This is a genomic window from Mesotoga sp. Brook.08.105.5.1 (genome assembly GCF_002752635.1).
In the GTDB taxonomy this organism is placed as follows: Bacteria; Thermotogota; Thermotogae; order Petrotogales; family Kosmotogaceae; genus Mesotoga.
On the sequence record NZ_AYTW01000014.1, the window covers coordinates 1 to 57671 of the forward strand.

Genomic DNA, 57671 nt, shown 5'->3' on the forward strand with positions numbered 1-57671 from the left:
ACATCCAGGTTCCCAAGTTCCTAATCGAAGCCTGTACCAGGGTCACGCCACCTATATTCCGGTCACCATCTGGACAGTAAGCAGGTTTCCTCCAGACTTATCCCGGGATAACCAGGTTTCCCGGTTTAGATGACACTACAGGTCCTTACGACACGTTCACGGTGGTTCACTTGTATTCGTCTCCTCTGGTACTCACCTGACGGGATCGCTGTCCCGCCTTTTCCCGTAACGTTCACTACCATGGCTCTTTACCACAGCAGCTTACGGTGGTTTGAAGCCTCCACCTGCATGGCGGCTTCGAGGGGCCCTCCCTCATCTTCGATTAAGCATGGCTTGAAGTTTCCTTCTTCGCCTTCTTGGCACACACCAACCCCGAACCTCGTCATTTATTCTTGCAACTTGGAACAGTCAACTTCCAACTCTTCTCGTTCGCGAAGCGGAACTGGCATCCGAAGGTGACCGCCTTTTCTCTCGTTTTCTCTTGAGCATAGCGAAGCCCTCGACAAAGCTCTTTCTCGGTTATTCTCTTCAAAGAATCGAGGTCAGCATGACGAATAGGGACGCTTCCAGAATTTCTTAATACTGTCATCCGATGATGCCTCTGCACGGGATCTCGCTCCAAAATCCCTCTCTTGTTTTGAGCATCTTGGAGTGCAAATGTCTCTTCCCGAGATTCACTCTTCACGTTATTTGGTCAGTAATCCATATGTATGTTCCTTCCAGCAACCAAGAACGGGCATCGAACAACCTTTCTTGTGGAACTATTTCAGATCGTTGCCTTTTCTCGTAAACAAAGACTAACACCCTCCTCGCTGCATGGCCCTCCTCACGTAATGGAGTACTCAAAATCATCAAAAACAAGCTCGCGTAAGAACCAGTATATTGGCGGTATTTAACTCCCTGACTTATGTGTAATGAGGAGCTCGCTGAACGGGATAAGTTGGAAGAGAATGAGAAACGGACTGGAGAGAATGTACTGGATTATTTCTCTTTGGATATGAGTGAATTCTCCAAGAGAAGTGAACTGTCTGGTAAACAGTGTGAAATCCTTTCCAAGCTAAAGGGTGAGGCACTTCCAGCTTGCTTCGAAATCCGGCCAAAAATCTGCAAACATGCTCACAATTTTCACAAGCTCTATAACCTCTCAAGATATTGAGCTCATTCGTAGTGTTCAGCACATGATATTGCATAATGTAACACTAATGTAGTTTATAGTCATAATATAAGTCAAGTATGCTACAATATAAAGTGGATTCTGCAAACATGTTAAACATGTTAAACCGCAATTGGTTGGACAGGGCAAATTCGTGCTTTGTGTACATTGTGGAAGGAGTTTGTTATTGACAAAGAAATGGAGGTGTTAGGATGCTCAGTGGGTACTATGAGATCAGTACTGACTTAGTGAACCTGTCTTTGTGCTCTTTTTGTGAGAGCGCGATTGTCATTTGTGGAATAATTTGGTAGCTGCATCTAGCAGACCATAAGTGTTCTGATTGTTCTGATAAAGGAGTGGTTTTATGCTTTTGGGATATTACATGTTGTCAAGTGATTTTCCTGAAATTGTCTCTTGCAGCTTCTGTCGAGATGCTATTGTCATCTGCGGAATAACGTGGTAATTTGTTGATATTGCTATCTGCCCTGTCCATTTTGGCAATTGTCCAGTTTAGTTAGGTCAAACCAAGGAGGTAGGAGCATGAGTTTACAAGAAGGCTTTCCATTTCGTTCTCCAGGAATTGACTTGATAAAAACTAACAAAGGCGGAATACTGAAGTTCATTGGAAAAACTGTTGCACTTTATGTTACACAAACCGACGCTATCTTCCTTTCATTATGTGATGGCACTAGAAGTATGAGCAAAATCGCCATCCTCTTGTCTGAGCTTTACAAAGTAGATTCTAGAACAATTCTAAATGATATAACAAGGCTTGCTGAAAAACTGCATGAATTGCATGTCCTTGTTATGCTGCCTATGGCTTTAGAGAAGAGGCTATCAACTATGGAGGATTGGCATGAATTTGTTTTCATTCCTGCAGATGAAAGTTGTCCAGTTGTTCCTGCAAGGATAAGCAGCATAGGCTTTGCATTAACCAATTACTGTCCTTACAATTGCGAATATTGTTATGGAGCTTTTGGAAGCGAAAACGAAGCTTTCTACCTTCCTACGGCGAAGGTAATATCGATCATTGAAGATGCTAGAAAACTCGGAAAGGTAGAGTATGTAAGTTTGGGAGGCGGTGATCCGATTGCCCATTCAGGGTTATCAGAAATAGTAAGTTATCTTGAAAGTTGCCGAATAACCTATGAGCTCTCTACCAAGGGATTGTTACTGAGCAAGAAGAAAGTTGATGAGCTTGTTGTTGCTGGTATTAGGAACATTCAGATAAGTATTGACGCGTGGCATCCTGAGGTGTGGTCGGAAATTGTTGGATTACCTAAACACGCCTTCAATAGCGCAATTGAATCGTTCATATACTGCAAGAGTGCAAATGTCTCTACACGAGCAAGAATAACTCTATCAAGGCGGAATCTGGAAGAGTTGCCCTATTTATTAGAAAACCTCCCATTTTTGGGAGTAAGCGAGATTAGAATAGTGACTCTGATGCCTTCTGGAAGAGCCAGAATCAATGAGATCCCTAACAGAGATCAGATTGAAAGTGCATTGGAGGTTGTGGAAGCGTTCAGATCAAAGTATGGCAATAAGCCAGAGATTGTCTTTGGGGTGCACAGATATACTAGTTCACTCAGTTGTGGTGGTGCTAAACTCGCAATGCAGATTGGTGCAGACGGGGAGGTTCTACTGTGTGATGTTGTAGAAGGTCTTGACAGGGCACGTTTCAGTTATGGAAATGTATTCCGTAACTCAATAGAAGAGATTTGGTTCTCTAAACAAGCTGATGCATTTAGAACGAATCGCGAAATCTCAGAGTGTCTTGATTGTGTAAAGTTTGCTCAATGTAATGGAGGTTGCAGAGCTCTAGCCTTTTCTTACTATAATTCGTACGATTCACCAGATCCCCGGTGTTCAAGAATAAGCGGAAAAGAAGGAGATATCCTCGAATGGCCTGTGAAAAGACAGCCCGGTGGGGGGGAGAAATATGGAGAATGAAAAGAAGATAGTTCGCAGGTTTGTCTTCAAGCTGTTCAAAGTCTATTGGAAACGGGAATTGCTGGCTGCAGTTCTGGTCGGAGTGATGATTGCTCTTGCAGTTGTCTTCCCGCTCTTGATAAGACTGCTAATAGATGTTGTTATCCCTTCTGACAACATGGATCTTCTCTTAAAGTACGTTTTGCTTGTCGTCGGGCTCTGGTTTGGAAGCTTGATCTTTACCTATTTTGGCGAGGTGGTTTTTGAAACCACGGCCCTCATGGCAAAATCGGACCTGCGAAAGCAATTGTTAGAGAAGATGTTTGTTCTTCCTTTCGACTATTTCCACAAGAATAAAACCGGTGAGCTCGTATCGAGACTAATATCTGATCTGGAACTTGTAGGAACCGTTATAGCGCAGGTATTTCCGATACTGTTATTGGGAGTCGTTCAGATATCGGCGATTCTAGCTATCATGTTTTCTTTCAACTGGAAACTGACTCTTTTGCCCCTCGGCTTCATCGTGTTTTCCTTTCTTGTGATAATGTTCTTCAATATTATGGTGGAGAAAAGGAGCAAAGTAGAGAGGGAGAAATTCGGCGAACTGGCAGGAGTCACAAGTAACATAATCGATAATATGAAACTGATCAGAATCGCCATGCCATTTGCCTGGGTCATGAATTTCTTCGATCGTTTTCAGGGAGACCATGTTTATGCGGGCAAGAGGTTCATAAAGGCAATAAAGATCGCCGGCACACTCAAGACGTCGATAAACGGACTTATCTCCTTTTCACTGCTTGCCTATGGTGGTTACCTGGTAATGAAGGGTGAGATTACCGTAGGAATTCTGATTACTTTCTGGGCTTATGTTCAATCATTGTTCAACCCTATTCAGCTCCTCATGCAGGTGAACATTCTTCTAAGACAAAGCTGGGGAGGGCTCCTGAGAACAATCGAGGTACTGGAAGGTCCTGAAGAAGAAATGAGTGATAGTAGTCCTAAGTTAGAAGATGTTCGGAGCATTTCTTTAGAGAACATTGAGTTTGGCTACGGCAAGAAGCAAATTCTGAAAGGCCTGTCTCTTGAACTGAGGAAAGGGGAAATTACGACGCTGGTAGGTGAGAGCGGCGCCGGCAAAACCACTACTCTGAATATCCTTATGGGACTACAAAAACCCCAGTCGGGAACCATATACATAAATGGCGATCCGGTATCGAATTCGGCATTACTCAGACCATATATCGGCTTTGTGGAGCAGACACCAACTTTGTTTGAAAGATGTACTCTCCTGGAAAACATTACCCTGGGTAGATCGATTTCTGAAGCCGGTTTGGAAAACATCTTCGAAAGAACAAACCTTGACGTATTGTTGAGAAGATTCGAGAATGGACTCGACACATTGGTTGCAGATGTTCAGCTTTCTGGTGGTGAGAGACAGTTGGTCGCGCTGGCCAGAGCGTTGGTCTCGAAACCACAACTACTGATTCTTGATGAGATCACGTCAAATATCGATTCAAAGACTGAAGAAATAATTCAGAATACTCTTGTAAGTCTAAAATCTGAAGGCATAATCGTGCTGATGGTTGCTCATAGATTATCAACTGTTCTATTGAGCGACAGAGTGGCGTTAATCAGTAATGGGGTTATAGTTGCAAGCGGAACTCACAGCGAGCTTTTAAAGACCAGTTCCGAATACAAGAAGCTTTACTCGCTTCAGTTGATAAAGGATGAACAGCAGGATAATTGATCAAGCGCATAGCGGTGAACTGTAAAAGCCCCGGACAGGAACGTATCAGGCAGGCTTCCTGGTGTAACTTCTAAAGCAGACAAGATCGGGATGCGGGTGTAGAGCTTGGCGCATGATACCAGATGTGAGAGTTTTAAGCTGACTTTCAAACTCCCAACGCTTTGTCCGGGAGCCGTTTAGGGTTCTAAAAACCATGGATGAAATCTCGGAACAGAGTCAAGGGAGAAAGACAGGTTCAGTTGTGTTCCCGATCTCGTACCTCGGACGACACTTTCGCTCCTCAAGATTTCCATCTATCAAGAACTTACCCTTACTACTGCTTCAAAAACTCTTTTCCTGCTAATTCTAACCTCGGATCCGCGACCTTTCAGCTCGTAGCGAACGAAGACGGGCCGTAGGGCCCGTCTCACTAGAAATCGAAATTGTATCTTCCTGCCAGATGAAAGTGGGGGAAGAAGGTCGAGTGTCTTGCGAGCTGCCCTCCGAGATTGAATCCCACATTTATGATTGAAGTTGCCAACTCAAGACTGAAGTCGCTGATGTCGTAGCCTACTCCGACATGAGAGACTAGCGGAAGATACTTTATGTCTCGAGCGGCAAGGACGCTGGACAGTTCAGTCATCACCGTTGCCTTGAAGAAGACAGGCGGAAGAGAAGGCGCGAGATCTTCGAGTCCCAGTTCGGCGTAAAGTCCTATGAGGGCTTGCATGGGGTCAAGAGAATAGAGTTCCATTTCCTCAAAGCCGAATCCAAAGACTGGAACATCTGCAATAATGCCTAAGACGGGTTTGTTAAACAACATCCAGCCTACCTGAGCCCTCCCGAAGAACTGAAGATCAAATTCCTTTGTCTGTCTGTCCTGATTGAGAACAAAGCCCATTCCCACTGAGAAGTGGGTTGCCATAAGACCTGCGGCCAGACCAATAATCAGAACGAATACTGCGAGCTGTTTCACTTACACACCTCCTAAGAGTCTTATGTCAGAATCGCAGTCTTGCAGCGATCTCACTTTGAAGGAGTTCCTTATCAACCACCACGACTTTTCCGTCGTTGTTTATTACGCTTCGCACGATCCAGGGGCCCAAATTTCTAACTTCTCTGCTTTCCTTTACGGCATGCGTATATACTAGCTCTCTGTCAAGAACATAACCTCTTTTTCTCTCAAGAGGATTAATGAAAAGCGTGTCGATCCTTCTGTCATTTGCTGCTTTAGAGACTTCCGTCCAACCTTCGACATACTTGTCGAAATTCTCCCGGGCCATCTCCAGAAATTCCTTTCGAAGTCTCCTGCTTTCGCTATCTATCAGTTTGTCGACTTCTTCCTGAAGTTGCCTCTCCAGATTGAGTGTCTTTTGAACGAAGATTGGATATGCTTCTGGAATAAGGTGTTTCGCTTCCTTCTGGAACTTTTCAATGCTTTCACTGAACGAAGAAGAGTGAAAGAAGACGAGGTATTCGACGTCTTTTGGAATCTCTTCGTCGTTCTTTATCAATGAGGCGTTCTTCTGAAGGAACCTCCTGTTCTCTTCTTCCTTTGCCTTGCTAACTTTTTCCGAAGCGTTCCCGTGATACATCGCTCCCGATGAAGGCGAGGGAGAGTACCCCTCCAGATACTCCTGTTCTTTTTCTCGAATGAACTCATTTTCGACGCTCTTAATAAGAGAGAGTTTTCTTCCTTCCATTAGATAGTATGTTGATTTTTCCCTCTCCAGCGAGACAACAAGGGCCTCCGCAGATGAGCTTGAAAGCCATATCAGTTGATCAAGATCGAATGTCTTACCTACGTAAATCTCCTTCTCGGGCTTTCTATGAAGCGGGATGATTTTGACACCTTCGATTGCTTTATCGTTTTTTACATCTTCGCCTGTGTGGAACTCGATAAAAATAGCCAATCCCCTCCCCAAATCATCGATGTTTCCGAGTTTGGTAAGGACTGCTTCAACAACCTTCTGATGAATTTTCCCCATACCGGTTATCTTCTCGTCCTTCCTCAGACAATCTAGGATATTTGACTTCAAATGTTTTTCCGCATCGCTCCTTTTGAGATTCTCCATTGGAAAGTAGAAAGTGAGAAGATATGAATCTGATTTGATCCCGGCCTCTGCACTGAGTAGCTGTTGAAGTTCTTTTTCCATCTCAGCTTTTCGAAGAACGCGTGTAGCGACATTATCCATTTGATTTGCCTCCTTCCTTCGCTTCTTGGTGGTTAAGAACCTACGGGCTTTCACTCTTGGCACAGTCTTCCATTCTCAGTACTCTCTCTTCAATTATAGTATCTGAAGTCTATTGACTACACTTCAATTATAACTACCATATCGCAAAGAAAAAGAAAAAGAAAAGAAGTCTATTGACTACACTTCAATTATAACCCCGGGAAATATAGTACAATAGCCACGGAGATGATTCGTTTGGCTAACAGTTTACATGATTTGTTCTTCTCTAGAATGGAAAAGACTTTTCCGGCACTCAAAGTAAGGAACTTCAGATATTTCTGGGTAGGTCAACTGATATCCGTCATGGGAACATGGATGCAGACAGCCGCTCAGTCATGGCTCGTCTTGACGATAACGGATTCCCCTTTCCTGTTGGGTCTTCTCGGTGTTGCGCAATTCACGCCGGTACTCATTCTGTCACTACCTGCGGGGGTCTTCGTAGATCGTTTCCCCAAGAGGAGCATCGTAATCTTAACTCAGATAGCCTCGATGGTCCTGGCATTTATACTTGCGATTCTTGTCTTCACGAATACAGTTCAATACTGGCACATCTTCCTTCTGGCGTTTGGTCTCGGAATGGTCAAGACACTCGACATTCCAGCAAGACAATCTTTCATGATCGAATTGGTGGGTCGTGATGTGGTTCTTAATGCAGTTGCGCTGAACTCAACGGTCATAAATCTTGGAAGAATCGTAGGACCGGCCTTGGCGGGGGTAGTAATGGCTCTTGTCGGTGCGGGTTGGTGCTTCCTCATAAATGGAGTCACTTTCATAGCTGTGATAGTCGGTCTGTTCAAAATTGACGTAGCGCCGGTCGTAAAGAAGAGACCAAAGGGGACTGTGATACCTGACATCAAAGAAGGCCTAATCTATCTTTTCAAGAGTCCGATACTGACTACCACCACTTTGATTCTCGCAATCGTCAGTACGTTCGGCATGAATTACAGCGTTTTGATTCCTGTCTTTGCAAGAAATCAACTCGGTCTCGATGCTCAGGGATATGGACTTTTGATGTCTTCTTTGGGAGTCGGGTCGTTGCTTGGAGCTTTGATTGTAGCTGGGGGGAGTTCCAGAGGGCCGAAGAGAGTAAGGCTTTTTGTTGTCCCATTCATAACTTCTTCTCTTTTCATCATTATGGGATTCAATAGTTCGTACTTGCTTTCGGCTTTGCTGATCGGGAGTATGGGGTTCGCGAACATCTTCTTTACTACAACTGCAAACAGCCTCATGCAAATTCACTCCGATAACGAGTATAGAGGAAGAGTTATGAGCGTTTACTCTCTCGTATTCGCAGGCTCAACGCCGCTCGGAAACATGTTTGTCGGATCGATCGCGGACCGAGCCGGCGCAGGGAGCGCCTTCTTCTGGGCAGGTGTAGTCACGGTTCTGCTGGTTTTGGGAACAACGATGGCCCACAAAGTTAGGAAGAGAATTTCAGCGGCGAAGAGTGATTCGGAGGCATGACGTAATGCATCATAATTAAATCTACTCAAGAGAGAGTTATCGGATCGAAATGTTGTATAATGATTTTGTTTGAATATCCGGGGTGGTTATATATGTCTAGAATTCCCTTCTCCCGGATTACCAGGTTCTGGGGGTTTAAGGAAAAGATCAGGTTTGAGAGAGCATTGAATGGCAGAGCTTCGGTAGTCAGCTCAGGTAGTCGTTTGTATGTGTTGAAGAGAAGGGCCGCGAGTGTTCCTGCCGGATCTTGTCGTTGTGATCTTCTGGCGAATCTTGTCGGTACCGGAGTTCCTGTTTCGGCTCCCGTTTATGCCCGCAACGGCGAGTTTGAAATAACAATCGGCAAGTACGTTTACTCATTGTTTTCTTACATAGAAGGAGAAAAGGCCGACTCCGACATCTCTCATGCCACTCCGGAGTTGGCGGTTGAGCTTGGCATTTTCACTGGAAGGCTCCACAAAGCTCTAGAAGAAATCGACGACGATCAGCTTGAAAGAACGAATCTGCTGAAGTCGCTGACAGCTGCCCTGCGGTACTTCAGTGCAGGGGACTTAGAAATGGAACTCGAAAGTGTTGAGGAATTCTTCACCGATTTCTACAAGATATATTATAGACTGCCGGTCCAGATCATCCATGGCGACTACCATCCAGGGAACATAATCATCCACGAGGGGAAGGTCTCGGGGATAGTAGATTTTGATTGTGCGACTCGAGAAGTGAAAGTGCTAGATCTTGCCTATCTAGTTCATAGCGTCTTCGCCGAGTTTCTGAAGATGGGTTCTCCATCGCTTTTCCTCTATTTGCTTCCGTACTTGCTTGAAGGATACTCCTCAGAAAACACTCTTTCCTCGAGCGAGAGGGAGAGTTTTGTCTATCTTCTTTCTGCTATTTCGATCATCCAGATTCATTACTTCACTGCGAAAGAATTGACTGAAGAAGCGCGCTTCGCAAAGAATGTCTTCAAATGGCTGTACAAAAACAGTAGTCGTATCAAGGAAAAGGCGGGTCTCGTCCTGGCCGGTTCCGAAAAGATGATCTAGTGTAGTTCAAGAGATAGTTAATTTCCCGCCACGCTTTCTTTTCTCCTTAGCATCGTTTCTTTTCATTTGTTCCTCCCTAATTGAATATTTCTTATAGAATACCGAGAATCCCTCGCCTCGATTTCTGCCAATCTATCGCTTTCGCATATTCAAGCTATATGTCTGCCATCAGAACAATGGCAGTCGGATCCTGGCAATTGGAGCGATCCGCTTTGCATTGAAGTCTTTGACCATGTTATTCAGCTGAGTCATTTTAGAAGAGAAACAGATCGATGGAAGATAAACGGCATGTTTTATTGACGGCTTAATGGTATGGTCAATTGCTAGTGTCGAAGTATAATCTGTTTGAGGAGGTGAATCCATGCTTGGGCTGAAAATCGTCGTCGAAAGAGGCTCTGGAGTCCCTTTGTTCAAGCAGCTGATAGATCAGTTGAGAACAGCGATAATGAGGGGGGGAGATTTCTTGGGCACAAGACTTCCTTCCGAGCGAGAGCTTTCGAAGTTGCTCAGGCTGAACAGGAGCGTTGTTGTGAAAGCATATAACGAACTGAAGATGGACGGCCTTCTGGATTCCAGATCGCGAAGCGGTACTTACGTCATTTCAGTCCGGCCGGAACAGCAGTGTCATTTCGTCGGTCGCTTTTCGACGATATTATGCAAGAGCGCTTATCAAAAGCACGATACATATGCCTGCGGCCTGACAGTTGTCGTTTAGCCGCTTCGGCAGGGACCGCAGGTGCTTCCGTCCTTTAGTTTTCTCAATACTTCGAAATCATATTTCTTCTTTCTTCCGCGACTCCTTGTGAATTTGCTTCTCTTGTTCTTCTTAGAATAACCTCTCCTAAGTTTTAGTGATGCATAGCTCCGGTTGTACTTAGTTAATTCAATAAATTCGTCAAGGATTCTACTCTTCTCCTTCTTTCCAGCCTTCCTGTACTTCTCTGAGTGTTTCTCAATCAATCCAGTCATGTCTATTCTCTTCATCTTCGCCCCTACCTCTTTCAACTTGGCATTCGCGAAGATTATCCCCTTCATCCTTACCTTTCGAGTAGTTTCATTTTTGATGCAACGTTCCCCTTTTCAAGTAGATTATTTGTGATGCATATCGCCCTCTTCATTTGTTAAGCATTTTGGGATAGAATGAGACTTGTGGACAGAATATTCATTGTAATCTATTTCATATTGACTTTCACTCTGATTGTCCTTTCGAAAAGACGGAGAGTGCTGATTGCCTTTACGGCAGGTATGTTGCTGGTGGTGCTCAAAGTCTCTGAGACAATGAGAATAGAGACAATATCTGAGTTTGTCGACTTCAACGCCATATTTCTTCTCATAGGAATGATGGTGATAGTCGGCGTGCTCAAATCTACCGGGTTCTTTCAATATGTGGCGGTCCGTACTCTCAGAGCAACGAAGGGGAACATTCTTCTGCTGTCGGGGCTCTTTTCGGCGCTAATCGCTCTCTTCTCTATGGTTCTGGACAATGTCACTACAATGATAATGTTCATGCCGATAATCTTCTTCGTTGCAGATACTGCGGGATTCAACCCCTTCGGGTTCACGGCGGTGATGATTCTGGCTTCAAACATCGGCGGCTGTATGACTCTGGTAGGCGATCCTCCAAACATCATTATTGGTAACGCCTCCAAGATTCCTTTCATGACTTTCAGCGGTCTTGTGCTTGCTCCGCTCTTATTGACCTATGTCACCCTGATGATGATCTCCAGATTCAAGATTCTGAAGGGTCTCTCGTCAATATCTGGAAAAAAGGAAGAGATTCAGGGGTTAAGACTCGATGGAGTCATAACCAATAAGAGATTGATGTATGTCAGCCTCGGAACAGTGGTAGTTGTGGTCATCGGATTTATCATGCACAGTATCGTTGACATAGAAATGTCGCTATTCGCAGTGCTTGGAGCTTCATTCTTGCTTCTCTATACGGGAAAGAATTTCGAATCGGTTGCTACCGAAGTGGACTGGAACGCGATTCTCTTCTTCATTGGACTTTTCTCGCTTGCACACTCTCTTGAAAGCACGGGAATAACGGGAGAGCTTTCCGCACTGGCTTTGAATCTTTCGAGCAACCCGGCCGTTCTCTCTATGCTTATTCTCTGGGTAAGCGGAATGATAGCGATGGTTACTGGAGCCATTCCGGTTGTTACGATCTTCATTCCTATCGTGGCGCAGCTTTCCGTTCACTACCCTCTTCAGTACGATCTATGGATTGCTCTTGCTCTTGGGGCAAACCTCGGGGGAAACGGAACTGTGACCGGTCATCTTGCGAATGTGATGTGTTTTGAGATGGTAAACAAGGAGTATGGAAACAGGCACAGTTTCCTCGACTTCATGAAGATCGGGTTCCCTTCGGCAATTATATCTCTCGGCATTTCCAACCTTTATCTTGTGTTAAGACTCGTGCTCTTCGGCTAGCGGGAACTCTTAGACAAGCATGATCGATTTTATCAGTATGTTTGTCAACCAGACAACCACTGTGACGAAGATAAGCGAAAGAGAGGTCTTCACTACTCCTTGCCTGTAAAAGTCATTCGCGATCAGCCCTGGAACGACGGTTCCAATTACGGTTGAGAACAGTTCTACCGGGAGATTGGGCATAAGAAAGGTGTCGAGGGAAAGCTTGACGACGACTCCGAGAAGAATTCCTATTGCGAGTCTCTTTCTTCCGTAGAGAATCAGATATCTCTGGAGAAGGTTCAGAATCAGGAATGTGACCAGACCGACACCCCATGTATACAGCAGCCTCAAAGGCTGTTCAATGAAGATGAACAGGTAGACCGGTGTTACAAGCCCTCCAGCCGACAACCCTGTCACCCACCAGAATACAGTACTTATGACGATTCCAATCGAGAACAATGCAGGACTCATCGAATCTCCTCCAACCCGCTCAGCCACTGGACAAGGCCGCGTATATTTCCGAATCCGAAAACGAGCTCGTGCCCTTCAAGAAGCAAATCGAGCCGGCTCGGGTCTTTCAGCTTTTCTACGTTCTTGTTCTTCAGTATTCGTTGAGGAACGGGTCCTCTGACTATTATCCTGTCGAACTCTCTAATCATTTCTTCGAAGACGAGAGCTCTGTCCGGCCTATCGTCTCTGGAGTTGAAGAATCCGACGAGTGGTCTATCGGGAAAATCCTGTCTTGCCTTTTTCAGAAGCAGAGAAGTGGACCGAATGTCATTGGCCGCGAACGCATTTGCCAGGACGGTATCATTTATCCCGTCGCCGAGATGCAGATACCTGAATGTCCCCACATCAGGCAGCGCCTCTCTCATTCCCTCAAGCGCCTTTTCTCTGTCCAGACCAATTAGTTCTACAACCTTCAGTGCGATAGAAAGGTTTTCCTCATTTGGCTCGAATTTGAATCCGGCCGTGTCCTCTCCTTTCGGGATGACAGTAACCAATCTAGTATTCATTCTAGAACAGTGTTTTTCTACAGATTCCAATGCGTCAGACGAAACGTTTCCCAGAACGCAAATTCCGCCTGGAGTAATAGATAGAGAAAGCACTTTGGCCGTCTCGATTTCGTCGGCTCCAATCTCTTCGATATGATCCGGATAAGCGTTCGTGATGACGGTAATGTCTGCTTCGACTATTCTCATGCTTGAAAGCTGCATCTCGGGCTTAATAGCCATGCATTCCACGACCAAAGCATTGCAGCCGTCCCTCTCCGACTTCTTCAATGCGAGGAATTGCTCTTGTATGTTTGCAGGGCCGCGACGAACCACTTCGACGTGTCTCCCGTCGGGGGTTATCCATAGAGGAACGGTTCCCGTCGTCTTTCCCAGTACGCTGAAGCCGTTTGCTTTTAGGGCCGCGTGAATTAGTCTTACTGTCTCGCTCTTACCTCTGGTTCCGTTCACTTGGACTGCGATTTTCAACCGTTTTCTTCTCTTTCTCGAGAGAATATTCTCAATGACGAGAAAGAGCAGAAGGATAGACAATGCGACCAGAGCCAGCAGCCAGTTTGTCATTTCTTAATCACCTTTCCCGCAACAACGCAGAGGATCATAAGGAATAGAAAGGTCAAAGTCAGAGGCAACGAGTAGCTATCGACAAAATATACTCCGCTGGTTCCAGGCTCCGGAAGAGGAACGGGGTCGATCGGAATCCCATTCTCCATCGCGAGATCTCTGATGTTCAGCAGATGAATCACGGGCACACCGAGCTCCGCAAACTCGAAAATCAGTCCCCTTTCATCTCCTTTAGGGATCGAAGAGAACGAAGTCAAAACACCGTTATCCAGGCTGAGAGCTAGATGGCTGTTGCCGAAGTTTGTGCTTGCTCCCCCGATATTGACGAAGACAGAAGGCAGTCCGGCCGACTCTTCAAGATAGAGCTCAAGTCTCTTTTCAATGCTTGCTTGAAGAGACTCTTCATATATAAAGGTCTTTCCGCTGGATAAAGCAATCTCCGTCATCAGTTCACGAGCTTTCGGGAAAAACATTCCACTTGCCGTATCGTAATTACCGCCCAGAGAGACTGCGATCAGGCTGTCTTTAAGCAGCCCTACCTCTACAAGTCTTTCCAGCATCGTAACAAAGGTGAATTCCGGATGTGTGGCGCCGTGCTCTGAAGCGCCAATCGAATAGATCACAAGGGGTTCAAGTTCCAAAACTTCGCAGGCGCAGAGAGTGGCTAGAAGAAGCGAGGGGAAAGAACCGCTCGCTCCTATAGCTACGGGATCGCCTCTCTTGAGATTGAGTTCTTTGAAGTACTTCACCAGGAGAGCCGCGAAGTCCGGATTGGTCGAGGTTCTCTTCGCCTGCAGATTTCCTAGAGTAGTTGTCAACTCCGTGAATTCCGGTCCAATAAGCCCTGTCAAATTAGGGTCGACGGATGGGTCGATTTCTATGCCCAGCGACTCCCGGAAAGCTGAAAGTTCAGCTATGGAAGAGGCCATTAGTCGAGCCGCGGACAGCTGAGCAGAGAAGTGAGGTGACTCGATCCTCTCCATTGAAAGACTGACGATGAAGAAGGCCGCTACCCCGACAACGGCGCCGAGCAATAACCATTTTAGAGAAATGTGAACGCGATTGAAAGGGACTCTGCCCACTGCGTGAATGTGTTTCAAAACAACTCCTCTATTCTATTAGCTAACTGTTAGAACCCTGATTATTGCCAAAACTACTCCCGTTATACCTTCGCCTCCGAGAAGTCCCGACGACACTATCATTCCGGTCTCCTTCGATTTTGGCTTGATCTTGCCGACAATTAAGCTAATAACGCCTCCAACGAATGCGGCGGTAGATATCTCCATAGGGAGGTACATGCCAATTCCAAGCGTCATCCCCGGTAGTTTCATAAGATAGATTATGATCCCAATCATCAAGCCGAAGAAAAAGGCCGGAGTATTTGGGAGACCACCGACCATGGTGGAAACGGCGTACGCTTGTGGCGCGGGGAGTTCCGTTCCCGGGCCCATTGTACCATAGGCTCTGAACATAATAAAGAGAACGATTACCGAGACTACTGCGCCAATTACTCCGCCGACCGTCTCGGCGACGATCTGAGCCCTGGGGTTGGTCTTCAAAAGGTAGCCGGATTTGAAATCGTTCAGTACATCGCCAGCAAGACCGCAAGCAACTGCCACTACTCCCGCCACCAAGAACGCTTCGATTGTGCCGAGACTGGCGACTGACTTCACGGCAATAAGAATGATGATGCCAAATATCTCCATAGGATTGATGCCCGACTGTCCGGTTATCGAGGCGGCCATGGCCGTCGTAAGCCATACGCCAACTATTGTAAGTAGAGAAGAGACAAGAGTCATTTCCGTCAAAGTTGTGAGGAAGAGAGCGATGGCCGCAAAAACCAGAGGTATCCAGCGAAGCGTCTTCATTCGCGATCCCTTCCCGCTGCTCTTTACGGGAAGGTAGATCTCTCTTGCCCGCGGCAAGATTCCCTTGAGCAGTATCCCAACACCGGTGCCGACCATCAGTCCGATCCCGAGACTATCTTTGAAAGCCGTCGCAGAGCCGACATCAGCGAACCATCCGACCGCAACTCCAACGGGGATCAAGAAGAAGTAGCTTATAACAGCTCCAAGGAACCACACTCCTGTGAAGAGCGGTCCGATTATGTAACCTATGCCAACGGCCATAGGGGATATCCACATTCCAAAGAAGATGTTTCTTGAATACAGCCGGACCGAAGACCACGCAGAGGGTATCCATCCCAGCCCGTCCCTTACTGCGACAAATACGGCAGCGGCCCCCATGGTGGAAAAGAGGTACTTTGCCTTCTTCCCCCCTTTGTCACCGGCAACAACTGTCTCGTAGGAAGCTAAACCCATGGGAAAAGGCAGCTTCTCCTTCTCGATGAAATAACGTCTAATCATTCCAGTGAATACAACTCCCAGAATAGTGCCTGACAATGTAACGACTAGCAGTGACAGGAAACTTACCTCTGAGGAAGCCTCAAGAATCCAGATGCCCGGAACCGTAAAGGCCAGACCGCCAGCCACCATTGCTCCGGAAGACATTGCAGTGTGCGTAACGTTTATCTCGTTCAGGTTAGTCCTGCCCAAGGCCTTGAGTATTGCCAGCGACATTACTGCAACAAAAATGGTCGGCCAGGGAAGAGCCCCCATTCTCAAGGCGACGTACATTGAACTGGTAGTGATAATTATCGACCCGAGCGCCCCTATTACCAGGCTCCTAAACGTCAACTGCTTTGAACTACCTTCTTCCAGCGACACTCCAGTGTTCTTCACGCTCTGATCCTCCTGTGAACCCTCATAATTACTGACATCATCTTCAATGGATCTCAGTCATCTCGTTCCTCAGTTCCAGAATCGGTAACCATCATCAATAATCACGGTTTCAAGCATCTCTACCCTCTTGATCTTAAATCCCCGCTCTAGCGCTCAAACTGGATCTCATCTCATCCGTCTCACGCTCTTTCATCATCTCGAGTTTCCTAGCTAAGAACCTCGACACGAAGTGCCGAATGAACCGCTCTTCCGATCATGATCCTAAATCCCCTCTCGATTGCTCAAACTGGATCTCATCTCATCCGTCTCACGCTCTTTCATCATCTCGCGTTTCCTAGCTAAGTACCTCGACACGAAGTGCAGAATGAACCGCTCTTCCGATCATGATCCTAAATCCCCGCTTGAGCGGGGGGGACCGCTTGCGGTGGGGTGTGTGATCTTTGAAGCGCGTCTCGCATCGTTTTTCGCCTCTTTAGATCTGTCAACCTGCAGTGACAACATTCAGATCTGCTTTTCTCACCACTCTTGGCAGTCTCGAATACCACCCTTCTCGAAGCGAAGCTTCATCTCAAGTTCAAAGCGTCTTCTCGTTCTCTCGATCTTGCACTCGTTCCTTCAGAGATACCCTCCGCCACTCCGTGGCTTTCTTCCCTCAAGGGAGGACTTAAAATCAGGACCATCAGGAGCGAACCATAGCATTCACGCAAGAACCAGCGTATTAATGGCACATGACTCCCAGACTCATGGATAATTATGTGAACCGACAAAAGAAAAGGCCCGGGCAGTCTTTCTTATACAGACGAATCTCCGCGAGATTTACTTCAAAGAGAAGACCGAGATCACTGTTCAGAAGTATCGATCGGATCGATTCCTATCGAGTTGAGCCACTCAACAGCAATCCTTGTCAAGTTCTCACTTTCGAATTTGAACCATGCGTCCTTGTATTCTCCGTGATGTTCGAGAAATGTGCGGAACTTAGAGAATGCACCTCTTCCCGAAATATCGTAATAGACTTCATCCCTGACGCTTTCTTCCACTCTTGTGTAAATGAACTCTTCGATCAGTGCGAATTTTTCTCCTGGAGTAATCCACGGTATATCCTCGAATCTTTCCGATTCATCGCCGCAAAACAAGTCATAATAAGTGTACAAATCTTCGATTCTCATCCAGGAGTACTTCAGAAGGTCTTCAGTTATCTCTTCTCTTTCAACCTCGCAGTTTACTAGTTCGTCCGGAAAACAATCTTCTTGATAGAAGATGATCTTTCCTGTCTCCGTATCTAGATACGAAATCGCATCGTACTCTCTCTGGTCAGTATCCATCAAATTGACCAACATATCGATGTCGACCGGCAGTCTTTTCATAGTGCTTCACCCTTATGGGCAAACCTGTATTCCAATCAACTTGTTTTGCCCGGTACCAGTTTACAACATTCTGGCTTCGACGACGAAAGTCAAAATGATTCACTTCCGAGACGCTTCCGAAAAACCTTGTTTCCAAAGTTATTTTCGCAATCCCTTCGCCAGTTTTCCTCCAGTGAACTGAAGAAGCTGACTGATCGCCACGAGAACGATCACAGCGTAGAGAACTACGTCCCACTGAAACCGGTAGTAACCATAGTTGATCGCCAGCTGACCGAGACCTCCGGCCCCGACTGCCCCCGCTATGGCGGTGTAGGTTACGAGATTGATCAAGAGTACGGTTATGTTGCCTATCTGATCGGGCAGTGTTTCCGGTATCAGAACCTTTGTGACCATCTGCCACTTGTTCAATCCCATTGAGTTTGACGAATCGATTATTCCCGAAGGCACGGCATTGAAAGAATTCTCCGAAAGCCTCGCCATGAAAGGTATAGCTGCAATAGTCAGATTGAAGATTGCGGCATTCGGCCCGATTATCGTCCCCATTACGTTTTTCGTAACGGGAATCAGAAGCAACACGAGAATAATGAAAGGTATTGATCTGAAGATATTTACCAGCAGATCGAGCAGCGCATAGAGAGTCTTCAACCTTCGCGATCTTGAACAGAGGTAAAGACCTACGCCTAGCGGAATACCGAAAACAGTTGCCAGGAAACCGGAGAGAAGAAGCATGTATAGAGTTTCGAGCGTCGCCTTAAGTATTTGTGAGAACATCACCGGACCTCCTCGAGAAAGAAGACGGAGTCCCTAAGTTTCTCTATGAACAGATCCTGTTTATGCCCATCAATCGCGATGATCAATGTTCCGAAGGGCCCGTTCTTCAGTTCTTCGATCTTCCCGTACAGAATGTTGATCATTATATCGAACTCCCTCGCTATCTCCCATAAAACGGGTTCGTGGGTACGCTCTCCCCAGAAGAGTACTCTCAAGAGCCGCTTCTGCCCAGAAAGGACGCTTCTTTCCAGCTCGAGAGGGCTTCCAAAGTCACTCACTTCATTGTTCTCAATCTTGACGAAGAATTCGTGCGTAGGTCCGAAGAAGTGCAGCTTCCCATTCTGCAAATACGCGACTCTGTCGCAGGTTCTCTTAATGACATCCATATCGTGGGTTACGACCGCGAAGGTGACACTGCGTCTTTCGTTGAGATTCACTACGAGATCGAGAAGTCTGCCTGTAGTCCTCGGGTCGAGCGCGGAAGTGGGTTCGTCGAGAAGAATCAGCTTTGGATCCATTACGAGAGCGCGGGCGATCGCCGCTCTCTGCTGTTCGCCGCCGGAGAGCTGCGAAGGGTAGGCGCTCAGCCTGTGATCCAGGCCGAGCTCCGAAACGATACTCATAACTCTTTCCCTGATCTCGCCCCTGCCGATTCCCTGAATTTTCAGAGGGAAAGCGATGTTCTGGTAGACGGTTCTGTAGCGAAACAGGTTGTAGCTCTGGAAAACCACTCCTATCTTCTTTCTAATGCTCCTCACTTTGCTTTCGTTAAGCCCGACTATGTTTTGGCCGTCGAACATGATCGATCCGCTGTCCACCGGCTGGAGTAGGTTAAGGGTGCGGAGCAGAGAGGTTTTCCCTGCTCCCGACAACCCTACGATTCCGACAATCTCGCCCTCTTCGATAGAGAAGCTGACATCATCGAGGATCTTTCTCCTTCCCGATTTGTCTTCGAAAGAGAGGTTAAGTCTGTCAACGCTCAGTATCAAAGCATCAAACCTCAGAAGACGGGTACTACCGCACCATCATACTTTTCGTTTATGAAGTCTCTTACCTTCTCCGACGTCAACACACTGATGAGAGCTTCGAGCCATGCTTCGCCTTTGTCAGTTTCTCGAATTGTGATTATGTTTGCATACGGAGATTCACCACCTTCAATGAACTCCGAGTCTTTGACTGCATTTAGGTTGATGGTAAGAGCGTAATTGGTGTTAATGACGGCACCGGCGACGGTCTTGTCTTCTGTGTAGACCCTTGGAATGAACCCGGCCTCGATTTCAACAAAGGTCAACTGCCTTGGGTTCTCTTTGATGTCCAGAACTGTGGATTCCAGCTTCGAAGGATCCTTGAGCTCAATAAGCCCGTTGTTGTGAAGCAGAATCAGTGCCCGTCCTTCATTCGTCGGATCGTTCGGAACCGCGATCTTATCACCTGGTGCGAGCTCTGAAAGAGGTTTCTTGAGAAAGAACCCCATTGGTTCGACGTGAATGGCCTTTGCTGAGACCAGCCCTTTAATTCCTCTTTGTGAAGTGAAGGACTCCAGATAGGGTACGTGCTGGAAGTAATTCGCGTCGAGTTCCCCTGTGGAAAGGGCGATGTTTGGAAGCACATAGTCATTGAACACAACGATTTCCAGCTCATAGCCCAGCTCGGATAGGTCGGCCTTGATTACCTCGAGAATCTCGGCGTGGGGAACTGGAGTGGCGCCAATCCTGATCTTCGTGGTACCGAACGCAAATACGACTCCCAGTAGAACCAGTAACACTAGAAACTTCTTCATACAAATCCCTCCTGATATAAAAAAAGGGCGTCTCCTTTGAGACGCCCCGCTTCTATTTTCTCAGGTACAGCTAAGCACCCGAAGAAACAAGGGCGTTGCCGTACATCATCATAGCTTTTCTGTTTTTTCCTCTGTAAGTCTTATTGTTCATATGCAAACCTCGCGTTCGTTTAGCTCATTATAGCTCAACGACTCTTTCCAGAACAAGTCGATATTGTAAATAAAAGCTCGTGCCTGTTCCAGAGTCAGTTAGATTCGTTGTAACAAGAAATCCTTATGAACCGATTACCGTCATCTCTTTCCTTGTAGCATGCTTTCAGAAGCCTGCAACTGGTTGTTTTCGGGTCTTTGCAGATCAGGAAAGTGAACGAGAGATCCTTCGCTCTTCCCTTAAGCAGTTCCATGCTCAATGTGGAAAGCAGGCTGTCGAGCCGCTTCTCTTCTTTTTGTCCGTACATCCTGGAATTCTCGTCGGTCTTAACCATTTCATTCCAGAGATTCTCCGTGATAACTACCGGCAGTTTGATTCCAACCCTCTTCGCAAAAGGTGTAACATCAACCAAACCCCCGTCGAGAAAAACGACCGATTGGGAGTTTAGTGATGCTTCTCCAATGCTCATTGATAGCACCTCCATACATAATAAGTGTTATTATTACCATAACATCTTAGAAAGACCTTCGCAAAGGCAAACAAGAGACTCCCTGGTTGTCTGGAGCTGTTTAGGCCGGTATATCTGACAAAGCCTCTGAAAACCGTTACAATTCGAATCTTAATTGCCGATTATTTTTATCAGAACTCGCTTTCTTCTCATACCGTCCAGTTCATAGTAGAAGATCTGCTCCCATGGTCCAAAGTCCAGTCTTCCTTCAGTAACGGCTACTACTACTTCCCTACCCATAACGGTTCTCTTCAGGTGGGCGTCCGCATTGTCCTCGAATCCGTTGTGTTCGTACTGCGAGTATGGTTTCTCGGGCGCAAGCCTTTCCAGCCATTTTTCGAAGTCATTATGAAGCCCGGATTCATTGTCGTTGATGAACACACTTGCAGTTATGTGCATTGCGTTCACGAGCAGAAGTCCTTCCTGGATTCCGCTTTCTTTGAGCGCTCTTTCGACATCTGGAGTAATGTTGATTATCTCTCGCCTGGTAGCGGTGTTGAAAAAAAGTTCCTTCCTGTATGATTTCAAATTCTTCACCTCCTAATTGATTAAAACACGTAAGGAATTAGCCGCCACGTCTTTTTGCAGTAATCCCTATAAACATCTCCGAAGATGTATTCGAGATTTCTTTCCTCCACGACGATTCTGTAAAGTATGCCTGTCGTCGGGAGTATGAAAGCAAGGATCGAACTGAGCGGGTAATCGAAGACGAGTGCAAGACCCAGAAAGCCTGCTATCTCGGCGGCATAGGCAGGATGACGGATTACTCTGAACAGTCGATCCGTTCTCAGCTCTTGACCGGGAAGGGCCCCCACATCGATTGCAAAGGAAGAGCCCAGCTGCTTGACTACGAGGAAACGGACCACGACCGCGAAGATCATCAATGCAACCCCAACCCATCTATGAGGACGGAACGGCATCATGAACGCTTCCTTTGAGCTGCCGTCGACAGCCACCGCTCCAAACATGCCAGATAGAACGAAAGCAAGCATAATATATTTCGATCGTTTCTCCTGGAGTTTTCCACTGATCTCTCTGTTGTGAAAGAAGAAAAGATAGACGTCGAATCCGACCCAGAAAATGAGAACGATGAAGAAGAACAGTTGACCAGACATAACGAAACCTCCAGGAGAAAGTGAATGCAATTCGATTCGATTCTATCATCAGACCAGGGTGAAGAAAATCTCACATCAAAGCCCTTGCTGGATGTCTTTCGACTGTAACTGTTAGCAAATGTGGGGGTGCGGCAGATGTAGTAAAATCGTAATACAGGTGGTGATGAGATGATTTTTGGAAAAGGTGAGAGAGTACTATTCTTTCGCTTCGAGGATGGCGAGGATTTCATCCACACTCTAGTTCAAACACTTACGGAGAACAACCTGGATTCACTTGTTGTTATCAGCGGAATAGGGATGCTGAGAGATTTCGAGATCGGCTGGTACAACGTGTCCAAAAAGCAGTACGAAAAGGAGATGATCTCTGTTCCACATGAGCTCATTCACATATCGGGAAATGTATCGTCGAAGGGCGATTTTCCATTCCCGCATCTTCACGTCGCGTTAGCCGGGCCTTCGAGAAGCGCAGTTGGCGGCCACCTGTTCGCAGGAACAGTGTGCAACACGACGGAGCTCTTTGCCGTCAGGACCGGTGACCTGAAACTCACCAGAGATGCTTCCGGCGCCGCAACGCCTCTGGAATTCAGAAAGTGAGTCCATCGAATTGAGATTCCTTCACTGCTCGGATATTCACCTTGGGAGAAGACCGATCGGCTCCCCGAACAGCCCCTATTCGTCTGCAAGATACGAAGATTATTTTTCAGCCTTTGACTATGTAGTTGATTGGGCCGTTCAGAACAAACCGGAGGCCTTCTTCATAACGGGTGATCTCTTTGACAAGAGAGACATCAATCCCGACACTCTTGCCAGAACGCAGAGTATTCTCTCCAGACTGAAAGAAAACGGTATCAGGGTGCTGGCTATAGAGGGAAACCACGACAAGAGCTTTAGCGCGAATGAGTCCTGGCTGAGATTTCTCCATGAGACAGAGTATCTGGAGCTGCTCTGCCCGGTTCAGGGCGAAAAGGACATCGTCTTTCCGAACGTCAGCATCGAAGGTATCAAAGTGTTCGGACTTGGCTATCCCGGCTTCATGGCAGAGGAGATGATCCTCAAAGCTTCTTCTTTTCTTGAGGGCAAAGACAATATAATACTTATCCACACCGCGCCCGGGAACGACAACTTCATTCCCGGCCTTGTGTCACCCGAAGTCTTGAAGATTCTCAGGTCGAAGGTGATCTATGCCGGAGGCGGACATCTGCATTCTCAACTCGCTTTTCCTCTGGAAGAGCCGTTCTTCTTCGTGCCCGGATCGCTCGAATACTGGGACGTCTGGGAGAGAGATAGAAAGGGATTTTACGTATTCGATACGGAGAGCGGAACAGCCGATTTTCACGACTCTCGCAAGAGGGAAAGACAGGAATTCTCCGTTTTTCCCGGTGAGGGCGACGACCTTGACGGATTTGTCAACGAACATGAGATTCATAGAGGAGCCATAGTACTCGTTACGGTAACGGGAAGCGGAGAGTTCTACGTAGATCCCGGGCGTTTGGAGAGGGAGATAGAGTCTTCCGGAGCCCTTAAGGCCTTTGTTAGAGTTAGGAGAACGGATAGAGAGATCACTCTCGACGACTACAGACTGATGAGTGCGAGAGACATCGAACGAGAGGTCATACTCGGCTCCAGGGAGTGGAAGGAGCTCGGAGCAAGAGGCGAGGACCTTGTGGTCGCAATAGAAAAGATGAAGCAGTCTCAGGAAGATGGAAGGTATGACCTGTTCAAAGAATCCGTCGATGCCCTTCTTGAAGCTATAGTGGGTGGTGGCTCTTGAGGATTACTTCGATAGATCTCGAGAACTTCCGCAGCCACTCCAGATATTCCGAAACCTTCGAGAAGGGAATAAACCTCATCCTTGGAAGAAACGGCTCGGGGAAATCATCGATAATCGAAGCTATCGGACTGGCCCTCTTCGGAGGTGGACTGCGCGACAAACAGGAAGACGCAATCAAGTGGAACGAGAGAAGATCGAAAATTACCGTGGCTTTTCTGGCCGACGACGGTCTGGAGTACAGGGTCGAGAAAGTCTTCGGCACCGGTTCAAGTCACGAGCTGCATCAGGGGGAACTTCTCATTGCCCGCGGGAAGGAAAACGTGATAGAGAAAATCAGAATTATCTGTGGTCTTCAGGGAGACATCTCGAAGACATTCGAGAACGTGATAGTAGCTTTTCAGAATAGAATCGCCGATCAGTTTCTCGGCAGTCCTGCTGCGAGAAGGGACTATTTCAACAGGGTCTTTCAGGTCGACCTTTACAGGAAGATCTCAACGGATTTCATGCGCAGTTATCTCACCGACCTGAGGAGTGAGAACGAAGCTCTTGAGAGAGAGATCGCCTTCATGGAGCAGCAACTGGAGAGAAAGACAGAAGTTGAAGAGAGGGTGAAGACTCTCTCGGAGGACCTCTCCAGGGCAAGAGAGGAACTGAAGTCTCTGGAAGATGCCCTCAAGAAAGTCAAAGCAGAGAGACTGCGTCTCGAGGAAATCAAAGGAGAGCTCTCTTCGAAGAGAGGACAGTTTGAGCAGCAGCTGAAGTCGTTGAGGGACGAAGCTGCTTCGCTGAAAGGCAATCTGAGGCAAAGAGAGAGGGCGGTCGAGGCCAGAGAAATCGTTGACAAAAGCAGGGACGGCCACGATCTCTATGAGAGATTACTGGAGAAAGAAAATGCTCTAAGCGCCGAAAAAAGAAGACTGGAAGGCCTTGGCGAGCGTTCGGCGGCCATTGAGAAGAGAATCGCTGAACTGCAGACGGAAGTTGCCCGGTCAAGCGGAGCGCTCTCGAATTCAGAGGAAAGACTGGAAGAGAGCGAGAAGCAATTCGAGGAACTGAAAAAGGAACGAGAAGAGCTAAGAAGAGAGATGGAAGCGGCGGAACTCGAGGCGGGCAAGAGGCGGGAAGCCTACAACCTGTGTCTTTCGAGAAAAGAGGCGTTTAAGGTAATCCTCGAAGAATACAGGAAGCCTGAGCGACGGCTGGCCGCGCTTGAGGATCTCTTAAGGAGCCTTGGAAAACTGGAAGGTTCTGAGGAACTCAATGAAAGGCTGGCGAAAATCGATAGCAGTATAGAAAGAGCGAAACAGGAAGTCCTTCTCCTTGAAAAACTGAACGAGGCCTGTGTCAGCAAGGCTTCCCGGAGAAAGGCGCTTGAAGAATACAGAGGCTCTCTCGCCGTTGGCATCTGTCCGCTCCTGGATGAGAAATGCAAGAACATCGAAAATAGAAGTGATTATGAAGGATACATCGAAGGTCTTATAAACGAGCTTGCCTCCGGTGAAAGAGAGCTCTCGAAAAAGATTGCAGAAGTGAAGGAGAGCCCGTCGAGGCTAGGCAAACTGGCGGAAGAGAGGGCTCTTGCCCTCAAAGCGATAGAAGAGACAGATAAGAAACTTAAGGAAAAGGCTGATCTAGAAAAAGAGAAGCTTGACCTTGAAGAGAGAGCGAAGAGCTTCCTCCTTCAGCTCTCGACGATTTCAGGAAAGTCCGGAGAGATCGACGAGATGAGCGAGAGTGTAGAAAAAGAGGTTGGAAATGCCTCCACAGAGCTCGAACTTCAAAAGAAACACATTTCCACGCTCAAGAACCAGATTGAAGAAAGGGATTCGCGTCTGGAAGAAGTCAAGAGCAAGATCAAATCACTCAACGAACTGAAGAAGAAGACGGAGGAAGAACTCGCTTCCCGGTCGACCGAAATCGATGCTCAGAAAAGCATTGTTAAGGAATTTGCGGAGGAACTTGGAAAGCTTCCCGGATTGAGAGCGGAGATTGAAGAGATTCGCAGAGCGATGGTTCTTAACAAAAACGATTATGAAAGATTCAACAAACATGTGACTCTTGCGGGCTATCTCGAGGAGTACTCAGGCCTCTGCCGGGCCTCGCTCGAAAGATGCAGAAAGAAGGCGGCTGGAGTGACCGGCCTCAGAAAAGAGATTATTGCTCTTGAAAAGAGCTTCGATTATTGCCGTCTAGAAGAAGTGAAGAGAAATGAGACAAAGGCCGAAGAAAGTTATGCTCTCAAACGAGACGAAACAATATCCATCGGCAGAGACATAGTCTCTCTGCGGGCAGATCTGAAGAACTTCGCAGAGATGGAAGAAAAGAAGAAGCTCAAGAAGAGAGCCGGCGAAAAAACTTCCAGAAAAATCAAACTCGGAGAGATGATTAGAGACAATCTCAATCTCACCGGAGAGAGAATAACCGCCGGATTTCGGGACGCGATAGAGCGAAAGGCGACCCTAGACTACCAACGAATATCCGGGACCGAAGAGTCAATAAGATGGAACGAAGATTACGAAGTTTCCGTCAAAGCATCCGAATACGGCGACGGTAGCGTCAGAAGTTTCTCAAATCTCTCCGGTGGGGAGCAGGTGTTGGTCTCTCTTTGTCTGAGAGCCGCAATGACGGGGGTCCTCAGCGGAGCGAGATTTGCCGTCTTCGATGAGCCGACATCGAATCTCGACAAAGAGAGAAAAGAACTTCTTGCCCATTCTCTCAGAGAGCTCTTTGGTGAACTCGATCAATCAATAATAGTTACTCACGATGACGTCTTCTCTGAAATGGCTCAGAAGGTAATACGACTGAACGGCAGGAATGAAGACGAATCTCTTTGAATCGGAGGTGCAGTGCTTGAAAACAGTACTCAAGAACATAGACTATCTCGTGACAATGAATGAAAGGAGAGAAGAGCTGAAAGACGCTTATGTCGTCGTCGAAGATGGAATAATAGTCGATGTCGGCAGGGGAACTCCTCCTCCGGGCGACGTGGAGATCGACCTGGCCGGACGGATCATCACTCCCGGTTTTGTCAACACTCATCATCATTTTTATCAGTCGCTCTTCCGCAGCGTAAAGGAAGTCGCCTCAGCCAAGCTGTTCGACTGGCTTGTCTTTTTGTACGAGAGGTGGAAAAATCTCGACAACGAAGCGATATATGTCAGCAGCAAAGTGGCGATTTACGAGATGATGGCCTCCGGCGTGACAACGACAACCGACATGCTTTACCTTCACCCGACGGGAAGGAAAGAGTTCATCGACAGCGAAATAGAAGCGGCCCGCAGTACCGGCGTGAGATTTCATCCCACCAGGGGCTCGATGTCTCTCTCCAGAAAAGACGGAGGATTACCTCCCGACTCGGTCGTCCAGAGCGAGAGAGAGATAATCGAGGACTCCGTAAGACTAATAGAGAAGTATCACGATAGAGAAAAACACTCGATGCTGCGGATAGCCCTGGCTCCATGTTCTCCCTTCTCGGTGACCGAAGAGTCGATGGTCAGGACGGCCGAACTCGCCGGGCAATACGACGTGCTTCTTCACACACATCTCGCCGAAACTAGGGACGAAGACGATTTCTGTATCGAGAAAAAGGGATTGAGACCGGTCGATTTCATGGAAAAGGTCGGCTGGCTCAACGAGCGAAGCTGGTTCGCCCATCTCGTATGGCTGAGCGATGAAGACATCAAGAGGCTCGCCGAGCATGACTGCGGCATGGCTCACTGCCCTTCCTCAAACATGAGACTTGGATCGGGAATCGCCCGTGTGAAAGAGATGAAGGAAGCCGGAATCAGGATCAGTCTTGCCGTTGACGGAAGCTCATCGAACGATACGGGAAACATGCTTCTTGAGATACGAAATGCCCTGATGCTTCAAAGAGTCCTCAATGGAGCCGACGCCCTTTCGCCGAGGGATGTTCTGGAATTCGCGACGCTGGGCGGAGCTAAGGTCTTGAGAATGGACGACTTCATCGGTTCGATCGAGCCGGGAAAGTCTGCCGACTTGGCCGCTTTCAGACTGGACACTCTCTCGATGGCCGGAGGGCTATCCGATCCGGTGGCTTCTCTTGTTCTATGCGACCCTCACAACAGCGACCTGGTTATGATTGACGGGAAGATCCGCGTCCAGAACGGCAGGATAGTCGATGGCGAACTCTCAGAACTAATCAAGAGGCACAACGAAATGTCTATAAGGTTGGTCAGGGGTGAGAGGCTGTGATTGTAACAATAGTTGATATTCATGTCAAGAGTGCGTTTTTAGAAGAGTTCATCGAAGCAACAAGCCGAAATCACAGGAATTCGGTAAGAGAACCGGGGAATCTCAGATTCGATTTTCTTCAAGATCAAAGTGATCCGTGCCACTTTTATCTCTATGAGGCTTACGAGTCTGACGAAGCTGCGATGGAGCATAAATGCACGGAACACTACAAACTCTGGAAAGAAAGTGTGGAACCATTCATGGATCGACCGCGTGTCGGAACACGGACGAAAGTGATCGAACCTAATGGAATAGAAAACTGGAAATAAACCAAGTGCTGCGGGCAGGAATGAGGGGAATAATGCTTTTAGAAGAGTTTAGAGATAGGGTTAAGAGCTTGAGAGAGCTAATAGCTGCCAGAAGTGCAAGCGCCCTTTTGTTGAGCAAGTGCTGTAATTTCTCATGGTTCACTTTCGGAGCCAGGAGTCACATTACCCTGAACTCCACCGAGGGAGAAGCCTCAATTCTCATAACAGGGGATCGCGTCTACATGATCACAAACAATATTGAAAAGCTGAGAATTCAGGAGATCGAGCTGGATGAAAGTCTTCTCGGAGAGTTCGGGTTTCTTGAGTATAGCTGGTTTGAGCCCTCCGGAGAGAAAAGGCTGCTGGACAGCGTGGTAAACGGGAAGCTTATATCGGATACGGGAAGATACTCAAGCGAGTATGTTGATATAACACCCATGCGGAGCGTCTTAAGTGAGACGGAAATCGACACGTACAAAGCTCTGGGAAGAGAGTGCGATGAAATCTTCTCCCTGATAGTGCCGGATTTGAATCGTCATATGACTGAGCTGGAGGTTCAAGGGCTTTTCTATAGGGCCATGGCAGAGAGGGATATAGAGCCGGTGTTGACACTGGTCTTCTCGGAGGAGAGCTCTCTCAGTTACAGACACAATCTTTCGCGAGATGTCAGACTGGGGAAGAGAGGCTTCGCGAGTATCTGTGCAAGGAAACGAGGGCTGATAATCTCTTCGAGCAGGTCTTTTCTGTTTGAGGCATCAGATGATATCAGGAGGCAACACGAACAGAACTGCCTCATTGATGCAAAGGTTATCGGATGCTCGAAGCCAGGAGTGAAGCTTTCACAGGTTTTTGAGAGGCTAGTAGAGGCCTATGAAACGGCTGGCAGGGCAGGTGAATGGAAACTTCATCACCAGGGAGGAACTGCGGGTTACCTCCCCAGAGAGGTGATTGCTAACCTGAAGAGTGATATCGTTCTCCAAATTGGAAACGCGGTTGCCTGGAACCCGACAATTAGAGGCACGAAGTCCGAGGATACTGTACTTGTAGGCAAGTCACAGAACACGATTCTGTCATTTCCCGATTCGAGCTCCTGGCCGGCTCTTGAATTCGAAATAGACGGTGTATCAGTTAAGAGGCCTGCGATTGTTATTGTTGACTGAGCGACAGTATCAGACCGAGAATCGCTTTTTTTCATAATTGACTTATCAAGTTTCATTTGAGTCAACGAATAAGAGTTATAATAAGTTGGGCATGGTTTTCTCTTGTCTAAAATAAAGAGCAGACCATAGAAAGGGATCTTGTTAAGATCCCTTTTTTAAAATGCATAGACCTTGTGCTAAAATGAATTCCGTTCAGCGAGACGGAGGGATCTCAATGAAAACGGTAGTTACGAACAAAAAGGCACGTTTCCAGTACCATCTTATGGATTCATACGAAGCCGGGATCGAGCTTGTCGGTACGGAAGTCAAATCTCTGCGCCTTGGAGGCGCTTCTTTGATTGATACCTATTGCAAGATCGAGAATGGAGAAATCTTTCTTATGGAATGCAATATCAGTCAGTATACACATGGAAATGTTTGGAATCACGAGCCGCGCAGAAAACGAAGGCTCCTTATGCATAGGAAGGAGATACTGAGGCTCGATCAGAAGATCAAGGAAAAGGGATTGACAATTATCCCTCTGAGAATATACTTCAACGACAAGGGAAAGGCTAAGGTTGAGATTTCGCTTGCAAAGGGAAAGAGGCTTTTCGACAAGCGGGAAGATATCGCGAAGAGGGATGTTGAAAGAAGGATGCGTCAACGGACAGACTTGTGAATAATCTTGCTTCCTGGGCGTATTTTTCTTCCGAATAGAGCAGCAATAATGGCTTTGAACCTCAATACTGTTGTGGTATAATCAATCTGTCATATAGTGCCAATAACGCCAATAGCTTTGCAATTATTAAGGGGAGGTGTATTTATGAAGAAAGTCGCTTTAGTAGCTTTGCTCCTTTTTGCGGTCTCACTGGGTCTCTCTACGCCTAAAGCGCTTATAGGTGGTGGTTTTGGAATCAATGCCACTAATCCAGTTTATCAGCCAGAGAGATGGGGTGCCGGTGCTTTTGATCTCTCTCTTCAGCTTCCATTTACTGATAAGATTGGAACCATGTTGAGTGCTCAGGCTGCAATCAGATATCCGACCAATAAGATTGGCCTTTTAAATGCTGACATTTACTTTCAGGTTCTCGAGACACTCAATCTGAAGGTGAGGCTGCTTGTTAGTGTGGGTTCAGTTCAGGACTCTAATTTCGGTGAACCCGGCTGGGAGATAGGAATACTTAATCTCGGAGCTCCTCATCTTGCTGTCGGTGGTGGGTTCCAGATAATGACACCGATCACTGACAAGATGATTCTCAATGGATTTGCCAGGGGTTACAGAGTGAAAGACTATCAAACTCGCCAGGAGGGAGACTTCCCCGGCGGAGATTACTGGCCCCTTCCCGAGTTCTTCTCTGCAGGACTTGGAGTACTCTACGAATTCTAATCAAGAGCTAAAGAGGCTTTTTTGAGCAAGTATTTTTTGCTATTCTTTGTTCTATTTTTTTCTATTGTTGGTTTAGCGGTAACGGGTTACGACAAATTCTTACATTATTCTGTTAGTTATACCGCCTTTGGCCTTTCAAGTTACCTTCTTGGGGACACAGGCGGTTTTGCCTTTACCGCATTACTGGGTGTGGGGAAGGAAGTCTGGGATCTGATTTCAGGCAGAGGTTCCGCGGAGGTTGGAGACCTCATCGCAGACTTTGCAGGCATAGCATCAGCGTATAGTTTTGTTCACAGCCTGCCTTTCAGGCCGATAATAATCTTTAGATGGATATTCTAGAGGGCAATTCATTCATGTTGAGTTCCGGTCAGCGGCCAATCGGCAGGTTTCTTGATGCCGTGTTTCTCTGCCAGTGTTGTGAGCAGTAGTTTTGTCTTGTTATCCAGTTCTATTCCCGACTCTAGAGATCTCTCCCTTGCTAATGCCTCTTTCTCTCCGTGATAGTAGATCTTTTCATGACCCTCGGCTTTGTCACTTGAAACGATTTCGTCGACTATCCTTTCCATGTGTCTTACTAGGTGTGAAGCTTCTCCAAAGAGCTTAAGGTCTAAACAGCCAAAGAAGTGGCACACGCCAGCCTGGGAACTCGAGTAAGTCTTTGCGCTCCAAGTCCCCAAAGATAGCCCGGCAGACAGCAGATCTACAAGAAGCGCCATCCCAAACCCTTTGTGACCACCAAAATCCTCATCGGATCCTCCCAAGGGAAGAATACCTCCGAGGTTTCGATTGTTGAAGTTGTTCAGAACCCTTCTGGGAGAGGTTGTGCTACTACCTGTTTCATCCACTGCCCAGCCGTTTGGAATGTCTCTTCCCAGCCTATCGTAAACCTCTAATTTTCCCCTGGTCACAACGCTAGTAGCCATATCCAGTATGAAATCCTTCTTCGATCCAGGGATGGCTACTGAAAAGGGATTTGTTCCGAGAACGGCCTCCTTCCCGAAAGTCGGAACGACGAGAGGGTAGCTGTTGGTCATTGCTATCCCTATCATCTTTTCTGAAAGCGCCTTTTCGGAGTAATAGGCTGAGATTCCGTAGTGATTTGAGTTTCTGACCGAGACAAAGCCGATCATCGACTTCTTCGCTTTGGTTATTGCAAGATCCATCGCGTAGTTGGAAACACATTGTCCTGGGCCGCCGTTACCGTCAATTGTAGCCGAAATCGGAGTATCATGTACTATCGATGGCTTGGAATCGAGCAGGATATTTCCGCTATCTCTTTCCTTAATGTACCTACCAAGTCTTGCAACACCATGTGAAGGAATGCCACGCAAATCAGCTTCCAACAAAACGTCCACTATTTCATGAGCGGCCTCTATGTTGAAATTCTCGGAAACAAGGATCTCTTCGCAGAGCTTCCTGAGGTTTTCATATGCTACGAGTCTACCCATAATTATCTTGTCCTTTCAAAGAAGTTCCTTGCTATTTCTACATAAAGCCTTCGGGCCCTATGGACTTCTTCAAGTTCCACATATTCGTTCGACCTGTGCGCCATTGAGGGGCTTCCGGGACCTAGTATTACTGTCTCAATCCCTTGCGATGCAGTAAAGGCACCGTCAGTGAAGTAGGTCATTGAGAGCTCTTCGGCTTTCAGGGCTTTCTTTTTGAGCACTTCCTTAACAGATTCAGTGAGAGTGCCTGAAGAGGAGAAAGACTCCCTGTTGAGCAAAATGATTCTCTCTGATTGATTGTATTTGCTTAGAACGGAATCAACGAGAGCGATGATTTCTGAAGAATCTGTGTTCTCTGCAAAACGAATGTCGATAACACATTCGGCCTCATCGGGGACGGTATTTTCTTTTGATCCACCTCGAATGATGTTCAGGCTCTCAGTAAGGCCTTCTATTTTCCCTAGAACCTGAGAAAGCTCATTGTAGGCACTGAAAAGCCTTATAACTGCGTTAACTCCATTTTGCGGTTGCGAACCGTGCGCTGATTTGCCTCTGAATTTCAGTTTAAGCCAGAGCGCTCCCTTCTCTCCGGTGGCAAGTCCTAAAGAAGTGGGCTCACCAATCAGCACAGCCGAGATGTCGAATGGTTTGTGTTCAAGAAAGTACTGTATTCCCGAGCAACCGACTTCTTCGTCGCACGTGGCAAGAAGAGCCACGTTTCCGCAGAACTCCCTATCTTCCGAAAGATCTACAAGCGCCGCAATTAAGGCCGAAAGACCACCCTTCATATCTGCGGAACCTCTGGCATAGAGCTCCCCGTCTATCTGTTCAGGTTTGAAAGGATCGGTATTCCAGTTTGAACCGGCGGGTACAACATCCATATGACCGGAGAAGACTAAATATGAGATTCGGGGATCGCGTTCGATCCTTGCAAGGAGATTCGAACGGTTATCGGCAACTCGGTGAATCTCTACGCTCACTTCTTTTCGCGTGAGAGTTCTCTCGATTATCGATACGGCGAGATCTTCATTACCCGGAGGATTCGTTGTGTTGGCAGAGCATAACTCAAAAAGAAGACTTTCGAGTTGGGAATCACTGTAACTCATAGTTTTATCCCCACATTCCAGATTGAGAAATCATCCTGTCCAAGAATCTCTGATTTAGTCTTTTCGCCGTTAGCAACTCTCAGAACAAGTTCGAAAAGCCTCTTTCCGCCTTCTTCTACTGTCTCTTTTCCGGAGATTATCGCACTGCAATCAAAATCGATGTTCATCTTCATCTTTTTAGCCGTTTCGTGGTTTCCAGTTATTTTTATAACAGGTGCTATCGCATTGCCTGTAGGAGTTCCCTGCCCGGTAGTAAAAAGCACAACTGTAGAGCCACCGGCAACCATTCCTGTGACAGATTCTACATCATATCCGGGCGTATCCATAAGGTAAAGACCTGGCTCCGGATCAATTAATTCGCCGTACTCTTTAACACCTACTATCGGTACTTTGCCGCCCTTAATCATTGCTCCAAGCGACTTTTCTTCAAGTGTGGTCAGTCCTCCCCGTACGTTCCCAGGAGAGATGTTGTTGGGGACGTTTTCTTTATCCACCACATCGCGGCTGTTCTTCATGCTTTCATCAATCATTCTCTTTAGCATCCCTGCAAATCGCCTCTTCATCTCTTCGTTTTTCATTCTCTCAAAGAGGAGGTGTTCTGCACCGACCAGTTCAGTGGTCTCAGAGAGTATCACACGACCTTCTTCCTTCCATAGAATGTCGGCAGCCTCGCCGACTACAGGATTGGCCGACAAACCCGAAGAGAAGTCGGAACCACCGCATTCCATGCCTAGGACAAGTCTTGAAAGCGGAACTTCCTCTCTTTCACTCTTCGAAGCTTCCTCTACCATTTTCCTGACAATTGCAGTTCCCCTTTCTACAGCTTCTACGGTTCCGTAGTCTTGAACCATTATTAGTCCGGCCGGTTTTCCGCTGTCTAGAATCACGTCCCTCAGTTCATGTGGGGACACCCTTTCACAACCGAGCCCAACAACAAGAACGGCTGCCACATTAGGATTTAGCGCAGTATTTATCAGCGTTCTTCTAGTCTGCTGAAAGTCATCTCCCAGTTGAGCGCAACCTTGATTGTGGCTGGCCACTACCGATCCGGGAACAGCGGCCGAAATCTTTCTGGCAACATTCGAAGAGCAAAGAACACTGGGGAGAACGAGGACGTGATTTCTCACTCCAACACTTCCGTTACTTCTTAAATAACCCATCATGGTCTTCATAATATCTGGCCTAAGCCCTGTCACCTCCCTCTTTGATCTCCGTTCGTTCGCTTACAACATTTTGGATGTGAACATGCTGGCCCGTCGAGATGTTCGAAGTTGCAATCCCTATCTTGTTATTGTATTTGATTATTCTCTCGTTTCTTTTGATGTCTCTCACAGCGACTTTGTGACCGAAAGGTATTTCTTCCTTCGCAACCAGCATCTGCAATCCGGAAACACCCTTCACCTCTATCTCTTCGCCGATATCCACTTTCTCAAGCACCGTTGCGACATTGTCGTTTAAAGACAGCAAAATAGCATGCTTCATTTCTAATCCTCCAAATGGGCAAAGCTTTCTTTGGCAGCATAGTCAATATGGTTGGAACTGAGTATAGAACATATCATATTCATTGAGTGCTTGAGATGAACTTCCAGGGCAGCAGAAGCCTTCTCCAGGTCTCCTTCCAGGATGCTCTGCGCGATTTTGAAATGTTCCTCCATCTCGTTAATTATCCAGTCTTTTTGCTGTTCAAGAAGGTAGTATTTGATCACGTTCCGCATTCTGGCGAGCAGTATCGAGATCTTCGACATCATTTCAATTAGATATTCATTATTGCAGTTATTGAGTATCTCCCTGTGCAGCCTGTAGTCAATATCGTAAGGAACTTTGTTCTTTGTCTCCTCCGGTTCCGAGAGGTGTCTTCTCATCCTCACGATCAGATTCGATATGATCTCTCTGTCGATCCGATTAATTGATTCACTCAATGCAAGTTTCTCCAGCACAAGCCTTATCGGGAAGAGCTTCCTGACGTCATTTTCGAGAATCTCCTTTACGTAAAAACTCTTGGCGGCTCCCGGCGCGACAAGACCATCTTCCTTCAGCTTGTGGAGAGCCCCCCTTACCGGAGTAGAAGAAACACCGTAGATTCTTCTCAGCTTCTCGATCGTCAATCTCGCTCCGGGAGGGATTTCCAGTTCTACGATGCTATCCCTTATTGATCTGTAAAGCTGCTGCTGGATTCCCTGAAAGTGATTTGTGTCTGCCGATCTGTTCAAAGTGATCCCCCCAGGATTTGAGGGAAAGCTTTCAGAAATGAAGCAGTTTCCCTTAGAGTTTCTATCTGATCTTCATCGCAGAAGACCTCGACACTGTATTCACCGACATAACTCGATTTGCTCAGCATTTTCAAGAAGCTCTGAAAATCAATCGCGCCCCGCCCCAGAGGTTTGTGATTCGTATCTGCTAGGTGAACGTGTTTTATCAGCTCGATGTTCGAACTTACAAAAGCGGGATCCTTCAACTCATCGAAATGGTCAGAATCAAGGAGAATTCCAAAACTCCTCAGCTCTCTCTCAGAAAGAAAAGAGGCGGCTTCGACACAGTTATTAAGGATCGGGCAGACCACCTTCCTCAATGGTTCTATCAAGACGGACAAGCCCTCGAGTTCACTTCTCACATACGAATCGATTTTTTCCAGCGATTCTCCAAGCCTCTCGAGTGACCTCTGGAGGCCGTCGGACCATATTACTCCCCTAAGTCTGCCGATATTAAGGTTAACTCCTAGAGCATGTGCCTTCTTGGCTGCCTGCAAAAAGGAGTTCAGCGCTCTCTTTCTTTCGTTCGCGTCTATGTGGTTCAGGTAAAGGCCGGCAGTTCCTGCCATCTCGCCAGTGCAGAGAAATATGCACTTCAAAGAGTACTGTCGCTCGAGTCGCTTCAGTTTTTCAACATCCACTTTTTCGGGTTCGGCGATCATGAGCTCAAAAGAGTTGAAACCGGTACCCGCCACTGCGGCGAGCGTCTCTTCCAACCTGCCGGTGAGGCCAGTGACCTTTGCACTGGCCGGAATATCCTCGTTGGCCACCATAAAGCTTACTGCCATCTCTTTCACCTCAGCCCACCGCACTCACTAGCGCCATTGAGAGCGACACCGCTTTTGCGAATTCATTGTCGCTCCTCGATGTGAGAACAACGGGGAATCCTGCTCCCAAAAGGAGCCCGGCCGTCTTGGACTTGCCTAGATGTACGAGCCCTTTAATAAGGTTGGCCGCTGATTCAAGATTAGAACAGACCAGTATGTCGGCCTCGCCTCCGACCTTAGACGTAATTCCCTTCTTCAGTGCCGCTTCCTTTTTCAGGGCAGTATCTATGGGCAGGGGGCCGTCCACGAGACACACTCCAAATTGCCCTCTTTCCGCCATTTTTGACAACACAGCTCCTTCAACGAGGTCGCGATTTGTTACCAAGACTCGCTCATTTATTCCGATTACCGCGACCCTTGGTTCACTTATTCCGATCGATCTTGCAAACTCAACGGCATTCCTGAGTATCTCTGCCTTTTCCTTCAAATCAGGTGCAACGTTGACCGTCCCATCAGTTATGAAAAGCAGTCTTGGATGCTCGGGGACCTCCATACAGGAAATGTGACTTATAAGCCTTCCGCTAGCCCTTACCCTGGGGCTCTTTAAGAGCTCTCTCAGAAACACGGTGGTATTGATGTCGCCTTTCATTAGGACGGCGGGAGTATCTCCCTCCAAAGCAGAGACAGCATTTGAAGCATTATCTTCTTCAGATTCTCCTTCGACAACACGCGTCGTGTTCAGAAACCCTTCAGATGCCGCCTTCTTTATCTCTTCCAATCTTCCGAAGAGAGTGAATTCAAAATTGCCGTTAGAGGAGGCAGTTGATTCTATGGCCTTCATCGTCTTTCGATCATGCGGTTGCACGCAATTTACTCTCACGCGCTTCTGCAACTTACTTGCTTCAAGAATGAACTCAGAAAGGGAATTAATCATCGATCATCACCTCAGTATTCCAGGGCCTCTTCGATCCCCTGTATTACTCTGTGCGCTCCTTCGGCAAGGCTTTCCATCTCGTATTCTCCCGGGAAAAGAAGAACTCTTATACCCTTTAGTTTCGCAAGAAGTCTTTCTCTGACGTAGTCACACTTCACTACGCCACCCGTAATGGCAAGGGCGTCGGGAACTCCGTCAAATACCGCCAGCAGACTGTATGAGTATTTTGCAATATTGTAAATGTACGCTTCAAGCGGCATAGAATCGATTTCTCCATTTTTTACGCCTTCGGCGATCCGTTCAACGTCGCGCATTCCAAAGTGGGAAAACAGACCGCCCCTGTGAGCCAGGTATTCGAGATAATCGTCTCTCGAGCGTACAAACTCCGCCAATTCGTGAGTCGGGAGGGCGCCCGCTCTTTCCACAGAAAAGGGACCTTCCTTGTCACTGTTATACAGATCGACCATCTTTCCGTTCAGATGGGCGCTTACCGAGGAGCCGCCTCCTAGATGGGCCACTATGAGCTTCGCTTCCTCGTACCTCTTTCCCAGTTCAGTCGCAGCTTTCTTCGCGACTGCCTTCATGTTCAACGCATGGGAGAGTGAGTTTCTTCTGATCTCCTCTATTCCTGTTATTCTTGCCCACTCGGCGAGTTCGTCCACACTGATCGGGTCGACGGTGAAAGCCTGCATTCCGAATTCCTGAGCCAATTCAAAAGCTATCACGACAGCTGTGTTTGCAGGGTGAATGCCCTGAAGGCCCTTCCTGGCGTCACTGACCATCTCTCTGTTAATGTGGTAAACTCCGGAATTCAGTGGTTTCAATCTCCCCCCTCTGGCCGCCACGGCAGTCAGTTGGGATGGTCTTATCCCGTTTCTGTCCAGTTCTTTGAGGATCTGATCCTTCCTTATTGTGTACTGATCGGGAAAAAGGGGAAGGTCGAGCATGTTATCGTCAAGGGAAAGCGTCTTCTTGAACACTTCATTTCCATCTTTGAAGACGGCCACCTTGGTTGATGTCGAACCGGGATTTATGACGAGAATCAGACTCATTTCATGTAATCTCCGACTATTCTCTTGAATTCGTCAGGTTCGAGGACTGTGTTTCTTATTCGTCCTTCCTTTCGCACAATTTCCGTCAGTTCTTCAAGCTGGTCTTCTGTCGCCTGTATGCCCAATCTCTTCAACCAGTATTTTATGCTTGCCTGACCGCTGAAGGCGCCGAGCTTCACGTCTATCTCGCCCATTCCTACGAGCGAAGGAAGGTACGGGGTCATGGCGGCGTTAATTCCGGCCGCATTCAACTTGTCGATTGCATCAACTACGATGCCCGATTCGACCCAGAAGAGACGCTTCCCAACGACCGGCTTATTGTTCGCCACTGGGATTTTCGAAATATCCTCGACCAGTCGCGAAGTGTATCCGATCTTCCTCAGATCGACTCCTGTATCTATCCCCATCAGGAGTTTCAGGCCGGCGGCGACCTCTTCGGTAGCTACGTTGCCCGTCCTTTCGCCAAGCCCGTTGATCGAGCTGTGAATGCCTGATACACCAGCTCTTACTGCGGCGAAAACCGATCCCATTGCCAGACCAAATTCATTGTGAACGTGGAACTCCAGCGGGATGTCCGGAATGGCCTTCCTAAGCTCAGTGAAGATGAACTCGATTGCAAATGGGGAGGCGACTCCAAAGCTATCCACAAAGACAATACTCTCCGGTTTCGCTTGCTTTGCCACTTCTGTGAAGACTTTCAGGACATAATCGGGGGTCGATCTTGTTGCGTCCCAGCCCATGAAGGTCGGCTTCATGCCCTGTTCCTTCGCGTAGAGTATTGCCGAAACGACTCGGTCGATCAGTTTTTCGGGGGATACACCATAGACAAGCTCGTTATCGTATGGATTTACCGCGTGTTCGACCACTACTCGTGTGGCGCCGCAATCGACAGATTCATCGATATCCTTCTTCAAAGACCTTGCGAATGGAACGATTTCCGAATCGAGATCCATGTCAACGAGTCTACGTATAGCCCTCTTGTTCTCGTCGGAGACTATCGGCATTCCGACCTCAATGGACTTCACACCCAAATCATTCAGCGCAACTCCGATTCTCACCCTTTGATCCTCGCTCCAGGTAAGACCACAAGTCTGTTCTCCATCTCTCAGCGTAACGTCGTGTATGTAGATACTGTCTTTTGCGTTTTCTCCCTGGATATCTCTCTCATAGTTGAGAGGACTCACCCAGCGGGATTCATCGAAGTATGGTGTTTCATTTAGCTTCATGTAATCAAGATCTTTCGGTTTCATTATTGTGCCTCCTTATTCGATATTTCCGGCAATACAAGTGAGTTCTGAAGAACCGCGATGCTTTTGCCGGCCGGCGCCACTCGGTCAACAACCGATTGAATATCTTGATGGACCGTTAACCCGAGTTCATTGAACCGATCTGTAAATTTTGTGTCACTCACAATGTGAATCCTTTTCTTCTCAATAACTTTCCTTACTGCATAGGCCGCCACATACGCTAGCGGGTCTTCGGTGGTAATCATGTCCAGTCTTTCTAGGATCTTTTCTGCCTCCAACTTGAGTAATGAGGCGAATAGAGGATGGTCGCCAAAGCCTTCATCGAGTGACGAGACCATAACGATGTCTCCTCCATTTCTGGTAACAAGATCGGATGTGTACAGCGCTTTGCCGCACTGCCAGAAATCGGTCACAGAGGGGAATGAAGATATCACGGTGACATCGGCTTTTTCCGGGAACTCTCGGAGCAGCTCTTCTCTCGCGACTTTGACGCCTTCTCTGTGCGCAGTTACATGATTGCCCGATACACATCCGGCGATTCTTCCTTCGATATCGTAGTAGAAATTTATAATGTAATCAAGTCCCACTCGTTTTCCGGTTTCATCTATAAGTTCCCTGAACTCATTGTCAAGAACTCCGACGTCGGCTCTGCTCTTCAGAATTGCCATCCTGTGGGACTCAAAGACAGTTTCATATGCAGAGACGCCCGGAATTACAATTTTAGCTCCACCCGACCATCCGGAGAACCTGTGAGGAACGATCGAACCCACTCCAATTGTGAGGTCGGCTTCAACCGCTTCGTTTATCCTGATCGGAACTCCAAGGAATTCTCCATAGTCTTTCATCCTGCCGGCTGCTTCTGCATCGTGCTGGAGGATTCTGGTATCGCGAGAAAAACTGCCGAACTTCTCGGTTAGCTCATCAGCCGTCATTTGTCTGTGAGTTCCAGTCGCAACCAGCAAGGAGACTTTGCTCCAGGGAATTTTGTTTTCGACGAAAAGCGATTTCATGAAAGAGAGAGTCTCAAAGATTGGAGAGTGCCTTGTATGATCCTCTACGATCAGGACTATCTCTTTCGCAGATTTCGCAAGCTCCAGGATCGGAGCAGCATCAAATGGCTTCAGTAGCGATTCACGCAGAGAGCTGCCCTCTCCGCTTCTCTCAACAGGTGAAGTCGGAAGAAGTACTCTTCCCGCCGGAACTTCCAGCTGAAGTCTCTCCTTCTCTCTATAGTCAAGCGAGAATTTCATCTTACTTACCACCGAAATACATTTCTCGGATTCTCTCGTCGCTCTTCACTTCATCGACGGAGCCTTCGAGTTTTATTTGACCTTGCGATACGATGTAAACTCTGTCGCTCATTGGGAGCGAGAGCTTCGCGTTCTGTTCCACAATCAACATTGTAAGACCCGTATCCTTGACGTAATTTTTCAGAGTCTCGAATATTCTCTTAACGATAACAGGAGCCAGTCCCATGGAAGGTTCGTCTATCATCATGATCAATGGATCGGAAACGATGGCCCTTCCAATTGCAAGCATCTGTTGCTCTCCACCGGAAAGCGTGCCGGCCATCTGATTTTTCCGGGACTTCAGTTCCCAGAAAAGCTCATAAACTTTCTCGATGTTTGGGCGAGCCTTTGCGAGTCCAATTCTAGTAGCAGCAACTTCAAGGTTTTCTTGCACGGAGAGTTCTGGGAATACCTGCCTTCCTTCTGGAACGTGTATTACCCCCAACCTGGTGATTTTGTGGGGCGGCAGATGTTGAATCTCATCTCCGTTCAGCAAGACCTTGCTTCCCGACTCGGAAGCCACTAGTCCGGAAATGCTCTTTAGTAGAGTTGTCTTACCTGCTCCGTTTGGTCCAAGAACAGAGACGACCTCTCCCTTTTGGGCTTTTATAGAGACTTTTCTGAGAGCAGGAACCTCGTTATACGAGACTGAAAGATCTATGGTTTCAAGCAAGGCCATAATCAATCCTCCCCCAGGTAGGCTTTAAGGACAAGTGGATCCTTTTCGATTTCGTCGAACTTTCCCTCCGCAATAACCTGACCGAAGTTGAGAACATATACCCAGTCGGCAACTGCCTTGATAAAGTCCATCGTGTGTTCTACCAGTAGAATCGTTATTCCTCTTTCCTTAAGAATAATCATCAAGTCCATGATCACCTTGAATTCATCTCTAGTCATACCCGCTGCCGGTTCGTCGAGGAAAATCAACTGAGGTTCAAGGGCTAGTGCTCTTGCTATTTCTAGACAGCGTCTCAATCCGTATGCCATGCCGGTAGGAGAGTCATATGCTCTCTCCTCAAGTCCAACAAGCCTCAAGAGCTCGAGAGCCTTCTCTTTGTTCTCACTTTCCTCTCTTCTAAACTTCGGGGTTCCCAAAACGACGCTCAATGGGCCTGACTTGTAAAACGACTTTCGAGCAACCAGAACGTTCTCTATAACTGATAGGTTCTCGAAGAGCCGGATTTTCTGGAATGTGCGCGCAATACCTAATCTACTTATCCTGTTTATGTCCATTTGAGAGATATCCTGATCTTTGTAATACACTTTTCCGCTTGTAATCGGGTGTACTCCTGTTACTACATTTATGAACGTCGTCTTTCCGGAGCCATTCGGACCGATAAGAGCTGTGATATTTCCCTGAGAAATTCCTATCGAAAGTTCATTGTTTGCCACAACTCCGCCAAATCTCTTTGTCAACTTTTCCGTTCTTAGTATGTCCATCTTCAGCCCACCTTACAATGTCTTTGTGTTGCTTCTCTTAAGTTTGAAGACCTTTCTGAAGAGATTCTCAAGTATCGGCCCGAGCCCCATGGGTACGAATATTATGATAACGATAACGATCAGTGAGGTCACCATTAAGTAGTAGTTCTCCCAGCCGCCGAATCTGAGGAATTCCGGCAGAAGAGTGAGCCCGATTCCGCCGACAACTCCTCCGCTCATGTGTCTAAGACCACCAACAACGGCCATCGCAACGAAATTCGATGACTCAAAAAACGTGAATGGTTCGGGCGAAAGAAATCCTGCCAGATGAGCGTAAAGCGCTCCTGCAAGCCCTGCCAAGCCTGCCGAAAAACCGAAAGCGGCGATCTTTAACTTCTTTGTAGATATTCCGCAGGTCTCAGTGGCCACATCATCGTCATTCATAGCAAGCATCGCTCTGCCGAAGTGAGAGTGCTTGATGCGGTACATAATGAAAACTGACACGAGCAGTATCCCTCCAAAAAGCCAGAACACCTGACCGTAGGAAAGCATGTTATTTCCCACTGAATAGAATGGGATTCCGAAGAAACCATATGGCCCCCCGGTTATCGGTGTGAGATTTATCACGAGCATCCAGACTATTTGCCCGAAGGCGATTGTTACTAGAGATAAGAAGAAGGCCTTTAGTTTGAACGAGGGGATACTCAGCAGGAAGCCCGCAACAACGCTCAGAACTACTCCCGCAATAACCCCAATCGAAATTGGTAGTCCCAGCCGCACAGTGAAGTATGCCGAAGTGTATGCTCCAATTGCGTAAAAACCCGCCTGCCCGAGCGATATCTGGCCAGCGAAACCTGTAAGGAAGACCAACCCTGTTGCAAGGATGGAGTGTATCAAAGCCCTGTTCATTAGGTAAAGGTGATACATGTTATTCGTGAAAAGTGGGAATAGTATTATTAGTAGTATCGCTCCTACAATCAATATCAGCTTCTTCATCTCGCACCCCCTATATCTTCTTGCTCTTCCAGTTGAATATTCCGGAAGGCTTGAGTATTAGAACGGCGACAAGAACCGAGAAGGATATGATGTCTCTGTATGTAGAAGAGATGTAGAGGGTGGAGAAGTTCTCCAGCAATCCAAGAGATATTCCGCCCAGTATCGTCCCGTACGGATTGGTCAATCCGCCGAGAACGGCAGATGCGAACCCTTTGACACCAATTGACCCACCACCAAGTTCTAATGACACGAAGTATATCGGGGCAAGAAGTATACCTGCAATTCCCACCACACACGTGGCCAGTATAAAAGAAAGAGAGGTCGTTACCTTCACATCTATTCCCATAAGAGCCGCGGCTTCCCTATTCTGTGCGGCAGCCCGGAATGATTTTCCTATGAGCGTCTTGTTCAGTAAGAAGTAAATGAATACCATAAGGATTCCGATTACCAAATAGATATTGAGATAGAGAGTAGGAATTCTTATTCCGCCTAAAGAAATGAAGTCTTGGCTTCCCCCAAATACCGGTGGAAATGGCTTGGGCAAAGCCCCATAAGTGACGATTATCAAGTTGAGCCAGAAGGTGCACAGCATAAGCGTGGCGACCACGAATTCGAGACGTCCGCCTCCCCGCTTCCTTATGGGCTCATATATAAAGGCTCTCAATCCCAACCCATAGAGCGCTATTACGGCTATAGACAAAACGAAAGAAATGAAAAAACCCAAGTTCAGTTGAGTATAGAAACTGTAGAAGAGATAGGCTCCCAACATCGCCGACGATATGTTGGCAAAGTTTATTCTTGAGATCGTCAGCCACAGGAAAACAACTCCGAGCCCTACAAGTCCATACGTAGCACCGATTGAAGCCCCTGAAACAATGATTTGGAGAATGTCTTGAAGCATTATTCACACTCCTTGTCTTGATAAGTGAAGCGGGAGGCAGGCTGAGCACGCCCCCTCCCGCAAAGAGGCTCAGTACAGTTTGTTGATAATCTGCCAGTCCTTTCCATCAAACTGGGAGATTAGACAGACGTTGGTGAAGTTATGGTGTTCATCGCACTTCAGTTCTCCCTGAACACCAACGATATTTGCTTCATTGGCCAGGTACTGTGCGAGCTTAGTACCGTCGGTTCCAACATTCCTCAGGGCATCCGCTAGAAGATACATTCCATCGTAATACGCCTGAGCGGGATCGCTCGGTTCCTTTCCGTCCCATCTTGCTTTGTAAGCTTCAACAAAAGCCTGGACCGCGGGATCTGGATCGACCGGGTTAAAACCTTGAACAGAATAGACGCCAATTGCGGCTTCTGGAGCGAGATCTGTAAATGCCGGAACGCCCCATGCAGAGAAACCGATAATCGGCACATCAATCTGCAACTGCCTTAGCTGGTTGACAGTAACGGCGGCCTCGGATTCGTGAGTAAGTCCAATCAAACCGTCGAAGCCTGCGTTTTTGAGCTTCAACAGCTGACCAGTCGCATCCTTGTCTCCTTCCTTGATCTGTTCCATTGCCACAATCTCTATTCCGTACTTGGGAAACTCTTCTTTTGCAACGTCAAGGCCTGCAAGACAGTAATCAGTAGATCCGTAGACGATTCCGGGTTTTTCAATCCCAAGAACCTCAACCGCGTATTTCACAAGCTGAATAACCTTTACTTTGTCGTCAGCTCTGAGTCTGAAAAGAAAATCGTTGGGAATAACTGAGTACCTGAACGAAGGAGAAGTAGCACCGACTAGCATCGGAACCTTGGCCTGCTGAGCCAACGGGTGAACTCCAATAACCGCACTGCTCATGTTAGGTCCAAAAACTGCCACTACGTTGTCCTGAAATAATGCCCTTCTAATAACACTGGAAGCCGTGCTAGGATTGGCAGCATCGTCGTATACAATCATTTCAAGCATATCTCCATTAATTCCACCGGCAGCGTTGATCTCTTCCAGTGCTAACTGAGCACCCATCTTGATGTAGTCGCCCAAAATCGAACCGAGACCGGTAAACGGTGCAACCAATGCGACCTTGATTGTTGCTCCAAATGCCGCAACCCCGATTAACAAGACAATCGCGACTACGAGTACCTTGCTTAACTTCATCCAAACACCTCCATATTTGGGGCCTTCTAGAGCAAGCCCCGTTCTTTGGGAAGAAAGATTAACACGAAATGAACGCGATGCATTATACATCATGCACAGTGTATCATTATTTTCTTGAATGGTTTTAATGTCTTCAGACCCGATCACGATCGAATAATTCAAAATAGGCTTGATTATCAAGCTATAGTTGGACTGATTGCAGTCGGAGGTTGTTTTCTGAAATGGTTTCAGTCCAATATCAGGAGCAGATCAGATCAACGCTTGCCTTACAACACGGTTCTTTCGCGCTGACGCACAACCATTCATGAAAGGATCATGAGTTGCTGCTGGTAATCCGCTTTCTTGCTAGCGATTGGTTTATAATAGCTTTAGAGCATATTTTGTGTAGGGGCTCTTTCTGGGGGTGTTGTCTGTGAGGGTGTTCTTTCTGATGATTCTTTCTTTGGTCTTAGTTTCCACTATGATAGCTGTGGAGATCGATCTGGGAATGAGTGTGGATGTTACTCAATCCGATCAAAACAGCCTTAGCTGTGCCAGGCTTTCGCTTCTCGGCTGTATCGGGCCAATCTCTCTGGATATTCCTGTCGCTCAAGTGTGGCCTTCAGAAAGAAGGATTGAATTCTCGGATCCGTTCTTAAGTTATGTTGGCCTTAATCTGAAGCTTCCCATTACTGTTCTATTCATAAAAGCCGGTTTAGGTGTTCAGGTAAGGGGAGTGATTGACGTACTTGGAGCAAAAATCGAAGGCTGGGATCTTCCAGCCAGAGTTAGGGCCGGCTTCGGTGTTTCTGATTCTGGTCTTTTTCTTGAGGGCGGTTTGAATCTCGATTTTACGCCGTCACTCGAAAATATGGAATTCTGTCCTTACATTGCGGCGGGACTGGTTTTCTAGCTAATTGACCTTGAGTAGTTTGGAGAATTCTTCTTTAACATTTTTATAGGCATCGCCAGTGAGCCATCTCTGCCAGCCGTATTTTCTGTAGGTGTCTCTGACTTGAAAAATGTAGTTCATCGGATCTATGTGTACTTCTTCGATCCTTTTTGAAAGCTCGAAGGCAACTCTAGCTGCGTTCATGGGGAGAACCGGACCGACAAAAGCTCCGACCTTGATGCCGCTGGCAGTAAGCATGTCGATTGTCTCGAGTCTTTCTTCAAAGGAAGATGAACCCGGTTCAAGGATCTTTCTGACAGCGTCTATGTCCGTAGTGACCGTTATCAAAACCCTTGCCTCTCCTTCGGAGGCTTTCAGCAGTTCAATATCCCTTCTAATCAAAGCGGACTTTGACATCAAGAATACAGGAATTCGGTGAGAGATGAGTATTCTCAGAATTTCACGGGTGATTGCATACTTTTCTTCTATATGCTGATATGGATCACAGGCCGTACTGAGAAACACGGCGCGCTTGGGATGGTGAGCGATCTCTTTCCTCAGAAGAGAGACAATATTCTTACGAACCTGAACGTCTCTGCCCCATCTGCCGCGGCTGTACTTGAAAGGGCCGATAAACCTTGCAAAACAGTACTTGCAGCCGATTGTGCATCCAACATAAGGATTGACCGTGAAATCCGTCAAAGGAATACCTGATTTTGTAAGGGCTTTGCTTGCTCTTATCTCTTCAATCATATACAGATAGATTCTACAGCGTTTCTCTTCACGAATGCGTTTTTGAAAGTGCATATGCGTCGCTTCATCTATTCTGTAATGATATAATTAACCAAAATAGGAGGTGTTACTGTGTTGAGGGTTATCAGTACTGACAAGGCGCCGGCAGCGGTTGGACCATATTCTCAGGCGATAGCGGCGGGCGGTTTCCTCTTTGTTTCTGGACAGATCCCCCTCAACCCGTTGACCGGTGAACTGGTGACGGATTTCGAAGGAGCATGCAGACAATCACTGGAGAATTTATTCGCGGTTATCGCCGCCGGCGGGTCGAGTCTGGACAATATCGTGAAAGTGAACATCTATGTTAGAGATATGGGGAAATTCTCGATACTAAACGAAATCTACATGACGTATTTCAAGGAACACAAGCCCGCGAGAGCTGTCGTTGAAGTCTCTAACTTGCCCAAGAATGCGCTGGTAGAAATGGAAGCTGTGGCGATAATACCGTAATCAGGAGGATATCATGGGTATTTCTATAAAGCTGCCCGATGGCACAATCAAGGAGTACGGGCAAAGCGTAACACCATCAGAACTGGCAAGTGACATTTCCGAGGGCCTTGCCAGACGAACCTTCGGTGCTGTTGTCAATGATGAGTTCTGGGATGCAGACAGGCCAATTGAACGGGATGCTTCTGTGAGACTGATTCTCGACAAAGATCCTGAATCGGCTGTCTTCTTTAGGCACACGATGTCTCATATTTTGGCACAGGCTGTTATGAGGATCTATGGCAAGGATCAAGTCAAGCTGGCCATAGGGCCTACAATTGAGAATGGATTTTACTACGACATAGATCTGGGAGATATTAGAATAACTGAAGAGGATTTGCCGAAGATCGAATCCGAGATGGAGAAGATAATCAAGGAAGATCTCACGGTGGAGAGGTTCGAGCTGCCTGTGAGCGATGCAATAGCTCTGATGAAAAAGGAGGGCCAGCCTTACAAGGTAGAGCTGATAGAGGATCTTGTAAAGGATACTGGTACTGATAGCGTCACATTCTACAAGCAGGGAGAATTTGTCGATCTTTGCAGGGGACCTCACGTTTCTTCGACGGGCAAGGTTAAGTATTTCAGGCTTACATCTGTATCCGGGGCCTACTGGAGAGGCGATGAGAACAACAAGATGCTTCAGAGGGTTTATGGTACTGCCTTCGCCAAGAAGAGCGATCTCGAAGCTTATCTAAAGATGATAGAAGAAGCGAAGAAGAGGGACCATAGAAAGCTTGGTCCTGCTCTAGGTCTGTTTACAATCAATTACGAATACGCTCCCGGGATGCCGGTTTTCCTTCCGAAAGGTACGGAAGTGTTGAATCAACTCCTTCAGTTCTCCAGAGAGAAGCACATAGAGGACGGTTACAGGGAAGTGAGTACGCCACAGGTCATGTCGGATGCCCTGTGGAGAACATCAGGGCACTGGGATCATTACAGGGACAACATGTACTTCACGGAGAAAGAGGACCAGCAGTTTGCGGTAAAGCCAATGAATTGTCCCGGTCATATCATAGTCTACAAGTCCTCGTCTGTGAGCTACAGGGATCTTCCGATGAAGCTCTTCGAGTTTGGGAAGGTCCACAGATACGAACGTTCAGGTGTCCTGCATGGGCTCTTCAGGGTAAGAGGCTTCGTTCAGGATGACGCCCACATATTCTGCACAAGAGAACAGATTCAGCAGGAGATCATGGGCGTGATCGACTTCGTAGAGAAGATATACTCGCCTTTCAATTTCGAGTACAGGGCGGAGCTCTCGACGAGGCCTGAAGATTACATGGGCGAAGTGGAGCTCTGGGATATTGCTACAAAGGCACTTGAAGATTCTCTGAAGGCAAAGAATATGGAGTTCAAGGTCAATGAAGGTGATGGGGCGTTTTACGGTCCTAAGATCGATTACCATATAAAGGATTCGTTAGGAAGGGAATGGCAGTGCGCCACTATTCAGCTCGATTTCATGATGCCCGAGCGCTTCGGAATCAAGTATGTGGGCTCCGACAACGAGGAATACCAGCCAGTTATGATTCACAGAGCCATCTACGGCTCAGTTGAGAGATTCATGGGAATACTTATCGAGCACTTCGCAGGAGCCTTCCCAACGTGGTTTGCTCCGACCCAGGTTGCAGTCATCCCCATAGCCGACAGACACATCGAATACGCCGAGTCAGTCGCTTCTGAACTGAAGAACAAGGGGTTCAGAGTCGAGGTTGATGACAGGCAGAAATCTACAAACTACAAGATACGGGATGCTCAGATGCAAAAAGTGCCCTATATGTTGATAGTCGGTGATAGAGAAAGAGAGCGCGGCACCGTATCTGTAAGACTGCGAAGTGAAAAAGATCTTGGATCCATTGAACTCGACAAGTTTATCGAGAAGCTTTCTGAAGAGATCAAGACTAGAAGGGCCACGAGTGTTTTTGAATGATAAAGAGACCCCTGCAATGCGGGGGTCTTGTTTTCCTATCCGAGAACTCCTCGAAAGGAGGCGATTGGCACGAATATCATTGATATTATTCCGGTAGCGCGGGGTGATAAGCCGGCCGACGTTCTGCTGAAGAACTGCAAAGTGGTCAATGTTTTCAGTGGCGAGGTGGAAGAAGCGAATCTTGCTCTCTTCAGGAAGAGAATTGCTGGAATCGGGGATTACGAAGAAGGTGTTGAAGTTATAGATCTTGAAGGCTCATTTGTAGTGCCCGGCCTTATTGATGCGCATCTTCACATAGAATCATCTATGGTGTCTCCCGTCGAATTCTCCAAGACGATTCTTGCACGAGGAACCACGACAGCGATAGCAGACCCTCACGAGATTGCAAACGTAATGGGGCTTACCGGTATAGAGTACATGATAAGATCTACGGAAGGCGTTCCTGTCAATCTGTATATCATGATTCCTTCGGCCGTCCCTGCTTCGACAATGGAGACCTCCGGCGCAACGATCAGTGTAATGGATATGATAGGCTTTGTGGAGAAGTTTCAAAACAGAGTTCTCGGGCTGGGAGAGGTGATGAATTTCCCCGATATCATAAACGGTGATCGTGATTCAATAGCGAAAATCGAATTGATCCGTCACAAATACAAGAAGATAGATGGACATATCCCTGGAGTTCTTGGCAAACCGCTCAATGCTTACATTTGCGCCTTTGTGCGATCGGAGCATGAATGCACATATGTTGAGGAGGCGCGTGAGAAGCTTTCAAGAGGAATGCAGATTCTCATGAGAGAGGGCAGTGTTGAGAGAAACCTCGTTCCGCTTCTTCCACTCATAAATGACAAGACCTATCCGTTCGTCTCTTTCTGTACCGATGACAAGCACCCCGACGACATCATCAGGGAGGGTCATATCGATCACAATATTAGAAAGGCCATAAAACACGGGATAGATCCGATAATCGCAATAAGAGCGGCGACTATCAATACGGCCAGACATTACAATCTCAGATCGATGGGGGCCATCGCGCCCGGATACAAGGCAGACCTAGTAGTGGTCGATGACCTCAAGTCCTTCAACCCCAGAATGGTTTTCAAAGACTCCAGGGTGGTTGCAAGAGATGGAAAATTGGTTGCTGATGTGATATCCAGAAGCTTTCCGCAGGAAAAAACGAATACATTCAAGTGCCAGAGAATCAATGAGAGCGACCTGGCTGTCCGAGCCAGAAGTAAATTCATTAGGGTGATAGAGCTTCTTGGGAGCGAGGTTCTTACAGGAGGCTCCATCGTGGAGGCGAAGATAGAGGAAGGAAAGGCAGTCAGCGATACTTCTCAAGACGTTTTGAAGCTCGCCGCTATTTGCAGATATTGTGAAGGGAAATCCATGTCGGTAGCATTTGCGAAGGGATCTGGGTTGAAGAAGGGGGCAGTGGCAACATCTGTCGGTCATGATTCTCACAATCTGGGAGTCTTGGGCGTTAGTGATTCAGACATGGTTTTTGCCGCCAATAGAGTGATTGACATGGGTGGAGGTCTTGTTGCAGTAGTAGATGGAAAGATAATATCTGAACTGCCTCTGAAGATCGCTGGACTGATGTCGGATCTGACAAGCAGAGAAGTGGCTGAGAGACTGGTGGAGTTGAAGGAAGCGACAAAATCAATGGGAAGCATTCTTCCTGACCTTTTCATGACGCTCTCTTTTGTTCAGCTTTCAGTTATTCCCAAGTTGAAGCTAACGAATCTCGGTCTCGTCGATGTAGAGAAGAACGATTTCGTACCGCTTTTCGTTGAGGAGGATGAAGATGTCTGATTCACAAGAGAGAGTTGTTGGCAGAAGAATCAAGAGGGTCGATGCCCTGGAGAAGGTCGATGGCCGGGCTAAATTCGCTGCCGATGTTTCTTTTGACAGACAGGTCTATTGTGCTCTGGTTATTGCGAAGAAAGCACACGGTATTCTCAAATCGATTGACGCTTCAGCAGCCATAAGGCTCCCCGGTGTGGAAGGTGTCTTCACCTGGAAGGATATTCCCGGTGAGAATCAGCTAGGCGATGTGGTGAGGGATATGCCGTGTTTGGTCAGGGAAGGGGAAAAGGTCAGGTTCTACGGTGATGTTATAGCTGTGGTTGCCGCACAAAGCAAGAGAATTGCCGAAGAAGCCGCGGATCTAGTCAAAGTTGAGATTCAGGAATTGGAGCCGGTTTTGACAATAGAAGACGCTTTGAAGAATGAGATTCTGGTCCATGAGGATACGAACGTTGGTGTGTCGAAGAGGATAAGAAAGGGCAATGCCTCGAATTATATCGAGAACTCAGAACTCGTTTTTGAAGGGGAATTCTATGCCCATTATCAAGAGCAGGCTTATATGGAGCCTCAGGGAGTAATTGTGGTTCCGGATATCGACTACGGATTCACTGTTTACGGATCGATGCAGTGCCCTTACTATGTGCAGGGGGCAGTGTCACACGTTCTCGGTGTCCCGATGAGCAGGGTCAGAGTAATTCAGACTGAGACGGGCGGAGCGTTTGGAGGTAAGGAAGACGTTCCGTCTTACGTTGCTTCTTATGCGGCCGTAGCTGCATACAATTTAAGAAGACCTGCGAAGCTCATTTATTCAAGAGAGATCGATATTCAGACCACTTCTAAGCGCCATCCAGTTAAGTCTTATTATAAAGTTGCGCTTGAAGGAAAGAAAATCAAGGCGATGCAGATTAAGGCTTATATGGATATGGGAGCTTATGCCACGCTCACACCAATCGTCATGTTTAGGACGCTTGTGCATGCAGCCGGAGCTTACGAGATTGATAATGTGGACGTCGATGTTTGCGCCGTCTACACCAACAAGGTTCCGCCCGGAGCTTTCAGGGGTTTTGGATCGCCGCAGGTTCTCTTTGCAGTTGAAAGTATGGTTGATGATATAGCTTTTCAGATGGGGTTCGATCCCATGGAGTTCCGAGAAATCAACACGCTAAAGAGAGGATCGAGAACTTCTACAGATCATCTTCTGCTTAACAGTGTCGGAGCACCGGAGACTCTATCGAGAGTCAAGAAGGCTTCGAACTGGCAGAGACTTGTGGCGGAGACAGAGCGGTTCAACAAGGAACACGATGATTTTAAGAGAGGTGTGGGAGTTTCTCACATCTTCTATGGAGTAAGTCTTGGCGCCGGTGGACAGGCTCTTGACAAGTCCGGTGCGCACGTTCTGATTAATAGAGACGGATCTGTAGAAGTAAGAATCGGTGGAACGGAAATGGGACAGGGCGCAAAAACAGTAATCGCGATAATGGCTGCCGAAGAGCTGGGTCAGAGTATAGGAAAAATCCTTGTCCATCAGCCGGACACGGCCTTTGTCCCTGACAGTGGACCGACAGTGGCCTCCAGGACTACTATCTATTCAGGGAACGCGGTAAGAAGTGCCTGTATTGCATTGCGAGAGAAATTGGTTGGCGTATTCTGCGAAATAACGGGTGGCAGCCCCGCCGGTGTGAAGTTTGGAGGCAGCTCTGTTTATTATGAAGATGGAAAGAGAATGCGATTCGATGAAATAGTCGAAGAGGCCTACAAGAGAAATGTCAAGTTGTTTGAGACAGGTTGGTATGAGACTCCCAAATTGAGTTTTGACATGGAAAACGGGATAGGCGAGGCTTACGTTACCTACTCTTATGCGAGTCAGGTTGTACAGGTTGAAGTCGATTTAGCAACGGGCTCAACCAAAGTTTTGAAGGCTTTCACAGCTCATGACGTGGGAAAGTCCGTAAATCCCGAAGGAGTTATTGGTCAAATACAAGGAGGATTCGCTCAGGGGATGGGGTACGCGATTTACGAGGATTTGAAGCAGAGAGATGGAAGGATCGTTTCAGATAATTTCAACACTTACATTATTCCAACGGTCCACGAAATCCCTCATGAGTTGGTCATTGATGTCGTTGAAGAGCCCTTCCCAGAAGGGCCATATGGAGCCAAGGGGATAGGTGAGCCCTCACTTATGCCTGTTCCTGCAGCAGTTGCTAACGCTGTTTCTATGGCTATAGGAAGGCGAGTAAGGCAGGTACCGGTTACTCCTGAGTACGTGCTTCGACTAACTGAAAGTGATTTTTCTTCATAATACAGTAGTTAGTTAACAAGGAGGCTTATAATGGCTAAGTTTGTTCTTGGTCCAACGTTTGAAGAAATGCTGCATCCAGAGAAGATCGACAGAAAAACGAGAGAGATCGCCTGGAAGATGAGAAAGGAAGATCCCCTGGATCCGATCAACCTGTTTAACATCTCATGGAGAGACATTGAAAACAGGATCTACTACTTCGTACTTCCAAAAGAATTTACAGGAGTCGATGCAAATATTGTTGTCCTGTACGGAAAGGATTTTCCAACAGGCAGCCACAAGGTGGGAGCGACTTATTCGATTTTGATGGAAAAGGTTTTGAGAGGCGAAGTGGATCCAACTTATCACACACTTGTCTGGCCGTCCACGGGGAACTATGGAATCGGAGGCGCTTGGGTCGGATGCAGAATGAAATTCGATTCCGTGGTAATTCTGCCGGAAGAGATGTCCTCTGAGAGATTCGACATAATTAGAGAGTATGGTGCGAGAGTTATAGCAACCCCCGGTTGTGAGTCGAACGTGAAGGAGATTTACGACAAAGCAAAGGAATTGAAGGCAGCCAATCCAGAAAAAGTGCGTGTTCTCAATCAGTTTGACGAGCTAGGAAATTACAGATTTCATTATTATGTGACAGGAAACACGATTCTGGAGATGATGGACGAGCTCAGGCTCGGTAACGGCAGGGTCTCCGCAGTTGTTGCAACCGTCGGTTCTGCCGGAACAATAGCTTGTGGAGACAGGATAAAAGAAGTGTATCCTGAGGTCAAAATCGTTGCTGGTGAGCCTGTGCAGTGTCCGACTCTTTCGCTCAATGGTTATGGTGGCCACGACATTCAGGGAATCGGAGACAAACACGTGACCTGGATTCACAATGTGATGAACAACGATGCCGTTGTCGCGCTTGACGACATCGAATGCAAAAAATTGCTCCAGGTTATGACCGATGGCGAGGGCAAGAGCTTCTTGAAGGAGTTTTTGAAGGAAGAAGATGTAGAGACAATGGCAGACATATTTGGTATCTCGGGAGTTGCAAATGTTGTCGGTGCGATAAAGATGGCGAAGTACTACAAAATGACCGACAAAGATAACATCGTGACCATTGCTACAGACAACATGGATCGTTATCATTCTGTGATGGCGAACATGACGAAGACTTACGGTAGCCTCACCAGGGATGAAGCAAAGCACAGGTTCGAATCGTTTGCCCTTGGAGCAAAGACGGACTGGATATTCGAAGGGACAATGGAGAACCGCATGAGATGGCACAATTTGAAGTATTATACCTGGGTTGAACAACAGGGGAGGACAGTTGACGAACTCAACAGCACGATGTCTCAAGATTTCTGGAAGGCTGAAAGTGAAAAGATTGGTGAGATCGACAGGCTCCTCCTAGACTACCGCGAAAGAACCACATAGTCTAGAAGAGTAATTCTATGTTTTGTTTTTTGTAAGCTTTGTAGTACAATGAAAACATGGTGGTACTGACAAAGAGAAAACCGCCCTGATCAAAACTAGGCGGTTTTCTCTTTGTTGGTCTGAGCAGTTGCTTTGGCTTAAGTTCCTAACTCAATTCTGGAGGTGGTTCTTTTGAGAAAGCTTCTTCTTCTGTCGATTGTGCTGATCTTCTCACTCGCACTTTCTGCAACAACAATCCAGTTCTGGCATGCAATGGGTGGCTGGAGAATTGACTTTCTGCAGTCTCAGGCAGATGCATTTATGAAATTGCACCCTGACATCAAGGTTGAAGTGCAGTACACTGGAAGCTACAGAGACACTCTGAACAAGATGATCGCCGGTGTTCAGGCAGGAACGGCTCCTCATGTAGTTCAGGTCTTCGAAATTGGTACTCAGATGATGATTGATGGGGAGGTCGCAATTCCAATCGAAGAGATGATGGAGGCCGATCCGTCCTTTGACATCGGGAAGTTCATGCCTCAGGTGCTGAACTATTACAGAGTGAACGGCAAGCTTTATTCTATGCCCTTCAACTCTTCTAATGCCATCGTATTTTATAACAAAACGCTTTTTGAGAAAGCAGGCTTGAATCCCAACGATCCACCAACGACTTTCGAGAGCTTCATCGATGTGGCGCGAAAGCTAACTGTGAAGGATGCCTCGGGGAATGTTGAGCAGGCAGGCTTTACTGTATCTTTGAATTCCTGGTTCTTTGAACAGCTTATGGCAGCTCAAGATGCTCCGCTTATCAATCAGAACAATGGTAGAACGGGGAGACCTACTGCAGCTGTGTTTAACACGCCAGAGGGTCTTGCGATTTTTGAATGGTGGAATGCCATGTCCCAAGAAGGCACCATGATTAACACGAAATTTGAGGATTGGACTGCAGCAAGAAACCTGTTCATTTCTCAGAAAGCCGCAATGCTCATGACTTCAACTTCAGATGTAGCTCTTATGATGGAATCTGCAAAGGCAAACGGATTTGAACTTGGCAGTGTTTTCTTGCCTAGACCGGCAGACTCAAAGGCCGGAGGAGCGATTATCGGCGGAGGAAGTCTGTGGTTGATTGATGGCCATCCTGAAGCAGAAACAAGGGCAGCATGGGAATTCATAAAATTCATGGCCGGAACAGAGCAGCAGATTGAGTGGCACAAGGCGACCGGCTACTTCCCAGTCAGGAAAGACTCGGTTGAAAAGCTTGTTGCAAGTGGTTACTACGGTGATTATCCCGATCACCTAACGGCGTTACTGCAGCTGCTGCTTTCAGTGCAAAGCTACAATACAAACGGTGCAATAACTGGCGCTTTTCCTGAGATCAGGACGGTTGTGACCACTGCCATCGAGAAGATGATTGCAGGGGAAATGACACCTGCACAGGCGCTAAAATATGCCGAGGACGGTGCAACAAAGGCAATTCGCGATTATAACGAAGCTAACTACTGATACTTTTCTTTAGTTGGAGCGGGCTGACTGCCCGCTCCGCTTAATGCTGGAGGTGTAGAATGCGAAAGTGGTTACCATACCTTCTGCTGGTACCTACCTTTCTAGTTATTGTTTTATTCATTTATTATCCTGCAGTAGAAGCATTCAGGATGAGTCTCTACAGAGTCTCCACCTTTGGCAACAAAACAACATTTGTGGGAATTCAGAATTACATAAACCTTTTCAACAATGAGCAGTATCTTTCCTCAGTGAAGCTAACGGTGGTCTATGTTGGGCTTTCTGTAACACTATCTGTATTCCTCGGCTTCATAATTGCTATGCTCCTTACTCAAAACGTCCCGGGGACGAAGCTTTACAGAACCTTTCTCTTTGCGCCTTATGCTGTTTCTCCGGCGATTGCCGGCACACTGTGGACCTTCCTTCTCAACCCGGTTGTTGGTCATGTCAACTATGTGTTCATGAAGCTTTTCGGAATTCAGGTCGAATGGTTGACTTCGAAACCGTATGCATTCTATGCCTTGCTCTTCGCCACTGTCTGGAAGATACTGCCTTTCAATATGATATTCTATATCGCGAGTATTCAAAACGTCTCGGGAGACCTTCTCGAAGCTGCAACTCTTGATGGGGCAGGGGTGATGAAAAAAACCTGGAGAATCATCTTCCCCATGGTTTCTCCGATAACTTTCTATCTGGTAATTATGAATATTGTTAGTACGATGTTTTCCTCATTTGCAATAGTAGACGTGATGACAAGAGGAGGTCCTGCAGGGTACACGACAAACATGATTTATAGGCTATATCTGGATGCCTTCACTTTCCAGAAAAGAGGACCTGCCTCGGCTCAGAGCGTAATAATGTTCATGATTATGGTAGTTGTTACTATCATCTACTTTGCCGTTGCAGAAAGGCGAGTTCACTACCAATGAGGTGCGGCTATGAAGAAGTCTACTAGGAAACTACTGAATACAGTGATTATTGAAGTCGTGCTGATTTCGGTCTCTTTCATTTTCATCATGCCGGTGATCTTGGCTATTACAATGAGCCTTCAGCCGCCTCAAAGTGTCTTTTCCTTTCCTCCGAAGTTTTTCCCGACTGCGTTTTATTTCAAGAACTACTTTGATGCTTTCAAGACAGTTCCTTTTGCACGCCTTCTTCTGAACAGCGCAATCGTGTCAACAGCGATTACTCTTGGCAAGCTCGTAACGGGAACGCTTGCGGGATACGCCTTTTCAAACTTTAGG

Annotated in this window: 54 protein-coding genes (1 of these 54 running past the window's edge); 24 read left to right on the top strand and 30 right to left on the bottom strand. The window is 47.2% G+C overall.

Annotated elements, in window-relative coordinates; all coding sequences use genetic code 11:
- Positions 1 to 1693 precede the first annotated feature (1693 nt).
- Positions 1694 to 3106 (top strand): radical SAM protein, encoded by a 1413-nt coding sequence (locus tag V512_RS06540; protein WP_099829651.1) that lies wholly within the window; start codon positions 1694 to 1696, stop codon positions 3104 to 3106.
- Positions 3096 to 4832: an ABC transporter ATP-binding protein gene (locus V512_RS06545; RefSeq protein WP_099829652.1), complete on the top strand. Its 1737-nt coding sequence runs from the start codon at positions 3096 to 3098 to the stop codon at positions 4830 to 4832. The genes V512_RS06540 and V512_RS06545 overlap by 11 nt, the downstream gene beginning before the upstream one ends.
- 409 nt (positions 4833 to 5241) lie before the next feature.
- Here V512_RS06545 and V512_RS06550 read toward each other — a convergent pair whose 3' ends face one another.
- Positions 5242 to 5787 carry a hypothetical protein gene (locus V512_RS06550; protein WP_099829653.1) on the bottom strand — a complete coding sequence of 182 codons (546 nt, stop codon included), beginning with the start codon at positions 5785 to 5787 and terminating at the stop codon, positions 5242 to 5244.
- A 25-nt stretch (positions 5788 to 5812) separates the two neighbouring features.
- The gene (locus tag V512_RS06555; RefSeq protein WP_099829654.1) at positions 5813 to 7006 is read right to left on the bottom strand and encodes a hypothetical protein; all 1194 of its coding nucleotides are present in this window, start codon (positions 7004 to 7006) and stop codon (positions 5813 to 5815) included.
- A gap of 234 nt (positions 7007 to 7240) precedes the next feature.
- On the opposite strand from V512_RS06555, the gene V512_RS06560 reads away from it, so the two are divergent.
- From V512_RS06560 to V512_RS06570, 3 genes are all read left to right on the top strand, one after another.
- On the top strand, positions 7241 to 8509 hold the full coding sequence (locus V512_RS06560) for an MFS transporter (RefSeq protein ID WP_099829655.1): 1269 nt from the start codon (positions 7241 to 7243) through the stop codon (positions 8507 to 8509).
- Between the two features lie 92 nt (positions 8510 to 8601).
- Positions 8602 to 9549 (top strand): phosphotransferase, encoded by a 948-nt coding sequence (locus V512_RS06565; protein ID WP_243392291.1) that lies wholly within the window; start codon positions 8602 to 8604, stop codon positions 9547 to 9549.
- Positions 9550 to 9910: 361 nt separating this feature from the next.
- Entirely contained in the window at positions 9911 to 10264 is a 354-nt protein-coding gene (locus V512_RS06570) for a GntR family transcriptional regulator (protein ID WP_099829657.1), read from the top strand.
- Here V512_RS06570 and V512_RS06575 read toward each other — a convergent pair.
- Complete coding sequence (locus tag V512_RS06575; RefSeq protein WP_099829658.1) at positions 10261 to 10584, bottom strand: hypothetical protein; 324 nt, start codon at positions 10582 to 10584, stop codon at positions 10261 to 10263. The two genes, V512_RS06570 and V512_RS06575, sit on opposite strands and share 4 nt — an antisense overlap.
- 105 nt (positions 10585 to 10689) lie before the next feature.
- On the opposite strand from V512_RS06575, the gene V512_RS06580 reads away from it, so the two are divergent.
- Positions 10690 to 11979 carry an SLC13 family permease gene (locus V512_RS06580; protein WP_099829659.1) on the top strand — a complete coding sequence of 430 codons (1290 nt, stop codon included), beginning with the start codon at positions 10690 to 10692 and terminating at the stop codon, positions 11977 to 11979.
- A gap of 9 nt (positions 11980 to 11988) precedes the next feature.
- Here the strand turns inward: V512_RS06580 and V512_RS06585 are convergent, their stop codons facing one another.
- From V512_RS06585 to V512_RS06635, 11 genes are all read right to left on the bottom strand, one after another.
- Positions 11989 to 12432 (bottom strand): poly-gamma-glutamate biosynthesis protein PgsC/CapC, encoded by a 444-nt coding sequence (locus V512_RS06585; RefSeq protein WP_099829660.1) that lies wholly within the window; start codon positions 12430 to 12432, stop codon positions 11989 to 11991.
- Entirely contained in the window at positions 12429 to 13535 is a 1107-nt protein-coding gene (gene pgsB / locus V512_RS06590) for a poly-gamma-glutamate synthase PgsB (protein ID WP_099829661.1), read from the bottom strand. Before pgsB ends, V512_RS06585 begins: the two co-directional genes overlap by 4 nt.
- The gene (gene pgsW / locus V512_RS06595; RefSeq protein ID WP_099829662.1) at positions 13532 to 14635 is read right to left on the bottom strand and encodes a poly-gamma-glutamate system protein; all 1104 of its coding nucleotides are present in this window, start codon (positions 14633 to 14635) and stop codon (positions 13532 to 13534) included. The genes pgsB and pgsW overlap by 4 nt, the downstream gene beginning before the upstream one ends.
- 18 nt (positions 14636 to 14653) lie before the next feature.
- Positions 14654 to 16276 carry an OPT/YSL family transporter gene (locus V512_RS06600; protein ID WP_099829663.1) on the bottom strand — a complete coding sequence of 541 codons (1623 nt, stop codon included), beginning with the start codon at positions 16274 to 16276 and terminating at the stop codon, positions 14654 to 14656.
- 839 nt (positions 16277 to 17115) lie between these two features.
- Complete coding sequence (locus tag V512_RS06605; protein WP_099829664.1) at positions 17116 to 17640, bottom strand: UPF0158 family protein; 525 nt, start codon at positions 17638 to 17640, stop codon at positions 17116 to 17118.
- 138 nt (positions 17641 to 17778) lie between these two features.
- Entirely contained in the window at positions 17779 to 18411 is a 633-nt protein-coding gene (locus tag V512_RS06610) for a methionine ABC transporter permease (protein WP_099829665.1), read from the bottom strand.
- Positions 18411 to 19400 carry a methionine ABC transporter ATP-binding protein gene (locus V512_RS06615; protein ID WP_099829666.1) on the bottom strand — a complete coding sequence of 330 codons (990 nt, stop codon included), beginning with the start codon at positions 19398 to 19400 and terminating at the stop codon, positions 18411 to 18413. The genes V512_RS06610 and V512_RS06615 overlap by 1 nt, the downstream gene beginning before the upstream one ends.
- A gap of 11 nt (positions 19401 to 19411) precedes the next feature.
- A complete protein-coding gene (locus V512_RS06620) occupies positions 19412 to 20191 on the bottom strand; it encodes a MetQ/NlpA family ABC transporter substrate-binding protein (protein WP_099829667.1) in 780 nt (259 codons plus the stop codon).
- Between the two features lie 245 nt (positions 20192 to 20436).
- Positions 20437 to 20811 carry a hypothetical protein gene (locus V512_RS06625; protein ID WP_099829668.1) on the bottom strand — a complete coding sequence of 125 codons (375 nt, stop codon included), beginning with the start codon at positions 20809 to 20811 and terminating at the stop codon, positions 20437 to 20439.
- Positions 20812 to 20961: 150 nt separating this feature from the next.
- Positions 20962 to 21378, bottom strand: coding sequence for a secondary thiamine-phosphate synthase enzyme YjbQ (locus V512_RS06630; RefSeq protein ID WP_099829669.1), 417 nt, complete (start codon positions 21376 to 21378; stop codon positions 20962 to 20964).
- 20 nt (positions 21379 to 21398) lie between these two features.
- The gene (locus V512_RS06635; RefSeq protein ID WP_099829670.1) at positions 21399 to 21965 is read right to left on the bottom strand and encodes an isoprenylcysteine carboxylmethyltransferase family protein; all 567 of its coding nucleotides are present in this window, start codon (positions 21963 to 21965) and stop codon (positions 21399 to 21401) included.
- Positions 21966 to 22133: 168 nt separating this feature from the next.
- Here V512_RS06635 and V512_RS06640 point away from each other — a divergent pair, with 168 nt between their 5' ends.
- The 9 genes from V512_RS06640 (at position 22134) to V512_RS06680 (ending at position 31100) form a co-directional block, all read left to right on the top strand.
- Entirely contained in the window at positions 22134 to 22559 is a 426-nt protein-coding gene (locus V512_RS06640) for a PPC domain-containing DNA-binding protein (RefSeq protein ID WP_099829671.1), read from the top strand.
- Positions 22560 to 22569: 10 nt separating this feature from the next.
- Complete coding sequence (locus tag V512_RS06645) at positions 22570 to 23736, top strand: exonuclease SbcCD subunit D (protein WP_099829672.1); 1167 nt, start codon at positions 22570 to 22572, stop codon at positions 23734 to 23736.
- Positions 23733 to 26570: an SMC family ATPase gene (locus V512_RS06650; protein ID WP_099829673.1), complete on the top strand. Its 2838-nt coding sequence runs from the start codon at positions 23733 to 23735 to the stop codon at positions 26568 to 26570. The genes V512_RS06645 and V512_RS06650 overlap by 4 nt, the downstream gene beginning before the upstream one ends.
- Before the next feature lie 16 nt (positions 26571 to 26586).
- The gene (locus V512_RS06655) at positions 26587 to 27948 is read left to right on the top strand and encodes an 8-oxoguanine deaminase (protein WP_099829674.1); all 1362 of its coding nucleotides are present in this window, start codon (positions 26587 to 26589) and stop codon (positions 27946 to 27948) included.
- Entirely contained in the window at positions 27945 to 28256 is a 312-nt protein-coding gene (locus V512_RS06660) for an antibiotic biosynthesis monooxygenase (protein WP_099829675.1), read from the top strand. Before V512_RS06655 ends, V512_RS06660 begins: the two co-directional genes overlap by 4 nt.
- A 32-nt stretch (positions 28257 to 28288) precedes the next feature.
- A complete protein-coding gene (locus V512_RS06665) occupies positions 28289 to 29395 on the top strand; it encodes a peptidase M24 (protein WP_099829676.1) in 1107 nt (368 codons plus the stop codon).
- A gap of 214 nt (positions 29396 to 29609) precedes the next feature.
- The gene (gene smpB, locus V512_RS06670; RefSeq protein ID WP_099829677.1) at positions 29610 to 30053 is read left to right on the top strand and encodes an SsrA-binding protein SmpB; all 444 of its coding nucleotides are present in this window, start codon (positions 29610 to 29612) and stop codon (positions 30051 to 30053) included.
- Between the two features lie 144 nt (positions 30054 to 30197).
- Complete coding sequence (locus V512_RS06675) at positions 30198 to 30761, top strand: hypothetical protein (protein ID WP_099829678.1); 564 nt, start codon at positions 30198 to 30200, stop codon at positions 30759 to 30761.
- Positions 30762 to 30782: 21 nt separating this feature from the next.
- Positions 30783 to 31100, top strand: coding sequence for a hypothetical protein (locus V512_RS06680; protein WP_243392292.1), 318 nt, complete (start codon positions 30783 to 30785; stop codon positions 31098 to 31100).
- Between the two features lie 8 nt (positions 31101 to 31108).
- Here the strand turns inward: V512_RS06680 and V512_RS06685 are convergent, their stop codons facing one another.
- The 15 genes from V512_RS06685 to V512_RS06755 all read right to left on the bottom strand — a co-directional run bounded on the left by V512_RS06685 (position 31109) and on the right by V512_RS06755 (position 45357).
- Positions 31109 to 32209 carry an Ldh family oxidoreductase gene (locus tag V512_RS06685; RefSeq protein WP_099829679.1) on the bottom strand — a complete coding sequence of 367 codons (1101 nt, stop codon included), beginning with the start codon at positions 32207 to 32209 and terminating at the stop codon, positions 31109 to 31111.
- Positions 32210 to 32211: 2 nt separating this feature from the next.
- On the bottom strand, positions 32212 to 33315 hold the full coding sequence (locus V512_RS06690) for a M20 family metallopeptidase (protein ID WP_099829680.1): 1104 nt from the start codon (positions 33313 to 33315) through the stop codon (positions 32212 to 32214).
- Positions 33312 to 34511 (bottom strand): UxaA family hydrolase, encoded by a 1200-nt coding sequence (locus V512_RS06695; protein ID WP_207759741.1) that lies wholly within the window; start codon positions 34509 to 34511, stop codon positions 33312 to 33314. The genes V512_RS06690 and V512_RS06695 overlap by 4 nt, the downstream gene beginning before the upstream one ends.
- Positions 34498 to 34797, bottom strand: coding sequence for a UxaA family hydrolase (locus V512_RS06700; RefSeq protein WP_039659601.1), 300 nt, complete (start codon positions 34795 to 34797; stop codon positions 34498 to 34500). Before V512_RS06700 ends, V512_RS06695 begins: the two co-directional genes overlap by 14 nt.
- Before the next feature lie 2 nt (positions 34798 to 34799).
- Positions 34800 to 35525 (bottom strand): GntR family transcriptional regulator, encoded by a 726-nt coding sequence (locus V512_RS06705; RefSeq protein ID WP_099829682.1) that lies wholly within the window; start codon positions 35523 to 35525, stop codon positions 34800 to 34802.
- Positions 35522 to 36352 carry a sugar phosphate isomerase/epimerase family protein gene (locus V512_RS06710; RefSeq protein ID WP_099829703.1) on the bottom strand — a complete coding sequence of 277 codons (831 nt, stop codon included), beginning with the start codon at positions 36350 to 36352 and terminating at the stop codon, positions 35522 to 35524. Before V512_RS06710 ends, V512_RS06705 begins: the two co-directional genes overlap by 4 nt.
- A 10-nt stretch (positions 36353 to 36362) precedes the next feature.
- Complete coding sequence (locus V512_RS06715; RefSeq protein WP_099829683.1) at positions 36363 to 37265, bottom strand: phosphate acyltransferase; 903 nt, start codon at positions 37263 to 37265, stop codon at positions 36363 to 36365.
- Between the two features lie 11 nt (positions 37266 to 37276).
- Complete coding sequence (gene buk / locus V512_RS06720) at positions 37277 to 38317, bottom strand: butyrate kinase (protein ID WP_099829684.1); 1041 nt, start codon at positions 38315 to 38317, stop codon at positions 37277 to 37279.
- Positions 38314 to 39567 carry a homocitrate synthase gene (locus V512_RS06725; protein WP_099829685.1) on the bottom strand — a complete coding sequence of 418 codons (1254 nt, stop codon included), beginning with the start codon at positions 39565 to 39567 and terminating at the stop codon, positions 38314 to 38316. Before V512_RS06725 ends, buk begins: the two co-directional genes overlap by 4 nt.
- Entirely contained in the window at positions 39567 to 40814 is a 1248-nt protein-coding gene (locus V512_RS06730; RefSeq protein WP_099829686.1) for a lactate racemase domain-containing protein, read from the bottom strand. Before V512_RS06730 ends, V512_RS06725 begins: the two co-directional genes overlap by 1 nt.
- A 1-nt stretch (position 40815) precedes the next feature.
- Positions 40816 to 41532, bottom strand: a complete 717-nt coding sequence (locus V512_RS06735) for an ABC transporter ATP-binding protein (protein ID WP_099829687.1) — start codon at positions 41530 to 41532, stop codon at positions 40816 to 40818.
- 2 nt (positions 41533 to 41534) lie between these two features.
- Positions 41535 to 42293 carry an ABC transporter ATP-binding protein gene (locus V512_RS06740; protein ID WP_099829688.1) on the bottom strand — a complete coding sequence of 253 codons (759 nt, stop codon included), beginning with the start codon at positions 42291 to 42293 and terminating at the stop codon, positions 41535 to 41537.
- A gap of 12 nt (positions 42294 to 42305) precedes the next feature.
- Positions 42306 to 43268, bottom strand: coding sequence for a branched-chain amino acid ABC transporter permease (locus tag V512_RS06745; protein WP_099829689.1), 963 nt, complete (start codon positions 43266 to 43268; stop codon positions 42306 to 42308).
- 10 nt (positions 43269 to 43278) lie between these two features.
- Entirely contained in the window at positions 43279 to 44169 is an 891-nt protein-coding gene (locus V512_RS06750; RefSeq protein ID WP_099829690.1) for a branched-chain amino acid ABC transporter permease, read from the bottom strand.
- A gap of 69 nt (positions 44170 to 44238) precedes the next feature.
- On the bottom strand, positions 44239 to 45357 hold the full coding sequence (locus V512_RS06755; RefSeq protein WP_099829691.1) for an ABC transporter substrate-binding protein: 1119 nt from the start codon (positions 45355 to 45357) through the stop codon (positions 44239 to 44241).
- 412 nt (positions 45358 to 45769) lie between these two features.
- Between V512_RS06755 and V512_RS06760 the strand changes: the two genes are divergently transcribed.
- Positions 45770 to 46249, top strand: a complete 480-nt coding sequence (locus tag V512_RS06760) for a hypothetical protein (RefSeq protein ID WP_099829692.1) — start codon at positions 45770 to 45772, stop codon at positions 46247 to 46249.
- On the opposite strand, the gene V512_RS06765 is transcribed toward V512_RS06760, so the two are convergent.
- On the bottom strand, positions 46250 to 47035 hold the full coding sequence (locus V512_RS06765; protein WP_243392293.1) for a radical SAM protein: 786 nt from the start codon (positions 47033 to 47035) through the stop codon (positions 46250 to 46252). It abuts the gene before it with no gap.
- Positions 47036 to 47092: 57 nt separating this feature from the next.
- On the opposite strand from V512_RS06765, the gene V512_RS06770 reads away from it, so the two are divergent.
- From V512_RS06770 to V512_RS06805, 8 genes are all read left to right on the top strand, one after another.
- A complete protein-coding gene (locus V512_RS06770; protein ID WP_099829693.1) occupies positions 47093 to 47470 on the top strand; it encodes a RidA family protein in 378 nt (125 codons plus the stop codon).
- A 13-nt stretch (positions 47471 to 47483) separates the two neighbouring features.
- On the top strand, positions 47484 to 49430 hold the full coding sequence (thrS, locus tag V512_RS06775; RefSeq protein WP_099829694.1) for a threonine--tRNA ligase: 1947 nt from the start codon (positions 47484 to 47486) through the stop codon (positions 49428 to 49430).
- Between the two features lie 63 nt (positions 49431 to 49493).
- A complete protein-coding gene (gene ade / locus V512_RS06780; RefSeq protein WP_099829705.1) occupies positions 49494 to 51242 on the top strand; it encodes an adenine deaminase in 1749 nt (582 codons plus the stop codon).
- Positions 51235 to 53535 (top strand): xanthine dehydrogenase family protein molybdopterin-binding subunit, encoded by a 2301-nt coding sequence (locus V512_RS06785; RefSeq protein WP_099829695.1) that lies wholly within the window; start codon positions 51235 to 51237, stop codon positions 53533 to 53535. The genes ade and V512_RS06785 overlap by 8 nt, the downstream gene beginning before the upstream one ends.
- A gap of 30 nt (positions 53536 to 53565) precedes the next feature.
- The gene (locus V512_RS06790) at positions 53566 to 54948 is read left to right on the top strand and encodes a pyridoxal-phosphate dependent enzyme (protein WP_099829696.1); all 1383 of its coding nucleotides are present in this window, start codon (positions 53566 to 53568) and stop codon (positions 54946 to 54948) included.
- A 171-nt stretch (positions 54949 to 55119) separates the two neighbouring features.
- Entirely contained in the window at positions 55120 to 56430 is a 1311-nt protein-coding gene (locus V512_RS06795) for an ABC transporter substrate-binding protein (protein WP_099829697.1), read from the top strand.
- Positions 56431 to 56489: 59 nt separating this feature from the next.
- On the top strand, positions 56490 to 57356 hold the full coding sequence (locus V512_RS06800) for a sugar ABC transporter permease (RefSeq protein ID WP_099829698.1): 867 nt from the start codon (positions 56490 to 56492) through the stop codon (positions 57354 to 57356).
- A 9-nt stretch (positions 57357 to 57365) separates the two neighbouring features.
- Positions 57366 to 57671 carry the 5' end (the start) of a carbohydrate ABC transporter permease gene (locus V512_RS06805; RefSeq protein WP_099829699.1) on the top strand. The gene runs 534 nt beyond the window's last position, so the window shows 306 of its 840 coding nt (coding positions 1–306); the start codon lies at positions 57366 to 57368; the stop codon falls past the right edge of the window.

Bases quoted from the DNA above. Each gene is read 5' to 3' on its own strand.
- V512_RS06540 (WP_099829651.1), top strand. From the start codon at position 1,694: ATGAGTTTACAAGAAGGCTTTCCATTTCGTTCTCCAGGAATTGACTTG.
- V512_RS06545 (WP_099829652.1), top strand. From the start codon at position 3,096: ATGGAGAATGAAAAGAAGATAGTTCGCAGGTTTGTCTTCAAGCTGTTC.
- V512_RS06555 (WP_099829654.1), bottom strand. From the start codon at position 7,006: ATGGATAATGTCGCTACACGCGTTCTTCGAAAAGCTGAGATGGAAAAA.
- V512_RS06565 (WP_243392291.1), top strand. From the start codon at position 8,602: ATGTCTAGAATTCCCTTCTCCCGGATTACCAGGTTCTGGGGGTTTAAG.
- V512_RS06570 (WP_099829657.1), top strand. From the start codon at position 9,911: ATGCTTGGGCTGAAAATCGTCGTCGAAAGAGGCTCTGGAGTCCCTTTG.
- V512_RS06575 (WP_099829658.1), bottom strand. From the start codon at position 10,584: ATGAAGGGGATAATCTTCGCGAATGCCAAGTTGAAAGAGGTAGGGGCG.
- V512_RS06580 (WP_099829659.1), top strand. From the start codon at position 10,690: ATGAGACTTGTGGACAGAATATTCATTGTAATCTATTTCATATTGACT.
- V512_RS06585 (WP_099829660.1), bottom strand. From the start codon at position 12,432: ATGAGTCCTGCATTGTTCTCGATTGGAATCGTCATAAGTACTGTATTC.
- pgsB (WP_099829661.1), bottom strand. From the start codon at position 13,535: ATGACAAACTGGCTGCTGGCTCTGGTCGCATTGTCTATCCTTCTGCTC.
- V512_RS06605 (WP_099829664.1), bottom strand. From the start codon at position 17,640: ATGAAAAGACTGCCGGTCGACATCGATATGTTGGTCAATTTGATGGAT.
- V512_RS06610 (WP_099829665.1), bottom strand. From the start codon at position 18,411: ATGTTCTCACAAATACTTAAGGCGACGCTCGAAACTCTATACATGCTT.
- V512_RS06620 (WP_099829667.1), bottom strand. From the start codon at position 20,191: ATGAAGAAGTTTCTAGTGTTACTGGTTCTACTGGGAGTCGTATTTGCG.
- V512_RS06625 (WP_099829668.1), bottom strand. From the start codon at position 20,811: ATGAGCATTGGAGAAGCATCACTAAACTCCCAATCGGTCGTTTTTCTC.
- V512_RS06635 (WP_099829670.1), bottom strand. From the start codon at position 21,965: ATGTCTGGTCAACTGTTCTTCTTCATCGTTCTCATTTTCTGGGTCGGA.
- V512_RS06640 (WP_099829671.1), top strand. From the start codon at position 22,134: ATGATTTTTGGAAAAGGTGAGAGAGTACTATTCTTTCGCTTCGAGGAT.
- V512_RS06665 (WP_099829676.1), top strand. From the start codon at position 28,289: ATGCTTTTAGAAGAGTTTAGAGATAGGGTTAAGAGCTTGAGAGAGCTA.
- smpB (WP_099829677.1), top strand. From the start codon at position 29,610: ATGAAAACGGTAGTTACGAACAAAAAGGCACGTTTCCAGTACCATCTT.
- V512_RS06675 (WP_099829678.1), top strand. From the start codon at position 30,198: ATGAAGAAAGTCGCTTTAGTAGCTTTGCTCCTTTTTGCGGTCTCACTG.
- V512_RS06685 (WP_099829679.1), bottom strand. From the start codon at position 32,209: ATGGGTAGACTCGTAGCATATGAAAACCTCAGGAAGCTCTGCGAAGAG.
- V512_RS06690 (WP_099829680.1), bottom strand. From the start codon at position 33,315: ATGAGTTACAGTGATTCCCAACTCGAAAGTCTTCTTTTTGAGTTATGC.
- V512_RS06700 (WP_039659601.1), bottom strand. From the start codon at position 34,797: ATGAAGCATGCTATTTTGCTGTCTTTAAACGACAATGTCGCAACGGTG.
- V512_RS06710 (WP_099829703.1), bottom strand. From the start codon at position 36,352: ATGGCAGTAAGCTTTATGGTGGCCAACGAGGATATTCCGGCCAGTGCA.
- V512_RS06715 (WP_099829683.1), bottom strand. From the start codon at position 37,265: ATGATTAATTCCCTTTCTGAGTTCATTCTTGAAGCAAGTAAGTTGCAG.
- buk (WP_099829684.1), bottom strand. From the start codon at position 38,317: ATGAGTCTGATTCTCGTCATAAATCCCGGTTCGACATCAACCAAGGTG.
- V512_RS06725 (WP_099829685.1), bottom strand. From the start codon at position 39,567: ATGAAACCGAAAGATCTTGATTACATGAAGCTAAATGAAACACCATAC.
- V512_RS06730 (WP_099829686.1), bottom strand. From the start codon at position 40,814: ATGAAATTCTCGCTTGACTATAGAGAGAAGGAGAGACTTCAGCTGGAA.
- V512_RS06735 (WP_099829687.1), bottom strand. From the start codon at position 41,532: ATGGCCTTGCTTGAAACCATAGATCTTTCAGTCTCGTATAACGAGGTT.
- V512_RS06740 (WP_099829688.1), bottom strand. From the start codon at position 42,293: ATGGACATACTAAGAACGGAAAAGTTGACAAAGAGATTTGGCGGAGTT.
- V512_RS06745 (WP_099829689.1), bottom strand. From the start codon at position 43,268: ATGAAGAAGCTGATATTGATTGTAGGAGCGATACTACTAATAATACTA.
- V512_RS06750 (WP_099829690.1), bottom strand. From the start codon at position 44,169: ATGCTTCAAGACATTCTCCAAATCATTGTTTCAGGGGCTTCAATCGGT.
- V512_RS06755 (WP_099829691.1), bottom strand. From the start codon at position 45,357: ATGAAGTTAAGCAAGGTACTCGTAGTCGCGATTGTCTTGTTAATCGGG.
- V512_RS06765 (WP_243392293.1), bottom strand. From the start codon at position 47,035: ATGCACTTTCAAAAACGCATTCGTGAAGAGAAACGCTGTAGAATCTAT.
- thrS (WP_099829694.1), top strand. From the start codon at position 47,484: ATGGGTATTTCTATAAAGCTGCCCGATGGCACAATCAAGGAGTACGGG.
- V512_RS06785 (WP_099829695.1), top strand. From the start codon at position 51,235: ATGTCTGATTCACAAGAGAGAGTTGTTGGCAGAAGAATCAAGAGGGTC.
- V512_RS06790 (WP_099829696.1), top strand. From the start codon at position 53,566: ATGGCTAAGTTTGTTCTTGGTCCAACGTTTGAAGAAATGCTGCATCCA.
- V512_RS06800 (WP_099829698.1), top strand. From the start codon at position 56,490: ATGCGAAAGTGGTTACCATACCTTCTGCTGGTACCTACCTTTCTAGTT.